At 46.9% G+C, this 57671-nt stretch carries 50 protein-coding genes (1 of these 50 only partly in view); 11 read left to right on the forward strand and 39 right to left on the reverse strand.

Going from position 1 to position 57671, the window contains the following annotated elements; genetic code table 11:
• Positions 1–30: 30 nt before the first annotated feature.
• The 12 genes from IY568_RS08390 to IY568_RS08445 all read right to left on the reverse strand — a co-directional run bounded on the left by IY568_RS08390 (position 31) and on the right by IY568_RS08445 (position 15034).
• Positions 31–528 (reverse strand): hypothetical protein, encoded by a 498-nt coding sequence (locus IY568_RS08390; RefSeq protein ID WP_194867290.1) that lies wholly within the window; start codon positions 526–528, stop codon positions 31–33.
• A 207-nt stretch (positions 529–735) separates the two neighbouring features.
• Positions 736–2187, reverse strand: a complete 1452-nt coding sequence (locus IY568_RS08395; protein WP_194867291.1) for an alkaline phosphatase — start codon at positions 2185–2187, stop codon at positions 736–738.
• A 675-nt stretch (positions 2188–2862) separates the two neighbouring features.
• Complete coding sequence (locus IY568_RS08400; protein ID WP_194867292.1) at positions 2863–3726, reverse strand: hypothetical protein; 864 nt, start codon at positions 3724–3726, stop codon at positions 2863–2865.
• A gap of 438 nt (positions 3727–4164) precedes the next feature.
• Positions 4165–4809 (reverse strand): alkylmercury lyase family protein, encoded by a 645-nt coding sequence (locus tag IY568_RS08405; RefSeq protein ID WP_194867293.1) that lies wholly within the window; start codon positions 4807–4809, stop codon positions 4165–4167.
• A 377-nt stretch (positions 4810–5186) separates the two neighbouring features.
• Complete coding sequence (locus IY568_RS08410) at positions 5187–5354, reverse strand: hypothetical protein (protein ID WP_194867294.1); 168 nt, start codon at positions 5352–5354, stop codon at positions 5187–5189.
• 439 nt (positions 5355–5793) lie between these two features.
• Positions 5794–6468, reverse strand: coding sequence for a substrate-binding periplasmic protein (locus IY568_RS08415; RefSeq protein ID WP_164517508.1), 675 nt, complete (start codon positions 6466–6468; stop codon positions 5794–5796).
• Positions 6469–6718: 250 nt separating this feature from the next.
• Positions 6719–8464, reverse strand: a complete 1746-nt coding sequence (locus IY568_RS25105; RefSeq protein WP_125559462.1) for a PAS domain S-box protein — start codon at positions 8462–8464, stop codon at positions 6719–6721.
• Between the two features lie 161 nt (positions 8465–8625).
• Positions 8626–8949 carry a gamma-glutamylcyclotransferase family protein gene (locus tag IY568_RS08425; protein ID WP_194867295.1) on the reverse strand — a complete coding sequence of 108 codons (324 nt, stop codon included), beginning with the start codon at positions 8947–8949 and terminating at the stop codon, positions 8626–8628.
• Positions 8950–8971: 22 nt separating this feature from the next.
• Positions 8972–9871 carry an AraC family transcriptional regulator gene (locus IY568_RS08430; protein WP_194867296.1) on the reverse strand — a complete coding sequence of 300 codons (900 nt, stop codon included), beginning with the start codon at positions 9869–9871 and terminating at the stop codon, positions 8972–8974.
• 54 nt (positions 9872–9925) lie between these two features.
• A complete protein-coding gene (locus IY568_RS08435) occupies positions 9926–13018 on the reverse strand; it encodes an efflux RND transporter permease subunit (RefSeq protein WP_194867297.1) in 3093 nt (1030 codons plus the stop codon).
• Positions 13015–14157 (reverse strand): efflux RND transporter periplasmic adaptor subunit, encoded by a 1143-nt coding sequence (locus tag IY568_RS08440; protein WP_194867298.1) that lies wholly within the window; start codon positions 14155–14157, stop codon positions 13015–13017. The genes IY568_RS08435 and IY568_RS08440 overlap by 4 nt, the downstream gene beginning before the upstream one ends.
• Positions 14147–15034 (reverse strand): ABC transporter six-transmembrane domain-containing protein, encoded by an 888-nt coding sequence (locus tag IY568_RS08445; protein ID WP_194867299.1) that lies wholly within the window; start codon positions 15032–15034, stop codon positions 14147–14149. Before IY568_RS08445 ends, IY568_RS08440 begins: the two co-directional genes overlap by 11 nt.
• Before the next feature lie 315 nt (positions 15035–15349).
• Between IY568_RS08445 and IY568_RS08450 the strand changes: the two genes are divergently transcribed.
• Positions 15350–16687: a hypothetical protein gene (locus tag IY568_RS08450; RefSeq protein WP_194867300.1), complete on the forward strand. Its 1338-nt coding sequence runs from the start codon at positions 15350–15352 to the stop codon at positions 16685–16687.
• Between the two features lie 8 nt (positions 16688–16695).
• Positions 16696–16965 (forward strand): hypothetical protein, encoded by a 270-nt coding sequence (locus IY568_RS08455; RefSeq protein WP_125559448.1) that lies wholly within the window; start codon positions 16696–16698, stop codon positions 16963–16965.
• A 57-nt stretch (positions 16966–17022) separates the two neighbouring features.
• On the opposite strand, the gene IY568_RS08460 is transcribed toward IY568_RS08455, so the two are convergent.
• Together IY568_RS08460 and IY568_RS08465 are read right to left on the reverse strand one after the other, a co-directional pair.
• Positions 17023–17457 carry a GNAT family N-acetyltransferase gene (locus IY568_RS08460; RefSeq protein ID WP_194867301.1) on the reverse strand — a complete coding sequence of 145 codons (435 nt, stop codon included), beginning with the start codon at positions 17455–17457 and terminating at the stop codon, positions 17023–17025.
• Between the two features lie 114 nt (positions 17458–17571).
• Positions 17572–18594, reverse strand: coding sequence for a M23 family metallopeptidase (locus IY568_RS08465; RefSeq protein ID WP_194867302.1), 1023 nt, complete (start codon positions 18592–18594; stop codon positions 17572–17574).
• A gap of 176 nt (positions 18595–18770) precedes the next feature.
• On the opposite strand from IY568_RS08465, the gene IY568_RS08470 reads away from it, so the two are divergent.
• Positions 18771–19541, forward strand: a complete 771-nt coding sequence (locus IY568_RS08470; protein WP_125559442.1) for a helix-turn-helix domain-containing protein — start codon at positions 18771–18773, stop codon at positions 19539–19541.
• An 11-nt stretch (positions 19542–19552) separates the two neighbouring features.
• On the opposite strand, the gene astB is transcribed toward IY568_RS08470, so the two are convergent.
• Together astB and IY568_RS08480 are read right to left on the reverse strand one after the other, a co-directional pair.
• Positions 19553–20890 carry an N-succinylarginine dihydrolase gene (astB, locus tag IY568_RS08475; RefSeq protein ID WP_194867303.1) on the reverse strand — a complete coding sequence of 446 codons (1338 nt, stop codon included), beginning with the start codon at positions 20888–20890 and terminating at the stop codon, positions 19553–19555.
• A gap of 353 nt (positions 20891–21243) precedes the next feature.
• Positions 21244–22230 carry a zinc-dependent alcohol dehydrogenase family protein gene (locus IY568_RS08480; RefSeq protein WP_125559438.1) on the reverse strand — a complete coding sequence of 329 codons (987 nt, stop codon included), beginning with the start codon at positions 22228–22230 and terminating at the stop codon, positions 21244–21246.
• Between the two features lie 98 nt (positions 22231–22328).
• Here IY568_RS08480 and IY568_RS08485 point away from each other — a divergent pair, with 98 nt between their 5' ends.
• The 3 genes from IY568_RS08485 (at position 22329) to IY568_RS08495 (ending at position 24157) form a co-directional block, all read left to right on the forward strand.
• On the forward strand, positions 22329–23222 hold the full coding sequence (locus IY568_RS08485; RefSeq protein WP_194867304.1) for a LysR family transcriptional regulator: 894 nt from the start codon (positions 22329–22331) through the stop codon (positions 23220–23222).
• Positions 23223–23285: 63 nt separating this feature from the next.
• Positions 23286–23804, forward strand: coding sequence for an RNA polymerase sigma factor (locus IY568_RS08490; protein ID WP_194867305.1), 519 nt, complete (start codon positions 23286–23288; stop codon positions 23802–23804).
• Complete coding sequence (locus IY568_RS08495) at positions 23801–24157, forward strand: DUF6768 family protein (RefSeq protein WP_058795310.1); 357 nt, start codon at positions 23801–23803, stop codon at positions 24155–24157. The genes IY568_RS08490 and IY568_RS08495 overlap by 4 nt, the downstream gene beginning before the upstream one ends.
• 16 nt (positions 24158–24173) lie before the next feature.
• On the opposite strand, the gene IY568_RS08500 is transcribed toward IY568_RS08495, so the two are convergent.
• The 6 genes from IY568_RS08500 to IY568_RS08525 form a co-directional block, all read right to left on the reverse strand.
• Complete coding sequence (locus IY568_RS08500) at positions 24174–24566, reverse strand: hypothetical protein (RefSeq protein WP_194867306.1); 393 nt, start codon at positions 24564–24566, stop codon at positions 24174–24176.
• Positions 24559–25227: a flavin reductase family protein gene (locus IY568_RS08505; RefSeq protein WP_138538284.1), complete on the reverse strand. Its 669-nt coding sequence runs from the start codon at positions 25225–25227 to the stop codon at positions 24559–24561. The genes IY568_RS08500 and IY568_RS08505 overlap by 8 nt, the downstream gene beginning before the upstream one ends.
• A 62-nt stretch (positions 25228–25289) precedes the next feature.
• Positions 25290–26852 carry a cryptochrome/photolyase family protein gene (locus IY568_RS08510; RefSeq protein WP_194867307.1) on the reverse strand — a complete coding sequence of 521 codons (1563 nt, stop codon included), beginning with the start codon at positions 26850–26852 and terminating at the stop codon, positions 25290–25292.
• Positions 26845–26997: a DUF2256 domain-containing protein gene (locus IY568_RS08515; protein ID WP_125559426.1), complete on the reverse strand. Its 153-nt coding sequence runs from the start codon at positions 26995–26997 to the stop codon at positions 26845–26847. The genes IY568_RS08510 and IY568_RS08515 overlap by 8 nt, the downstream gene beginning before the upstream one ends.
• A 3-nt stretch (positions 26998–27000) precedes the next feature.
• The gene (locus IY568_RS08520) at positions 27001–28452 is read right to left on the reverse strand and encodes a cryptochrome/deoxyribodipyrimidine photo-lyase family protein (protein ID WP_194867308.1); all 1452 of its coding nucleotides are present in this window, start codon (positions 28450–28452) and stop codon (positions 27001–27003) included.
• On the reverse strand, positions 28449–29813 hold the full coding sequence (locus tag IY568_RS08525) for a DASH family cryptochrome (RefSeq protein WP_194867309.1): 1365 nt from the start codon (positions 29811–29813) through the stop codon (positions 28449–28451). The genes IY568_RS08520 and IY568_RS08525 overlap by 4 nt, the downstream gene beginning before the upstream one ends.
• A 157-nt stretch (positions 29814–29970) precedes the next feature.
• Between IY568_RS08525 and IY568_RS08530 the strand changes: the two genes are divergently transcribed.
• Positions 29971–30804 (forward strand): alpha/beta fold hydrolase, encoded by an 834-nt coding sequence (locus tag IY568_RS08530; RefSeq protein WP_194867310.1) that lies wholly within the window; start codon positions 29971–29973, stop codon positions 30802–30804.
• Between the two features lie 69 nt (positions 30805–30873).
• On the opposite strand, the gene IY568_RS08535 is transcribed toward IY568_RS08530, so the two are convergent.
• Entirely contained in the window at positions 30874–31314 is a 441-nt protein-coding gene (locus IY568_RS08535; protein WP_125559420.1) for a hypothetical protein, read from the reverse strand.
• 116 nt (positions 31315–31430) lie between these two features.
• On the opposite strand from IY568_RS08535, the gene IY568_RS08540 reads away from it, so the two are divergent.
• Complete coding sequence (locus tag IY568_RS08540) at positions 31431–32642, forward strand: endonuclease/exonuclease/phosphatase family protein (protein ID WP_194867311.1); 1212 nt, start codon at positions 31431–31433, stop codon at positions 32640–32642.
• 269 nt (positions 32643–32911) lie between these two features.
• Here IY568_RS08540 and IY568_RS08545 read toward each other — a convergent pair whose 3' ends face one another.
• The 6 genes from IY568_RS08545 to IY568_RS08570 all read right to left on the reverse strand — a co-directional run bounded on the left by IY568_RS08545 (position 32912) and on the right by IY568_RS08570 (position 38974).
• Positions 32912–33850, reverse strand: coding sequence for a PD40 domain-containing protein (locus IY568_RS08545; RefSeq protein WP_194867312.1), 939 nt, complete (start codon positions 33848–33850; stop codon positions 32912–32914).
• A gap of 244 nt (positions 33851–34094) precedes the next feature.
• Positions 34095–34724, reverse strand: a complete 630-nt coding sequence (locus IY568_RS08550) for a DsbA family protein (RefSeq protein ID WP_194867313.1) — start codon at positions 34722–34724, stop codon at positions 34095–34097.
• Positions 34725–34769: 45 nt separating this feature from the next.
• Positions 34770–35573 carry a DUF2071 domain-containing protein gene (locus tag IY568_RS08555; protein WP_194867314.1) on the reverse strand — a complete coding sequence of 268 codons (804 nt, stop codon included), beginning with the start codon at positions 35571–35573 and terminating at the stop codon, positions 34770–34772.
• A 122-nt stretch (positions 35574–35695) separates the two neighbouring features.
• Positions 35696–36679, reverse strand: a complete 984-nt coding sequence (locus tag IY568_RS08560) for a hypothetical protein (protein WP_194867315.1) — start codon at positions 36677–36679, stop codon at positions 35696–35698.
• Positions 36680–36758: 79 nt separating this feature from the next.
• Positions 36759–37658 carry an NAD-dependent epimerase/dehydratase family protein gene (locus IY568_RS08565; protein WP_194867316.1) on the reverse strand — a complete coding sequence of 300 codons (900 nt, stop codon included), beginning with the start codon at positions 37656–37658 and terminating at the stop codon, positions 36759–36761.
• Positions 37659–37780: 122 nt separating this feature from the next.
• Positions 37781–38974, reverse strand: a complete 1194-nt coding sequence (locus IY568_RS08570) for a serine hydrolase domain-containing protein (RefSeq protein WP_194867317.1) — start codon at positions 38972–38974, stop codon at positions 37781–37783.
• Positions 38975–39333: 359 nt separating this feature from the next.
• On the opposite strand from IY568_RS08570, the gene IY568_RS08575 reads away from it, so the two are divergent.
• Positions 39334–40113, forward strand: a complete 780-nt coding sequence (locus tag IY568_RS08575) for a substrate-binding periplasmic protein (RefSeq protein WP_228553220.1) — start codon at positions 39334–39336, stop codon at positions 40111–40113.
• A gap of 5 nt (positions 40114–40118) precedes the next feature.
• Here the strand turns inward: IY568_RS08575 and IY568_RS08580 are convergent, their stop codons facing one another.
• The gene (locus tag IY568_RS08580; RefSeq protein ID WP_194867319.1) at positions 40119–40997 is read right to left on the reverse strand and encodes a LysR family transcriptional regulator; all 879 of its coding nucleotides are present in this window, start codon (positions 40995–40997) and stop codon (positions 40119–40121) included.
• Between the two features lie 108 nt (positions 40998–41105).
• Here IY568_RS08580 and IY568_RS08585 point away from each other — a divergent pair, with 108 nt between their 5' ends.
• Positions 41106–41480: an isochorismatase gene (locus tag IY568_RS08585; RefSeq protein WP_125559400.1), complete on the forward strand. Its 375-nt coding sequence runs from the start codon at positions 41106–41108 to the stop codon at positions 41478–41480.
• An 18-nt stretch (positions 41481–41498) separates the two neighbouring features.
• On the opposite strand, the gene IY568_RS08590 is transcribed toward IY568_RS08585, so the two are convergent.
• The 6 genes from IY568_RS08590 to IY568_RS08615 all read right to left on the reverse strand — a co-directional run bounded on the left by IY568_RS08590 (position 41499) and on the right by IY568_RS08615 (position 52471).
• Positions 41499–41885, reverse strand: a complete 387-nt coding sequence (locus IY568_RS08590; protein WP_125559397.1) for a DUF805 domain-containing protein — start codon at positions 41883–41885, stop codon at positions 41499–41501.
• A gap of 202 nt (positions 41886–42087) precedes the next feature.
• Positions 42088–44481 carry a glycoside hydrolase family 15 protein gene (locus IY568_RS08595; protein WP_194867320.1) on the reverse strand — a complete coding sequence of 798 codons (2394 nt, stop codon included), beginning with the start codon at positions 44479–44481 and terminating at the stop codon, positions 42088–42090.
• 20 nt (positions 44482–44501) lie between these two features.
• Entirely contained in the window at positions 44502–45992 is a 1491-nt protein-coding gene (locus IY568_RS08600; RefSeq protein WP_125559392.1) for an MFS transporter, read from the reverse strand.
• Position 45993: 1 nt separating this feature from the next.
• The gene (locus tag IY568_RS08605; protein WP_416365163.1) at positions 45994–47856 is read right to left on the reverse strand and encodes an alpha-amylase family glycosyl hydrolase; all 1863 of its coding nucleotides are present in this window, start codon (positions 47854–47856) and stop codon (positions 45994–45996) included.
• Positions 47857–48016: 160 nt separating this feature from the next.
• Complete coding sequence (locus tag IY568_RS08610) at positions 48017–49525, reverse strand: tryptophan halogenase family protein (protein ID WP_194867322.1); 1509 nt, start codon at positions 49523–49525, stop codon at positions 48017–48019.
• Between the two features lie 66 nt (positions 49526–49591).
• Entirely contained in the window at positions 49592–52471 is a 2880-nt protein-coding gene (locus IY568_RS08615) for a TonB-dependent receptor (protein ID WP_194867323.1), read from the reverse strand.
• A 731-nt stretch (positions 52472–53202) separates the two neighbouring features.
• Here IY568_RS08615 and IY568_RS08620 point away from each other — a divergent pair.
• Positions 53203–54825 (forward strand): alpha-glucosidase family protein, encoded by a 1623-nt coding sequence (locus IY568_RS08620; protein ID WP_194867324.1) that lies wholly within the window; start codon positions 53203–53205, stop codon positions 54823–54825.
• 64 nt (positions 54826–54889) lie between these two features.
• Here IY568_RS08620 and IY568_RS08625 read toward each other — a convergent pair whose 3' ends face one another.
• The 3 genes from IY568_RS08625 to pheT all read right to left on the reverse strand — a co-directional run.
• Positions 54890–56452 carry an EAL domain-containing protein gene (locus IY568_RS08625; RefSeq protein ID WP_228553223.1) on the reverse strand — a complete coding sequence of 521 codons (1563 nt, stop codon included), beginning with the start codon at positions 56450–56452 and terminating at the stop codon, positions 54890–54892.
• 189 nt (positions 56453–56641) lie between these two features.
• A complete protein-coding gene (gene ihfA / locus IY568_RS08630) occupies positions 56642–56941 on the reverse strand; it encodes an integration host factor subunit alpha (RefSeq protein ID WP_010384797.1) in 300 nt (99 codons plus the stop codon).
• 2 nt (positions 56942–56943) lie between these two features.
• Positions 56944–57671, reverse strand: partial view of a phenylalanine--tRNA ligase subunit beta gene (pheT, locus tag IY568_RS08635; RefSeq protein ID WP_194867326.1) — the 3' end only. Its footprint extends 1660 nt past the window's final position; only the last 728 of its 2388 coding nucleotides appear in the window; the start codon falls outside the window, past its right edge; it ends in the stop codon at positions 56944–56946.

The raw sequence follows: 57671 nt of genomic DNA on the forward strand, positions 1-57671 counted from the left end.
TACAATGCAAAAACCGGCTTTGCGCATGCGCTATTGCTGGTGTGGAATAACACGAGTGCATGGAACCACGAGCGCTTCATTAGACAGGTCGAAGATTTTGAATTGGTTCTCGTCAATTTTTATGATCTTTCCATAATAAACACTATTTGGGCTGTGGTTTACGAAAGACGCCACTGATTGTAGTGTAAATATGCCCAACTCATCTTTTTCCAGTCTCGACAAGTGCTTTTTGTAGGCAAAACTCTTCACAACATCTCCATTTATCTCAAAGCGGGCTGAAGTTTCGATATAAATAACAGACGCCACATTCGGTTGTGATTTATCATATATTTTATAAGTAACCTTGGACTTGGCAGTTGATTGTTCTACTGAGTAATGATCATTTGTTCGGTACTCCATAATCGAGCCCTCACCGATTTCAGTCTTGGTAACACACTCCCAGTGGCCTTCTAAATAATCCACGACTCCGTCTTTTGAATAAGAAAGTAAAGGCAATAGTAAAAAAGAAGATAAAATTATTCTTGTCATAATGATTGTTGAAATTCATATCTATTAAACAGAAAGGCCAATAACAAGACTTGAATTACTCTATGAGCCTTAATCAAAACAACCGTACGTCATTTTATAATGTGTGTCACTCTTTGATTGATACATTAATAGTGACACCTAATTGAGTCGTTGTTTCAAATAAGAGGCCGACTGGTGTCGGCTTTTTCTTTGAAACTCTAATATAAATTATGGCTTGCGTAGTAGCGCAGCTTCCATCACTTCAAACACAACTGTGTTATCAACGTAGTTACCGTCCCACTTATAGTGCTCACCCCACAGTTCCGCTGCTTTTAAATCTGTGCGAGTAAACTCATTAAAACGCTGACTGCCAGCGCCTATCGCCCATAAAGGTACCAATTCATTGGTGTGATTACGTGAAGCCCACTGATATCCAGGAATATTGCCTTTTCCGCGATTCTGAACAGCGAGAAACGCATTAAACGTATCTTCTTCAGGGTGAAAACGTGCGGTTTCCAGTGATGCTTTACTTCTGTCTTGTGCCACATAGCCACCCGCACTATTTGTCCAGGTCCCTTCTCCCCAGATCCCGCCGCACTCATGATCTGAAGTGATAATCAGCAGTGTTTCATCCCAGCTTGAGTTTGTTTCTACCCAGCTAATAACGGCATCGACCGCCTTATTGAAGTCAATCTGCTCTTCTATAAACCTCGGCATATTGTTGGCGTGGCCCATCCAGTCTACTGCACCGCCTTCAATCATAACGAAGAAGCCATCCGGGTCCTGATCGAGTACATTCAACGCCCCCAAACTCATAGTCGCCAGATCTGGCACATTGGTATTGAATGCCATACCCGAGGGCGTGTCGTCGCCAGGTAACGCTTCTCTTCCAGCCTGCAATGTAGAGCCCGACTGAGCAATACCAATCACGCGTTGAGGGACATTTTTACCCTGAGCAAGCGCTTTAAAATCGGCGAGCGAATCGATATAAGACGTACCCTCGCGACCATTTTGATTAGTAAATGACGTATATGTTTGCTCCCCACCGACATATTTATAATCGTTATCATCTGCAAGTACTTTGATTTCCCCACTCGCACCATACAACGGATGGCCAGCGCCCATAATAACAGACAGATCTGATGCAAGCATTTCATTAAAGATATCTGCGTAGTTATTGCGAGAGCTGTTGTGCGCTATCGCCGCTGCGGGTGTCGCATGAGATATCATTACGGAGGTTACCGTCCCCGCGGACAGGCCCTCTTTCATGGCGAGTTGAGCTATGGTTTCGAATCGCTCGCTGTTGCTCCAGTCCATATTGATGCGGCCAACCGAAGTTTTTCGGCCACTCATCAGGGCTGTACCAGCGGCAGCACTATCAGTATAGGAGGTATAGCTACCGGAAGCGGTATAATCATTGATCATCGCATTTTCAAAACGCGTCCAGCGAGTTGTCGGGTCATACCCCTGCGCAACAGCCCCTGCGGCCTTAGCAACGTCTGTCCCTTTTGGCAGTGGCAATCCCTGCGCATCAATTAGGTTTAGCGCATTGTGAGCAAGCCCGAAGACCAATGGTGCAGTGCCATCCGGGCGCGTCACCTGATAAGTTTGCTTACCAGCCAGACCCTGATAATAGTCAGCGGCCAACCAGCCATTGAATCCGTTACCATCAGATATCATTAAAATGATATTTTTGGGTGTTGCGGTTTTTGTCGTTTTAGGATCAGACTCGGTGTGATTAGCACAAGAAGTCGCAAATATTACAGATGTAACAAGGGTTGTTCTCAAGAGAGTATGCATCATCATCAGGCACTCGTTTTTTAAATCGTTCTCAGCAGTCACATAACTGCCTTACCACTGTCATATAATTATATTTCGAACATCTAACACACAACATGCAATGTTATTATATAACATTGCATGTTTAAATCATTCTATTTTTATCACGGCTTCTACCCTATTGTGTTTAAAGGAAGTTTTCAGAAAACCAACGCAAGAAAAACCAAATGCATAGAAGCGAACCACTATAGAGAAGCACGATTTTTATGCAATCTGGCTAATGTAACTTTCATCGCCATTAGCCGGACGAGCTGGGAAAATTAAACCAAAGCAAAGGTAGAAACGCAGTACATTATCATTTAAAGAAAATGTAATCTGCAGAGCAATACATCCAGCTGATATAAAGTATGTTGAAAGTGGCATGTCAGAACGCGTGTTCGGAGTTGTTATATGGATATAGAGCCCAGATAAAGCTCCGGGCTCTTAAGTAAGCGTATTGTCGAGTGACTTAAACAACCCGATTTCAATCTCCAGAACGTTATCTTTGGCTATTCGAGTCACATTATTCATTTCGCTTTAATATTTTCTAAAGTAAAGTGCCGGATAAATCGGGTTAAGGGTGTTGTCTTCGACGATTTCCCCATCTGATAATTGATTATTTACCGCATCAATTAAAGAATGCTGTTTGCCGTTTATTTCAATCGCAACAGTCACTTCTTTATTTGGTGCACCCACATTAGAGCAAGACTTAGTGCGAGCACCGGCATCTGCATCTCGCCACGCGCATTGCAATAAGGTTTCTTCAAATCCGTCTACCATACGCTTAGCGGGGTAAGCTCTAAAATAAACAGGACCAACGTCACAGGCGTTCTGAGTGGGCTTATCATCGACAACAGCAACTCCACCAGCGAAATAGTTGAGTGTAAAGTCGTTAAAGCCCATTATACACGCTGAAGATCCGGCAGCTTGGTTTTTAGTCGCAATGGGCATAGTTAATGTACGCCCTTCAATGTCATCACACATTAGTTTATGAGCACTATTTCCCGCATTATTCCAACGACAATCCAGGCGCTTTTCCTCCAGCTCATCAACAATACGTGTATCGGGCGCCGGCTCAAAAGACACTGCGTGTCCTCCACAATTGGCCCTATTTCCTTCAACTTTCACTGTGCCTTTAAGCTCAGTCCGATACCCATCTAGCCAATTTATGCTGCAAATGCCGTAGCTAGGAATATTTACTCTGTTAGCGACTAATACATCCGGTAAATTTGCATCTACTGGGTTTGCACATACCTGGTTTTCCCAAGTACCGACCTCGTTTTGTTTATCTACTTGCCAATAGCAAGACATAGGTGTGCTGTCCTGTGCATAGACCGTGGCTGCAGAGCTGCATGCAATAAGTGATGTTAACTTTATTAATTGTTTTAGTTTGTTTTTCATACTGATTTTCCTTTCTAGTATTTAATTGTTGAGTTGCCAACCGAAAGCAAGCGAATATTAGCACTTATAACGAATTAAAAAAGAATAAGTTACAGTTACTTACAATCAATTACCCGACACCACAAATACATGGTTCTCACTACAAAATTGGTGTACTTCCCCGACATTTATTCATGCCTAGTACATGTTCATTAATGCTGTTACCAGATTAAAGCTAAGCAGATCGACAGAGTTATTGTATTTTTTCTGAAAGCCTTATCGAACTTTGGCCAGAGAGACCTTCGAATATTAGAGTTAATGCGCCATCATCAATGAAGAGGAACTAAACATTTACTCTGTACACTTCTAATATTCAAAACTGTTGTCACGTTTACATGTCTAGTTTCTCATAGATTTGTAAACCCTGTGAGTGCATCCCCCGCCACAACCCTGCGCTCCTCAGAACCGGCTATTGCTTGAAGGCATATCCCAAACCGGATTAACCAGGTTGAACCGCGCAAAGATCTCTTTTGCCTCATCGACAGACCACTTTACCCAGTTGGGACTTAAATGGTTTCCATACCAAACTTTCGAAAATTCCCACACCTTATTGATAGGTTGCACATCACCCTTTCCCATGCTGTGACGTGCGCACCAGCTCTCAATGTCGGACTCAGACTCAAACATAAGCATGGTACTGCATGTATAAATAACATTGTCCCAGGCATTAACCATAGGAATAGGAAAATGAATGAATAAATTCTCATTAATCACCTTACCTGCCCTGATTTCAATCGTGACCTGCCTGGATTCTGCACCTAAATTAGTTGTGATCGTCAAATCCCGCTCAAGTAAAGCGGCAGCACCTAATGCACACCAGGCACAATTTCCCCACCAGCAGCCACTATCAGACTCAATCCAGAAGTTTGTTGGTGCGCAAGAGAACGGATGCATTACCCATACTTCTGAAGATATGGGATGTAACACAACCCCATGATAATCCTGAAGTGCTTTTAGCGCAGTGATCATCTCATCTGAAGCAACATTAGGCGCGTTTCCCTTGTCTATTATGTAATGGTGAAGGCTGGCATTATTTATTCTCATTTAAACCTCTTCAATTTATGTTATGACAAGCGACGGGTTCTCAACGCAGCTTAAAGGGATCCATTTACAATTAACAATGAGACGCGTTCTGCAGAAAAGCAAACTCGCCCCAAAATGATATGCGTAGAAATAAGGCGGTTCAGAAACCATGACGTAGTACAAAAGCAATGTTCATTTCGTCGATGACACGCACCTCATTGTCAACTTTAAGATAGTGAGGTAATCATCTAAAACACAATTGGCAGAGGTAATGGAATGTATAACACTTGACTGGTTATTATTGATGCGATTTTAGTTAACTGACCCACAGAAAGCGGAAGAGTGATCAGTAAAGGGCCAGATCATAACGCAGACCTAACCCTTAGTATTACCCTTGCCTAGCAAGAATAGCCATTAATAGAAACCGGGCAAGAGTAGTTTGGGTCTGAGATAGGACCACATCCTGTTGCAGACATACCGCCGCCAACCTGACGAGTTTTGCCATTTGCCAGAACCGCCTGCTCAGACAGGTTTTTTATCTTCTTCTTGTTGAGTACCAATGTCATTGTTATTTTCCTTTACATGATTGCACCAATATTGGTAACAACCAGTGTGTTGCCATTTTGCTCAAAAAGCAATCACAAAAATCAAATCTAAAAATATTTAATAGAAGCGTCATATTTAAGACCTGAATTCATTGATATCAATACGTCATGTTTACTCGTTACAGTGTACCATTGCTGCAACCTGGCCCTTAACTTATAACCTGACTGAGTGAACTGTTACGCACCTGTGATTGTCTGCAAGAGGTTGTCTCAAAGAAAGCGGCAGATTGATCACCCAATTTGTTCAGAGCTCGCTATACCGCAGGCCCTTTTCTGAAAAACACATCAACCATAATCTGTCCAAATGCTGTGTATGAATAGCGGGCAAATCAAATACCGTGTATTCACATGTCGAGGAGAAGCGTAAAGTAATTTTTATTTGTCGTGCTGACCCAATTGCTCACTCTAATTCTGCGAGCTTTTGCTTTAACAAGAGAATAGTATCTGGGGGAGTTAACTTATTAGCAGCAAGATAAAAGTCATTACTAAGTTCATCGAGTTCGAACAAAAAATTAAAATCATCTCGTTTACATCCAATTTGCTCACACATGTAGTCAAGGTGTATCGGTGACGCCGCAATTATGTCGGCCCTGCCCCGCAGCAACATTTTCACGGTCACAAAGGTCTCGGGCAACACAACGATAGTGTCTAACATATTCTTACCAGACAGAAACTGATAAACAACATCGTCACGCTTTACGCCTACTTTGTAGTCAAGCAGATCTGACAACGTCTCAACTTGAATATCAGTTCGCTCTCGTAATGAAATAAGATAAGTTTTAGTGCTCATCAGCACACCCAGCCAGTGAAAGAGATGCTCTCTGGCTGGCGTACGTACGATCGAGAAAATGAGCGTGCCAGGCTCATTGAGCGCAGTTTTATAAGCCCTGGCCCAGGGCATTACTTCAATGTTCGATGTGATCTCTAAGGCAGCCAATACTCTATTTACTTTTTCAGCTGCAACTCCCTCAATTTGACCATTTTTACCGGACATCTGGTAGGGCGGCAGATCTTCAGTCACGACCCTGAGATTTCCCAATTGAAAAGATGATGCCCCCTGACTCGCTATCTTCATAGGGAACAACAAGAATAAAACCAAAGTAAAGGAGTAAAGAGCCTGCATGTTTATCCAACTCTGTAAAAAGTGACCCGGCTGTATAAGCATTTATACGACAAATAAAATCTTTAGGATGAATCTCCCAGTAAAGAAAGTTCTCGACGCATCGAGAAAGCGATGCGTACATCGATGCAGGTATGCTACTTACCTCTGACTAAAAATACCTTTTCAGCCCGTTATTGGCTCACAATAACCTAAATCACCTGGCTCACTTGGCCTGGATATAACTACTCAGTTGATCAACATGCTGACGTGTTTCGTCAATCAGGCCACCAATCTCTCCCGCTGACTCTGTGGTTCGCATGGCAAGACTTCTTACTTCATCAGCAACCACGGCAAAGCCTCTGCCTGCATCACCGGCCCGGGCTGATTCAATCGCTGCATTCAGTGCCAGTAAGTTAGTCTGATCTGAGATGCTGTTGATGGTATTAATGATGGTACTGATCTTAGACAACACCTGTGCCATCGCATGGTGGGTTTCTGTCAGGACCGCGTTGCGCTCTGAAACATCGGTACCATAGAGCAGAATTTTATTAAGCTTGCCATCTTCATCTAACACCGGGGAAATAGCAGCGTCTATTTGTACTTCGCTCAGGCCGGTAGGCAAAGCAAGTTGTGTTTTCACAAACTGGCCTGTGCGTATCGACTGCCATTGTTCATCACTGAGGTAGCTTGACAGCGTTTTAAGCAGTTGTTGTACTGCTCGCTGATCCGTGGCACCCAATGCGCTGAGTCCCATAGGATTAATCAACGTCAGCTCTCCCTGTGGATCAAATTCCAGCACAATATTTGCCTCACCAATTGCTTTCAGGCGCACATCATTTTCTAATGCGACGCGTTTAGTGCTGTCAACATTCGCCTGAATTGAGACAAAGCGTATCAAACTGCCCTGTTCATCAAAGACCGGGTTAATGGCCAGGCTGATCCAATAAGGTTCACCCTCTTTGGTGTAATTCAGGATTTCTTCATAAAACGGGGTGCGTTGTTCCAGGTTCTTTTTGATGCGCTTCTTGGTATCGGGTGAGGTATGTTTGCCTTGTAAAACATGGCCAGGTTTTTTACCCAGAACTTCGTGTTGGTCGTAACCAGACAGCTTAGTAAAGCCGGGGTTCACATATTCAATCAACCCGTTTGAATCGGTAATGATCACAGAGTTATCGGTTTCATTAGCAACCAAAGAAAGTAATGCTATCTGATCACGCTGCGCTTTTTCTTCGGTGATGTCTTTAACAAAAGCAGTGTAGGCAATTTTGCCGGCCACGTTGACTTTGGACAACGATAAATTAGCCCAAAGCACCTGACCATCGCTACGCTCAATCTCAACATCTCTGGAAGTGCCGACGATTTTGTCTTCACCGGTGCGGCGATTGCGATTAACCATTTCGTCGTGGTTTCCCTGTATCGCTCTGGGCACCAACATTTTCACATTGTGGCCGATGACTTCGTCACGCTGATAACCCCACAAGCGCTCCGCTGCCGGGTTAAAAAAAGTCACTATATTGTTGTGGTCAATCGACACAACGGCATCAATACACTGCTCCAGCGTCTGATCAATGCGCTCCTGAGCCTCTTTTTGCACCGTAATGTCTTTAATAAAGGCAGTGTAATGAATACCGTCAGACTGACGTACTTTAGATAAAGACAGGCTACACCACTTCTTGTCACCACTGCGAGTTTCTATTTGAATGTCACGAGCCGTGCCAACAATTTTGTCCGGGCCGCCATTGCGATTGGCATTGACGTACTGATCGTGATTGGTCGAAAATTCGCGCGGGACAAGCATTTTCACGTTTTTCCCAATCACCTCCGTTTTACTATAGCCAAACAGCTTTTCTGCGGCTTCGTTCATGTACGTAACATTATTTTTGGTGTTGATACTGATCACGGCGTCAATAGCCTGATCTAGGATAGCCTGAGTGTTATCCGACTTATTAGAGAAGAGTGACTGGATCATCAATTAACCTCTGAGCAAAGGTGAAAGCACGCGCTCGCAAGCATAATGTTCTGTGTCTCAATCACACAGGCATTAAACTGCGGTTAATTAAACGTAGACTGAATTTTCGAAAAGTGTCAATTATTGACACGTTTGTCTGATCAGATTTAGCTACCTGCTCATTAAGCTAAGGTATAAACATAAGCGGGTATTGTTTCACCATCGTCTAGCCGCACTTGCGCTATTACGCGTTTATAGTGCTCGCCTTCAAACTCATCGAGCCTCTGCCAGTGACTATCAAGCTCAGGTGAGCTAAACACCAAACCTGATACTTCTTCAGCGCTCGTGTCTAAAGTCAGGCCCGGATAACCTAACTCAGCTCCCCAGCCCTGATTTTGCAAATGGCCGTTGACAAAGCCAGGTTGCCACTGGCCGTTAAGCTCAGCGAGAATGTGTTCGTTTGGACGGCCGGGTGCTAACGTTCCATAGACAAATAAACGCGCCATTTTCTGCTCCTGCACTATCTGACTAAGTGATAACGGGGATCTGAAACTGCATCGTGATCCCACCATATTGCTCCAGATCCACCCCCTCGATCCACTCGACAAAATGCCCCTCGGGATCAATCTTATATCCTGCCTGCTCTGCTTTTTCAAACAAAGTATGAAGTACCTGACTATAGGCTACATCCGACAAGAGATAAGCCCGGCAACAAAAATAGTGGCCGCTTTTAATCGACGCACCATGGGGTTCATTTGGACCGACTGATTTTGCAATCTGAGTCTCTATGGCCGACCAGCTTTTCTCCAGCTCGGTCGTCTTTGTAATACCCAGCAAGCCGACTGACTGCTCCCCATAATGATCCAGGATCTGATCCCAGTCGGAGGTATCACTGGGAACAGCTTTGACGTAACGCGTTTCAAAGTACTCGAGCGTACATGGCAGCGCTTCTGCCAACTGCTTTTCCAGCGACTCTGAATCTCCCGGATGTGCCAGTTTATCCATCAAAACCTTAGTTTGTTGGGGCGTTGCCTGCTGTGCCATCAGGCGGATTGCTTTTGCTGTAGTCCCCAGCTCGCGCTTAAGCGCTTTAGCCAATGCCTGCGACGAAGCAAACCCACACAGCTGCGCAATGTCAGTAATAGACAGCGTTTCGTGATAGAGCAAATAGTAAACCGCATATTGCAGCCGGATCCGACTCAGGTATCGGCCAGGTGTTTCGTTGAATAGTTTGCTAAACTGGCGATGAAAATGAAAAGATGAAATGGCACTCTTTTGGGCTATTTTCTGCCAGCTCAAGCCCTCTTCTAACTTCTCATGCATCAACAATAATGCCTGCTCAAATCGTTTTCGCATATGCTCAGGTAGCGGCGCCAGCAAAGCAATTTCTGGCACCAGATTAAACGCGGGATCTTTGTCTGCTGACATACAGGCTCACAGGTTTTTCCGGGGCGATCACTATCGCCCAGGCCGTGCCCCAAGTCAACTTAGCGTGTGCGCCTCCTGTGCAGATTGCACTGCAGGCGAAAGCTTGCGATGAAACATGCCTAACAACACAGGGATTAAAAATAAGGTGATCAAAGTGGCAAATAGTTCTCCGAACACCAAAGATACCGCAGCAGGTTTTAAGTACTGTACCTGCTCAGACGTGCCAAATAACAAAGGTAACAAGCCACACACGGTAGTTATCGTGGTCAGAAAAATCGCCCGAAAACGACCGGTGCCAGCGTTGAGCAATGCCTGGGTTGGCGCAATACCTTGACGGTATTCAGTGTTAAAACGCGTTATCAGTACCAAAGCATCATTCACCACAATACCTGTCATAGCCATCATACCAAACATAGACAGTAAGCTGACCGGCAGTTCCATGATAGCGTGGCCAAAAATAGCACCGGCAAACCCGAACGGAATCACAGCCATAATAATTAAGGGTTGCCAATAGGACTTCAGCGGGATCGCCAGCAACACGTAAATGAGTAGTAAAGTCAGTATAAGGGCAGCCTTAAACCCTTTATTGACCTCTTCTATTTCTTCATATTCGCCCGCTGGCTTAATGGTCACTTGTGGAAACTGGCTGGCAAGTTTATCAATGTCACTTTGCAACAGATCCAGCGTTTGCTCCGGCGATCCCACACCTCGATCCTGAGACCAGTATAGATTGATCACCCGCTCACGATCACGACGCTGCAACATCTGAGGCTCATGCTGATAATTCAGTTCAGCAACATCTCCTAGTGCAACACTCTGACCATCATCAAGCATTACGTGCATATCCAGTAGCTCATGTTCAGTTCGCACTGCATGCTGTGGGAAACGCAGTACAACTTTTAACTCCTGTGACTGATAAAGTAACCGATGTACTTCGCGCTCTCCCAAGGCATTAGCTACCAGTTCAGCTATCTGTGCTTGCGTCAATCCCAGCTGACGACCAAACGCATTCAGCCTGACCCGAATTTGCCGTTGTGCAGCCTGATAATCATCCCGGGTGTCTTTTACGCCAGGCAATGTGGTTAAGGTCTCCTGGAGTTGATCACTGATCTGCTTAGCTAAACGTCCATCAGGCGATGAAATAGCCAAAAAAGTCCCGCCCGCTGGTGGCTCAGCAGCACTGAAATGCTGCGCATAACTGCCCTCTATTATGCCGGCTTGCTTGCGCCAGGTACTACTTAATGTGTTTGCTGGTAGCGCATTTAACGCTTCCGATGACAGCTCAGCAGTGACCTCAAGGTCACCATAACCGTTGGACCAGGCTAGGATATTCTTCATCGGGCTAGTGCTCATGCCATACTCGGCTTGTAGTGCCTGACTTGCTGCCTGTGCGCTCAGTTCAAGCTGACTTAGCGCCCGGACCTGTAAACCCAGAGGCGCCCCCTCTTCCAGTGTTACTTTGGCGGTCACATAACGACCCGGAATTTCCGGAAATAATGTACTGCGTATTGCACCACCAAGCCATAAACCATAAGCCAATATAAAAGCGGACAGAAAAACCACCAGGGTTGACCTTTTGTGTTTCAGGCTGAGGCGCAATGCGGGTTTATAGATATAATGTATGAAGTGACTCAGTGCCGCGCGCGCCTTGTTTTGAAAGCTTGCTATGAGTCCACTGCGGGTTCCCTGACGAGACATTGCGGCCAGGTGAGATGGCAGAATAAATTTACTTTCAACCAATGAAAAACACAGTGCCAGAATCACAACCGCTGAAAAGCCGGCAAACAGCTTTGCCAGATCATTGTTGATCCAAAGCATAGGTGAAAATGCCGCAATACTTGTAAGCACACCAAATACGGTTGCCACTGTGACAGATTCAACACCTGTGTATGCCGCTTGCTTGTAATTCGAATTGCGATTTTGGTGTTCATCAATCGCTTCACCTACAACAACTGCATCGTCTACCAAAATACCCAATACGAGAATGAATCCAAACAAAGTAATATCATTCAGGCTGTAGTCAAGCAGCTGCATGCCATATAAGGTGCCACAAATAGCGACCGGTATACCGGCCGCGACCCAGAAAGCCAGCCTCAGATTTAAAAATATGCCCAGCAACAGGATGACGATTAACAGTCCCTGCCAGGCACTGTTGCCAAGGCGTTGTAACTGCTCTTCTATGTAGGGTGCCATATCAGCCATGGTCGTGATGATGATGTCTTCTGCAAGCAGAGGTTTAATTTCAACAAGGATGTCACTTATGGCCTCGCTCACATCCAGTAAGTTGTCGCTCTGACTGGTGCTGACCATCAACGCGATACCTGGCATACCATTGTTACGCACGATAGCATCGCTTTGCTCATAGCCACGGCGCACAGTGGCAATTTCACCCAGGGTAACCTCACCAGAAGGGCCGTAGATCACTGGCAACTTTCTCAATTCGCTCAGCGCACTGATATAGCCATCACCACGCAGGGTAATACGGTTTCCTTCATGCTTAAGTTGTCCACTACGTGTTTCAAGTGACGTCTGTGTTATCGTACTGGCAAGCTGTTCTATCGTCATGCCATACCGTAACAGGGTATCAGGTTCAGGCTCGATAAATAATCTGGGCTCACGAGCGCCCCAATTGCTGACGCTGGAAATATCCGGATGCTTTTTTAGTGCCAGCTCTACTTGCCTTGCTACCAGCTGCAATGCATCGTCACTACGTGGGGCAGAGACAATGAAAAACGCAGCAAGATTGGTAAATTCATCGCGTGTTACTATGGGTTTTTCTGCCTGAACAGGAAAATGGCTAATGGTATTCACCTGATTACGTATGTCTTCCAGCAACTTGTCATAATCTGCATCAGGCTTCTTACGTATCGTCACAGTTGATAACCCTGCCTGTGACTGACTGGTAATTTGTTTGATGCCTGCAATAGCACTGACTGACTCTTCAACACGCTGTGTAATACTCTCATCAATTTGCCTGGCAGTACCACCCGGATAAACGACCTGAATACTAATACTGGACGGCGCAATCTGTGGAAATGACTCCACCCTGAGCTGACCAAATGCCAGCAGGCCGCCCGCGATCACCATTGCCATTAGCAAATTGGCCGCCACCGGGTTATTAATAAACCACTTACTTAGCCAGCTCATAGCGCCTCCAGTTTGTCAGCTATCCGAACCGTCTCGCTATATGGCTCAACACGTTTACCTGCCACCATGGAGGGCAATGTATAGCGAACCAACTGAAAGGCATCTGGCAGCTCTTCGTTAAGCGATACAATCATAGTGTCTGCTCTGACTTCCAAAGTTGTCACCGTTACTCGTCGTAACGTTTGCTGCTCTGTCACAACCCAAATTGCGCCATCGGGATCGACTGCACTCAGTGGCAATTCATATAAACCGTCTTGAGCTTTTAGCTCAAAACGCACGGTCACCTGTTGATTAGGCCTTAGCTGAATCATTTGTAGGTAAGGATTCGATATAGACAGCACCAGTGTGCGCTGACGCGTTGTTTCATTGATAAGCGGAGACAGATAACGAACAGATGCCGGCCACGTATCCCCGGTATAGCCACGCACGGTTATACGACCATCTTCGAGGTTGTCCATGACCCTGATCCAGTCTCGCTGCGACAAAGGCACGTGAACATCCAGGCTATCACTGGCCACCAGTTCAAACAAACCCTGTCCTGCTTCGACCCACTCTCCCGGACTAACCAGGCGCTGCGTAATCAACCCATCATACGGCGCCACAATAACAGCATCGTCGAGCAGTCGCTGCGCGCTGTGCACGCTGTGTTGCGCTCGTTTTAGCTCAGCTCTGGCTGCGGCAATGTGGGGTTCCATTGTGGCAAATGCGCTGCTGCTTGCAGCAGTTCGCATCGTCTTAGCAACCGACTGTTCATGTAAGTGTCGCTGTAAATTAAGCTCTGCCTGTTTCAGTGTGCTCTGCGCATCATATAATTGCGACTCAAGTAAATGGGTGTCCAGCCGTGCCAGTACCTCGCCCTTTTGCACTAGCTGACCGGGTTCGATTTCAAGATACAGATAATCCACACGAGCACGGCTCGTTGCTCTTAGTTGCAGTGGCCAGCGCGCCTGAGAACTTGCCTGCACTGTTAAACTGGGAGTTTCTGCAGAGCGCTCTATTTCAAGTACAGATACGGCGGGCAAGTGTACTTTCTGGTTGTGTGAATTGGGTTCTTCTGATGTCATGAATACAACGGCTAGCAAGGTCAGCGTTAGTGTACTCGCAGCCGCAATTGCCGGGAAACGCTCTTTAAGCGTCATGGGTCACCTCCGTATGGGTTATTGAGCCAACTGGCTGATTAAGGCGTTGGCTGATCTCGCTCAGCCTTGATAGGGTTTGCAGTGTGACAGGCAGCATGATTGCTGTATCTACGAATTCAAGAGAATAAGTCACAATAGAAAATACCTGGCCAACACTGATATCGGGGAGCAGTTGCACCATCCATAAATTACTCAGTACAGCCGCAAACAACACTAAAAAAATCAAGCCATAAACCCAGGCTTCAGTGTCTGACAGACGGATTTCACATCGTTTAAGTCGCTCAAAATGCGCACTGATCGCACCAAGCGGTCGGTGACTCAATACCCAGACTTGCTGTTCAAGCTGATCGTTGAGCTTGCTATTCAAAACGCTAAAGCGATCATGAAACATAGCGTAGATGAGACACATTAACCCTGCGGCAAGTATCACGCTGTACGCTAAATAAAGATGAAAAGAAACCAGAATAACCACAGTGGCGATAAGCTGTATCACCGCCGTGAAAACACCTGGTAAATCGTTTTCCAGAAAATCAACTAATTCACGTGACATGGTTAACCTGGCGTCTTTGACCGATACCGGCGCAGCACGAAATTTAAACGCCAACATTTCGGCCAGTTTGACCCGAATATCGCCAAATACACGGGTATCATAGAAGCGGCGGATCACGCTAATTACTACCAATGCCACCAGCACTAAAGCAAACCAGAACAATGGAGCCAGTGACTGGTCAAGCACTCCATCGATGGCATAGCCAATAAACAAAGGAAGTAAGATCAAAAGAATGTTTTCTAAGATCACTATAGTCCAGGTAACAAGGATCTTAACTGGGTTGGTGCGAATAATCGCAGCAAAAGAAATTTTATTCAGGAGTTTCACAAAGGGCTCCGCAAGTACTACAAAACTGACAGTCAGTGTGACAAATCAGGGCGGAAAAAAAGTGTCCCAGATTGCGCTTTTCTCCATGCGGGCCAAACATACCAAGTCACTACTTAAGTAAATTGCGAACAAAATGAACATATATTCCTACGCAGATTGACGATTCAACCGCAACGGACAGGATAAGACAAAAACAACACAGCAACTTTAAATTGACATAAAATACACATATGGGTACAGTTTTCAATGAGAATTCGCTTTGAGTAAGCTGTTCAGTCGTTCAATTCTGATATTGTTAGTTAGCAAGGAATACATATGAAAAAAATGAAGCTATTAGTTATGGCGATCACTAGCGCTATATATACTGCTGGTGCGTCTGAAACACCTGAATTTGAAGTTACACATAGATTTGAGGCTAACACGCCTGCGCTCGCATCAGAAGTTAACGAGAACTTCGAAGAAATAGCAAACCAACTAAATATCAATATGGGTAATGTGAACGAGCTATCAGCTACGCAATTAACAACCCACAACAAATTAATTGCTGTAGAGAGCGAAACGGTAGAAGTGAAAGCGCGCATTGACTCCACTGCCGGTAGTGTAAATGAATTGGCCAATACTCAGTCCTCGTTCAGTGAGCAACTTGAAGCATTGAAAGCTGTCGTAGCCAATGGACCGGGTAATGAAGACTTCGCCGACTTAACGCAGAGACTGTCTACTTTAGAAAGCGCGAGCACGCCACTCATTGTCACCTCAGATAACCATGCAATGTATCAAAGCCAGTCAATAGATGAACGCTTTGCAATCATTGAAGGTAATCTAACCATTGAAGCGACTTACGATAAAACGCTCAAAGTTGATAACGGCATATTTTTGGGGGGCAGCTTTACGGGAAGTCCGGTGAGTGAAACTGAATCTCAGTTACCGACGTTGGAAATAGGCACTGACAGCGTCATTATTGGTGCGTCTTTTTCTAATCTCAAGCTGGAGGGCTCAAATATAACCTGTATAAGATGTACCTTCCGTGGTGATATTACATTCTCCAGTGGCATTAAGTTAGATCATTCGTTATTAGAGGACGTAGCCCAAAACACAGTGACATCAATTGAGCACATCACTAACTCCGATATAAGAAACTCACAGTTAACACGCGTAGAGAACATCGAGTCAAGTGACATCAAAGACTCGGTTATCGGCTCAACAGAACATTTAATTCAAGCTGTATTGTCAAGCAGAATCGACGACTCTGATATATACCTAAGTGGTAGACTACTCAACAATGTCCTCGACGATTCCTGGATTGAGGTTGGCAATCGACGAAATATCATTGCTAATAACATTTTCGATGATATGCAAAATGGGAAAAACGAGTACATTCATTTTAATCTCGATATAAGCGGTTATCGTTACAACCTGCTATCTGGTAATGTCTTTGATGCCAGTTCATCTTCGCCCAGACATATTTTTATCAGTGGTGAGAACAGCTCACCACACAACATTATTGTTATTAAAGACAACCAGTTTATTAAAGCAAATACGGTATTAGAGGTAGACACCTCACAAGCAGCTAATATTGTTGTCAAAGACAATGAGCTTTATCAGACGTCGCTTAACTATGCAGGTTCAAATGTTACCGGAAACATAACGCTATAAGGAATGATATGAACTACAACCTATTATTCATCGTGGTCGTTGTAAGTTTGGTTGCGTCATGTGGGGGCTCTGGCTCTGATGAAAGTCAACAAGTTACACAAAAGCCTCCTAGCTCAGATAACACCACGACCAAACCTGATGAAACACCTCAGGGTGATGATAACAATGATGCTGATGAAACTGTGGAAGATGGGGATGACCCGGACGAGGGCAAAGCAACCATAACAATCGGTGCAAATTGGGATAAAACTAACTGGGATAAGTCAAACTGGAAGTAGTGTTCACCTACTGAATACAGGGCAGCTCAAGTATACTAACAGAGCTGCCCGCTGCTCTTACCTTTGACAAACCTGGTAAATATCAGGGCGACAGATCTGCATCAAAATACTGGGGTCGTCCGGCGTTTTGAACCCAAATTGCGCATACAAACCATGCGCATCCTTAGTCGCCAGCATGATTCTGCGTAAGCCCTGAAGGTCCGGGTGTTGCATAATGGTATCGACGAGCTGCTTGCTTAGCCCTTTGCCTCGATGTGACTCCACAATAAATACATCCGCCAAATAGGCAAACGTTGCCTTATCCGTGATCATTCGGGCAAACCCTACCTGCTCAGCCGTATCGGTGTAGACGCCAAAACACAAGGAATGCTCAATGGCCTTTTTCATGACCTCACGAGGGATTTCCTTTGCCCAGTAGGAATCTGAAATAAAATCGTGAATGAGATCAAAGTTGAGTCGTTTAGGATCGCAACTAATTGTATAGGCCGGCATTTTATACTCCCTAAAAATGGTGACAGGATTGGTTTTTGTTATTGCCCCATTAAACCTTCGACCCCAACACTAAAGCAAGCACTTAGTTAAAAAGTGTACTGGTGTGCTGGCCAGTTACTTCCTCTGGATCACCTGCATACCACGGCTAATATGCACAGGGTCAGAATGCACGCCTTCACCCTCAACCCCTGTGAACTTAACAGGTAACCCCATTGCACAATAAATATCAGGATGATCCTGGAGGTGAAAGTGTAAATGGGGCTCACTGGTAAAGCCGTTAAACCCGCATACCCCCAGCAGCTCCCCTTGACCAACGCGATCACCGGGTTTGACCGAAATTGACCCTTTTTTTAAATGAGCATAAAAACCATATTCACCGGGTGCATGCTTGATCACAACATGGTTGCCAGCAAAGTGACAACAAAGAAAGTCTATTAACCCAAACCCTGGCAATGGCGCCTGAGCGACTCTATCGAACACCGAAATCACTTCCCCCTCTGCCGCCGCTACAATTGGCTGGTTAAAGCAATAATAATCCTGCACAGCAAGGCCGTTATTTTTATGGCGTGAATAAGTGTGATCGACCATCACAAAGTCCAATGCATATCTTTGCGAGAGCACATCCCAGGAGTGAGAGGTTGAAGGTGAGTTGCCGCCGTTGTATACCAGCCAGCGACCTTCAAACGGCAAACGATAACATACCTTATTTTTATATCCGGCAATGTCTGTTGCCCGTGTCGATACTCTTTTTCCAACCGAAAGCTGACATGCAAGTAGTTTAATCTGTTGAAATAGCAGTATGGGATTCAAAAGCGTTAGCGCCATGGAGGGAAGCGCCGTCAACACCATACCGTAACGGCCAAGATAACGGTGAATGCCTGGACGAGGCCAGTTTAATCCGGGGTGTTGCTCACCGCCTTCGCCAAACTGATTAACGATATATCTTTTTAATAGCCAGGCACTGAAAAAGTGTACAGAAAAGTACAAGCCCAACTTAGCTGGAACCGACAAACGGAACTGCCAGGCCCATTGACAGAGCAGCTGCACACCTATAGTTATGCATACTGCCATCACCATGGGGATCAGCCAGGTAAATGCAAACGCCTTATGCCGGCTTGATACTAACTCTTTCGCCATACTCTTTATTCCTTTACCTGATATTCAATAAACTGCTTACTGCCTGGCTGACACTCTAGCCATCCACGTAAGTCGGCACAATAGTTCAACAATAACAAGATATAAAGAACCATATTTTGATACTTAAACTTACACATTGTGATACCTTGATTGCTTATTATCCCGGAGTAATAAGAATGACCAAGGAGCTGAACAAGCACGTCGTCAGGCGCTGTCTTGATAAAATTAAATCACAATTAAAGGCCAGGGAGTTAACCTACCAGGACGTTGCCGGGTTGTTTGATGTGTCAGAAAATACCGTGAAGAGAATGCTGAACCAGGATGATATCAGCCTGAACAGGCTGTTAACACTGGCAGAACTGTGCGGCCTGGACGCCGCTGAACTACTGGGTAAGAGTGTAAAGGATACACCTGCACACACCTACTTTACGGCGCGCCAGGATCAGGCCTTTGCAAAAAATCCACATTTGTTAAGCTACTTTTCCCGGCTGTTTTATCATCAGCAGACAGTAGAACACATTGCCACTGAGTTTAATTTGAGCGCGCTTTCCAGTTATCGATATTTACGGGCGCTTGAGGATATTGAGCTTTTAGCATTACACCCCAATAACCAATTCAAATTTTTAGTACATCCACCATTGGGGTTTGCACCAGATAGCCTGGTAATAAAGCAGTCAGTATGTAAACACATGTCGCAAACACTGGACGCTGTGATGGCCCCGGCGAGAACGCCAGAGCATCATGTCTTAATTAAGCCGATGAAGATACCGCCCATACTACGGGATAAAATGTGGCAGGAATTACAAGATAGCGTCAGCAAATACGCCCACATAGCAGAGCAGGCCTTTGCGCAACACAGTGAGCAACCTGATTTTCAGGTCACTCTGGTTATGCACCCGCTCAATACCGACGTATTTAATGAAGCCCCCATCATTGCGTTGGACTAGCGCCCTGGGGCTTATCCTTGTTGAAATGGGTAAATGGCGCCCAGGTTCAGCAGCTGCGTTAGTTCATCCAGTGCCTGCTGACTCTCAGTTAACAAACTTGGATCAGCCAGGTCAGCCTCACTCAGCCTGTCACGGTAATGCCTGTTTATCCAGTCTCTCAAGCGCTGATAGGTGTGTTCATCCAGCAAGCATGCCGGATTCACCGCATTGAGCTCTTGCTCCGATAACGTCACTCTTAGTCGCAAACAAGCCGGTCCACCACCATTTTGCATACTTTGCTTGAGATCCATATATATTACTTCGCTGATCGGGTTACTGGCCTGACACAGCGCCGACAGATATTGCTCAACTTTCCCCACGGTCTGGCATTCCCCCGGCGCGATGATGGCCATACCGCCTGAAGGTAAACTGACCAGCTGGCTGTTGAAGATGTAGCTTTTTACCGCTTCTTCAACACTGATATCGGCATTCTTTACCTCAATTAGGTGAAGTGGCCTGTCACCCCGATATGCGGAGTTTATCTGTTCAATCACCTTTTGCTGTTGATAAAAAGCTTGCTCATGAAACAGAAAAACATTCTCATTGCCTATGGCTATGACATCGTTATGAAACACACCCTGATCGATCACTTCAGGGTTCTGTTGAATAAATAAGATGCTCTGTGGGTCAAGCTGGTGACTTCGCGCTACCGCCTCAGACGCCTGGCGAGTTTGTCGCGCGGGGAACAGCTGTGGCTTAACCTGAGTCAGAGCATCTTCACCATAGACAAATAACGCCAGCCCCTGATGTCCGTAGCTGTCAGCCAGTCGTGTATAGTTAGCAGCCCCTTCATCTCCAAACATCGGATGCTGAGGCAATGCGTCATGATGGCTGAAATAGTCTTTGTTGTTAAAAATACTTTTTAAAATCTGGCTGGTCTGAGGCGCTTCGATAGCCCGGTGCAATTTATTGTTTAAGTTTGCAGACGTAAGGTGCACTTTGCCATCTGCACTATCGCAACTGGGTGATACCGTCGCCGCATTCGCAGTCCACATCGAAGACGCTGAGTAACAGGCTTTGAGCAACTGAGGCTGCGATTTTGCAGCCTGGCTGATCACCTCTGCGTCTGTGCCACTAAACCCACATACTCTGAGGGTACGCAGGTCAGGACGAGCATTAGGCGCTATGACGCCCTGGTGTAAACCAAGTTGAACCAGGTGCCACATTTTTTCGAGCCCCTGTAATGCCGCCTGTTTTGGGTTGGATACTTTGTTGGCATTAGATTTGGATGCCACATTGCCATAAGACAATCCCGCATAATTGTGTGTTGGGCCGACCAGGCCATCAAAATTTACTTCGTAATAGTTCATGTTGCCCCCTTTTGGTGCAGAGCGCCTTTGTTTTGCTGAGCATTGCACCAGATTGGTTATTCTTGTTCTGTTTTCAACTTAGAGAATGAAATAAAAAATCAATACTATTCATAAGGTTACTATTATGCCTATGCACGTTAGCTCAAAGGTAAGTTCAAAACCTGTGCCAGCAGACAAAGCTTCTATAAGTTAGTCGTAATTCAATCAATATGACAAAAATTTGAGCGTGAAATGACAAAAAGAAAACAGTCGTGTGAGGGGCAATTAAATTAGCTGTTTTAAGTACAGGCTGAGTGCGATACACCACACTCAACCCGGGGATCTTTAAAAATTAAGCGCTAAGCGCGTATTCGTTAAACGTCAATTACCACTTTGCCCATCGCCTGACCACTTTGCAGTCGCGCATGCGCAAGACCAGCTTGCGACAACTCAAAATCTTGCTCATCCAACACGGGTACAAGCGCTCCGGCTTCAACTATGGTTGTCAGGGCATTCAGGATCTGGTGATGATCTTCACGTTTATGGTTATGCAGCATAGGGATCAGCATAAAGACCACGTGCAAAGACAGTCCTTTAAAGTGGGCAACTGACAAGTCAAGATCCACCATAGCCACAGTCGAAGCGACATGGCCGTTCAATGCGGCGGCTTCGAACGAGTTGGCCATATTGGCGCCGCCCACTGAGTCAAAGACCACATCGAATCCTCTGCCGTCGGTATGTGTGGCCACATAATCTGCAACTTGTTCAGTTTTATAGTTAATCGGTACCGCGCCCAGGCGACTGATCAGCTCAAGTTGAGCATCGCCGCCACCGGTCGAGTATACTCGTGCACCAAAGTGTTTAGCTAATTGCACGGCAACGTGTCCAACACCGCCAGAGCCGCCATGTACCAGCACTTGCTGGCCTGCCCCTATCCCGGCCCGCTGCAGCCCTTCATAAGCCGTGATCCCTACTAAAGGCAAAGCAGCCGCTTCTCGCATGCTCAGATTACCGGGTTTACGCGCAATGAGTCGGGCATCGGCCAACATAAATTCCGCCAGTGCGCCTTGTAAGTCAGCCAGACCACCGGCACACCCGTAGACTTCGTCTCCTACGGCAAAATCCGTTACACCCTCTCCAACTTCAACCACGGTACCCGCAAAGTCCATCCCGAGTACGGCTGGTAAGGCCGGTGACAAAGGCAAGGCTTCACCCATGGTACGTATCATCGTATCAACCGTGTTGACGCTGCTTGCCGCTACTTGCACCAGAACATGACCTGCCACTACTTGAGGTTTAGCCACGTCGGTTAAGGAAAATGCTGCCTCTTCACCATATTGATTTAACACCATTGCTTTCATAATTATGCTCTCCTGTATTGATGACTAAAACTATACTTGCCTTTTTATTTATTGATAATAGACTGAATTTAATAATCACTTTATACATTTTGTTAATAATGAACATTGAGCATCTCAAGTTGTTTGTGCGCATCGCTTCCACCTGTAACATTAGCCAGGCAGGCCAGGATCTGGGGTTGTCAGCCGCTGTCGCAAGCAGCCATATTAGTAAGCTCGAAACCGACCTCGGGGTCAGACTGCTACATCGCACAACACGCAAAGTATCTTTAACCGAAGAAGGGCTGGCGTTTTTGCCCCATGCCGAAGATGTGCTTAATGGGGTCGAGGCCGCGCGAGCCGCCATTGGCGCCGGCAGTACAAAGCCCAGTGGAACGCTGAGGTTAACCATGCCAGCATCCTTTGGCAGAATGCACATTTTGCCTGCTCTGCCCGGCTTTTTTGCCCGGTATCCGGAAATTAAACTCGACCTGAAGCTATCTGACACCATTTCCGATTTAGTCGAGGGCGGCTTTGATCTCGCGATACGTAACAGCGCACTCAAAGACTCTACACTGGTTGCCAAAAAGCTATCCACCGACACCCGATTACTCTGCGCCTCACCGGATTATCTGGCCAAAAATGGGCATCCGGAACACCCAAGAGACCTGCTGGAACATGCCTGTATTACCCTAGCCGGGTTAGAACATTGGTCCTTTCAGACGCCTCAAGGCCATCAAACCATTAAAGTGCAAGGCCAGCTACGTGCTGATAACGGAGACGCCATCAGAGAGGCCTGTCAACTGGGGCTCGGGATCACCATTAATTCCCGCTGGAGTGCCTATAAAGCATTGCGTTCGGGTCAACTTGTTGAGGTACTACCTGACTATCCGCTCGAATCTAATACCGCTATCTGGCTGGTGTATCCCAGCTCCCGATTATTAGCGCCCAAAGTGCGCGTTTTTATCGATTACCTGGTGAGCTACTTTGGTGAAATCCCCTATTGGGAAAAATAATTTGCTGCGCGTGAACCTTTTTACATGCTGCGCCGTCTTGTAAGAAAAGCCCAAAGGAATAGCATGGAACCATCAAAGGCCGCATTACTGGTATTGTCTGCCCAACAGGGTAACCGGCGTGCGTTCGAAACCTTATGCGAAGCGTTTTATCAGCCAAGCTGGCGGTTTGCGATGAAGCTCAGTGGCCAAAGTGCCAGTGCCGATGATATCTGCCAGGATGTCTGGACTAACATCGCCAAAAAGCTCAATCAGCTCAAAGAGCCCAGTGCATTTCGTGCCTGGGTGTTCCGCGCAATTTACCGTCGCTTTGTCGATCTTAAACTGGCAGAACATCGTTTCGAAGAGACCCAGCCGACGCAGGCATTCGAGACACCGGATCTGGATACCTCGCTGAGTATCCTGACGCTGATAAACCGGCTGGCCGATGAAGAGCGCCACTGTGTGTACTTATTTTACTTAGAGCAAATGTCACTCAGAGACATTGTCAATATATTGGATGTCCCTCAGGGCACCGTTAAATCAAGATTAAACCGCGCACGGGCACAATTGCGTGCCATGGTTAACGAGGAGCAAACAGCATGAATTTAGACAAAGAAATAAGTAAAGCATTACAGCAAGAACAAAATCAGATAGATCCCATTCTTGCTCAGGAAAAAGGCCTGTTCACTATGCTGGGTAACGTGTATCAGGGCAATACCCGTTTCTGGGTGATCCTGGCTTCAATCAGCGCCCTGCTGATCACCATCGGCTTTGTGTACAGCGGCTATCGGTTTTATATCGCCACCGCAGTCATGGATCAGGTATTCTGGGCTGTATGGTTTATCACCGGATTGCTTGTACAGATCGCCACCAAACTTTGGATTTTCATGGAAATGAATCGTCAGAGTGTCCTCAGAGAAATAGCGCACCTGGCAGTAAGACTTCAAGCCAAATAATTATCGGGCCCTGCCTTTAGCGCGAAACTGTAGACGGGGCCTTATCACATACTACTTTGCCAAATACGCTGGCATCAACTTCAAGACAGTGCAATCCATCAGATCTCGATATCACTGCATCACTGCATCGCTTTTCATGCACCACAGGCTGACCGTTGGGTTCAACCCGGTAACGTCCGCCTTTACACAGGGCGAGTGCTTTATTATGCCAGCGCGCCAACAACGAAGTGGTGTCGTCTTCAGAGCCGGACACTGACACAATATAAACACCAGCCTCTTGGGTATCGGTTACCGCTATTTTTGGCCCGGCCAGTGCCACACATTTGAATGACACTACCAGAGCAACGGCCATCCCATGTGCCATCTTTTCTAATGTCAGTGCCTCTTTGATCTTAAAATCCTTATTCACGCTCAGTGATTTGCTCCCCATTCAGGTTGAGTTGTCTGGGTGGGTGCTCAGGCTTGGCGTAGCTCAGTCGGCCAAGCCTTCGTGTTTCATGATAACTATCCAGTCCGGAAATGGCCACGGTATTCAAAGACTCAATGTCGATGTAGCCATCCGCTTTAATGCTATCTTGCGGCAGTTGAATATCAATGATCTCTCCGATCACTAAGATAGTGCCATTGATCTCCAGTTTCTGTACTTCTCGTAATGCCAGAGCAAATTTCAACTGACTTTGTGCCACATAAGGCGCTGTGATGCCATCAACCTGCTGCATGTCCAGTCCGACCTCTGAAAACTCAGACACGCCCGGGGCGTACCGCGCCGAGGTTTGGTGGGCTTGCTGCCAAATAGTCGAATTAACATGGTTTAGCGTGTAATGACCAGTGGCCCGGAGATTGCTCAGTGTATCTCTGGGCACTGTATCTGGGCGGATGATCATGCCTATCAGCGGCGGATTTGCACCGATATGAAAGACCGAGCTGACGATTGCCAGATTAGGGTTACCTTGTGTATCCTGGGTACCGACCAGATTGGCACTTTTAAATCCAGACAAGCTGTTTATCAGTCGTGCCCTTACCCGCTCTTGCATATTGGCTATGTCTTCCCGGCTGAGCTGTTTGATCATCTTTATAAATTCCTCATTTTTCGCTGTTTCTGTGTGCTGTTACGTTTGTTTTGACGTCAGCATTAAAGCTGTTCGATATGGTCGAGCAAGTATTGAGCGCGTGTGAGCACGGCCTGCTTATCTTCATCAGACTTTTTCAGCCAATTGCTGTACACCATTTTTGTACGCGGGTTACTGGCGAATTGAGTATGGTGCTGCTGCATAAAATGCCAATACAGGGCGTTAAGCGGACAAGCAGACTCAGAGACCGTTTCAGTCACTTTGTAAGCACAGTCGCCGCAGTAGTCACTCATTTTTTTAATGTAGTTTCCGCTGGCTGCGTAAGCCTTGGAGCCAACAATGCCCCCATCGGCAAACTGGCTCATACCCCGGGTGTTTGGCATTTCCACCCACTCTATGGCGTCGATGTAAATCCCCAGGTACCAGGCGTCCACCTGATCTGGGTCTATGCCAGCCACCAGACAGAAGTTGCCGGTGACCATCAAGCGTTGAATATGATGGGCATAAGCAAAGGTCAGAGATTGTGTGATAGCGTGACTGAGACAGCGCATTTTGGTCTCGCCCGTCCAAAACCAGGCAGGCAAGCTGCGTGTGGCCTGCAAATGATTGAGCTCAGCATACTTTGGCATATTGGCCCAATAAATGCCCCTGACAAACTCGCGCCAGCCAATGATCTGGCGCACAAATCCCTCTATCTGTGCCAGGCTGATGGCCCCCTGAGACTGCTCAAATGCCGCAATCGCTGCATCTACCACCACTTTAGGGCTGAGAATTTTGGCGTTAATGGCAAATGATAAGCGAGAATGATACAAACTCCAGCCCCGATCCTCACCCAGCTCGATCAGTTTGCCTGTCATGGCATCCTGAAAGCGCCCGAATGACGGTAAACAATGCTGGCAGAAAAACGTCAGTAACGACTTCGCCTGCACACGGTTAACGGGCCACAGCAGATGCTCATCTGCCTGCCCCATGGTTTTAACCTGATGCCGCTTGAGCCGCGCCAAAATATCACCAACATCGTTAGCAAACACCAGCGGCTCAGGTATCTCAGCAAGATCGGCCGCTTTTAGCTTGTTGCGGTTGTCACTGTCGAAATTCCATTGTCCGCCAAGCGGTTCTCCATCAACCATAAGCACATTAAACTCACCGCGCATCTTGCGGTAAAAATGCTCCAGCCGATGCCGTTTATCGGGCTTAAAGTAACTGCTAAGCTGCTCATTAGCCAGATAGAAATGTTCAGTATCATAGACACTCGAAGTAACTGACAGTGTGTCACTAAACTGTGCCAACTGAGTGCGCAACCGATATTCATCCGGCAACTGATAGGCAAAGTGACCGATATTGTGCTCCCTAATCAGGTGGGTCAGTAGCTCAGGTAGCGATGCAAAGTCCCGCGTATCATCCAGTGTCAGATGTAATACATGGTGCCCAGCCGACTCAAGTGTCTGTGCGAATGCTTTCATTGCAGCAAAAAACGCGCATATTTTCTGGATATGGTGCCGAGTGTAATTGGTCTCCTGATGCAGTTCGGCAATAACATAAAGTACCTCATCGGACTTTTCTGTATACCAGCTATGACCTGCATTAAGCTGATCGCCCAGGATCAATCTAAGTTGTTTACTCATGTGTTTCTCTGTTTTTTTGCCTGTTGCCCGCACACCGTTTGGAGCAATATTTCACATTGGGCCAGTCTCGTTGCCATTTTTTGCGCCAGGAAAAAGGACGCAGGCAAACCGGGCAGGTTTTTTCTGGTAACTGGGATTTCTTCATACCTTAGCTCGGACGTACGTGTCGTTTCAGGATCCGCTGGGCTTCTTTTTTCACTTGAGGCCTTTTGCGCCATTGCCACAGTAACTCCTGCGCAGCTTTATAGCTTAGCTTTAAGTCGACAATGGGCTCAGGATAATCCTCACCAAGCACCACGCCATACATTAGCTGCTCCATCGGCGACAGCTCCCAGGGTTTATGAACCAAAGGAGCTGGCACATCTTTGAGTGCCGGTAACCAGGTTTTGACGAACTCTCCTTGCGGGTCTTTTTCTTCGCCCTGCTTAACCGGACTATAAATGCGAATGGTGTTAATGCCTGTCACACCTGCCTGCATCTGAAACTGGCTGTAGTGAATACCCGGTTCGAAATCTAAAAAGACCCGGGCAAGATGCGCAACACCCAAACGCCAGTCAAGTTCTAGGTGATGGCATAAGAAGCTCACCAGCATAGCGCGCATACGGAAGTTGATGTAACCCGTGGCGATCAGGCACCGTATACAGGCGTCCACCATAGGAATACCAGTATTACCCGTTTCCCAGGCAACTAGCCTTTGTTGCGCTTCCTCTCCGGTACAGCGAGGCAAGTGATCATAACCCCGATTAATGTGCCGAAACTCCATGTCACATTCGCTTTCGAACTTCTGAATGAAATGACAATGCCAATGCAGCCTGGAAGAAAAGGCCACCAGAGTGCGACGCCAGCCCACCATTTGCCAGTGATCTAGCACACTCTGGTACACCTGACGCAAACTGATATTACCCCAGGCCAGATAAGCAGACATACGTGAACACGCCTGCTGGCTGAGTAACGGGCTGGATAAACTATAGGCATACCCTTTACCTCGTCCCTGGTAGAACTCGGCTAAAATACGGTGTGCCTGAGTTTCACCACCTGGCTGAAAAGTTCCCGGCGGTGCATTAAAGCGTTGTTGAATATCGCTCAGTTGAGCACAAGTCGTGTCTGTTGAAAACCAATTTACTTGTGACAAATCAGGATCAGCACAGCGTTCACGCATAGTTTTTTGCCATCGCTTATCCCAATTTTGCCGCTGTCTAAGCCCTCTTAATACTGCGCCACAACGAGACTCAACCCAGTTAATCTCCATCGCCGCGCACCAGGTTGCGACTGCCTTGTCCCGTTCAAACGTGTTCGCCAGACCGATTTCCTGATGAGAGTACAGTCCGGCGATTTGGTAGGTCTCGTGGACCTGCTGTAAAGCGTCTAATGCTGGTTTGTCCGATACCCATAAAGACCCGTGCGGAACCCGCCCATTGATGTCCTGTAAAGACTGCAAAACAAACTGCCAATGGCGAGCTGAATAATGTGGGTCGTCCAGTAACATGGGTTCAAAGCAATATAAGAGTAGTACGGGATGACCGCTTTGAATGGCCTGACACAAAGGCGCGTGATCGGATAACCTTAAATCACGCTTGAGCCAGACGACCGCCACACTCATACGTCTTCCTCAGCAAACGTGGGCCAGTCTGCTGCATCCACACTATCCACAGATGAAACGCTCTGCTCACCGCGCCACTTTTGCACGAACAGACCCTGCTCGTCATACAATTGAACCTGTTTTTCAATATTAAAATGGCGCCCACCACGCGGGTCGACACCCACCCCAGCTATATACTGCCAATTGCCCCAGTTTGAAGCGACATCATGATCGAGCAACTGCTGCTGGAAGTAGGCAGCACCATAACGCCAGTCCAGCCCCAGTTCATTCACAAAGTAACTCGCAGCAATTTGCCTGCCCCGGTTTGACATGTATCCCGTTTCATTAAGCTGATTCATCAGTGCATTCACCAAAGGCGCAGGCGTATTGCCCTGACACCAGCGCGTATAACGTTCAGGCATAAAAGTGGTTAAGGGTTTAGATTTGGCCAGCCCCTGAAATCGAAAAAGTTGCGGCCCAAGCTTTAGGCAAAGCCACTGGAAATATTCACGCCACAGCAGTTCAAACTTGACCCAATAGGTCGACTCGTTCGCCACAACCTGTTTTTCAAATGCTTCTGTCGCCCACCAAACCTGGCGCGGCGACAGATTACCTAACGCCAGATAGGGACTCATTTTGGTTGAGTTGAGCCAGCCATCCAGCGCGTTGCGGGTTTCTTTGTATCTGCGGGCCACACCACTGTCGAAGTAATCCCTAAGATGAGCTTGCGCGGCTTCCTCCCCGGCGGGAAAGTCCAGTGGCACTCTGGTTTCAGTCAACCGATCCTGGCGCTGTGCGTGCCACTGATGCAATATGCCCTGCTCGTTGGCACTGCTTGCTGTGATAAGGGGGGCAGGTAATCGCGATGGGTCGAAGCGACACGATGTTACTACCGACAGAGGCGCTTTTTCTACGCGTTTTCTGAACTGAGTAAAGTTACCTAAATCGCGACTTACAGTTTGTATCTGGGTGTGTTCAAACAAAGTATGCTGCCAGAAGCTGTGCAACGGGACAGACCCCAACTCGCTGCGCATTTTTTGCACGGACTTGCGTTCATAAAGCCCTACCTGTTCGGCGCAAATCACCTGATCTATCTCGTGTTTTGCTACCAGGTGTGGCAAAACCTGATGTGGTTCACCTTCAACAACCAACAAACTATGACCGCAGCTTTGTAGTTGGCTGCTGAGTGTTAACAGTGAATCAGCAATGAATGTTGCCTGCCTGTCACCGAGCAACTTGCAATGATAGTTAGTCTGTATGCGATACCTTGGGTTTATCACATACACAAACAGAATGTGATCACTGTTTTGAGTGGCAAAATCGAGTGCCAGATTATCATCCAGCCTGAGGTCTTGAGTAAACCAGTAAAGCGTTCTTTTCACGCGCAGCCCTGTTGGATTATTAGCATGCCTTGTTTTACGGAATGCGCAGAGAAAAAGTTCAATAGCGAACTTTCATTATTTATTGAAAGTTCAATAAATTCTGCGTTATGCTATTTACTAGTGGACTAAATAATAATCAACAACAGGAACTTGCACTATGAACAAACTCGCCGTCGCCGTGCTTGTAGGCGCAACATTTTCGGGCCATGCCGCCCAGCACCAACACGAATACCACTATACAGAAATTGCCGGGAAGAAAATCGCCTATGCGTGCCAGGGCGAAGGCAAAGTCACCGCCCTGCTGGTATCCGGTATGGGCCTGGATGCACACACAACTTATAAAAATACCTACCACAACGCCAACCCCAGAGGCTACCGGCTGTGTTTTTACGACCGTGCAGGCTATGGCGAAAGCCAATATGACAACCCCAAAGTCAGGACTATGGCCGAACTGCGTGATGAACTGGCCGGACTTATCGAACACCTGAAGGTCGACTCGCTAGTACTGGTGCCTCATTCTTTCGGCGGATTTGTCGCGCGTGCCTATGCAAGCAAATATCCGGATAAAGTGCACGGCATGGTTCTGATAGACACAGCCCATGAATCCTGGTACGACGCGATGAAAGCACAGATGTCAAAACCTGGCTGGGACACAATGAAGATGATTATTAACTGGGAGCGCGAACATAATTCATTCGAAGATTTTGAAGAAGCCTCCAGCCACTCTGCGCTCTATAAAATAAAAGCAGACTTGCCTGTTACCGTGCTTTCTCGTGGTATCCCGCACGTCACAATCAGGCAAACCAAAATGAGCTACCCGGATATAGACGTTTACACGCAAACCTGGAATGACGCACAAAAGAAACTGGCTACGCTGAATCAACACACCAAAGCGGTAACAATGAAATACGCCTCACACCTGTTTGATGAGTCAGACCCCTGGATTGCGATAAAACACATAGAAGCCATGGTAGCGAAAGCCAAACTCTGAGTATTCATTACCTCATACAGGGCACTATTCAGTGCCCTGACCTATGTGCCAGCCCGGAGTAAACAACAGCTAGTCTGCGCGGTGTTTTTTCACCGCCCGATAGCCCAGCAAGTAACACAATCCGACAAGCAACCAGGCAACACCAACCCACAATACTGTATTGCTGATTTTTTCAGGATGACGAACAAACAACTGAATTGGCAATAAACCACGAATAATGCATACCAGCGCAATGCTATATATCCCGACATTAAGCAAGGGTAATCGCCGCATGAGTCCGGTTGCAGAAAAAGCATAGCAGCCCAGCACAATAAAAATTGCAGACGCCGCGATGGTGGCTAAAGGCGCCAGCATAGTGCCTGCCTGCGCCGACTCTACAACAAAAGGCGGTGCCATTTGCGCGGAATAGCACTGTGGACCGAAATAAATACAGGATAAATGCGCACCAGCAACCAGCCAGGCGCTCAGCGCAGCAAACAACAATAAAGCGATACCATATCGACGACCCATGCAGGCAAGCTCCTTATATAACCTAGACTTAGAATCAAACATCCAACGAAATATTAACACATCTTGTTGTCGAAAAACGCTATAGTTAAGCCAGTTTCAATTTGATCAGGCAAACAATGAAAGCAAATTTTTTACCTGTCGTGCTAGCAACGGCTATTTTGAGCACAGGCTGTCAAAGCACCTCAACCAATACGGCCTCTGAAAAAATGTCGGAAGATAATCAAACGCTACGAGTAGCGACCTTTAACGTCAGTATGGAAGCAACCAATTACGATATGACAAACCACACAACGCCATCGGATAATGCATTAACCGTGGCGTTAAAAAGTGGGGACTTTAGTCAAATCAACAATATCGCTGAGATCATCCAACGTACCCGACCTGATATTATTCTGCTAAACGAGTTCGACTACATTGCAGATCCTCAGCAAGGCATTCACCTGTTCCAGCGTGATTATCTTGAAGTATCTCAGAACGGTTTTGATCCAATTAAATATCCCTACGTGTATCTGGCACCGGTTAACACTGGCGTAGAGACGCCGTTTGCTGGCGACAAAAATGCCCGCCTGACACATTATGGCTTTGGCAAATATCCTGGCCAATATGCCATGGTGTTATTATCCAGGTATCCCATTCAGCAGGATCAGATCAGAACTTTTCAACACTTTCTGTGGAAAGATATGCCAAACAATCTGATGCCAACGCAGGCGGATGGAAGCAGCTGGTACTCAAAAGAAGAGGTCTCGGCCATGCGCTTGTCATCCAAGTCGCATTGGGATATTCCGGTACAAGTTTGCAATCAGCAGATCAACGTATTAGCCAGTCACCCAACGCCCCCCGTTTTTGACGGACCCGAGGACAGAAACGGTAAGCGTAATCACGATGAGCTCAGGCTGTGGAAGGATTACATTAGCTCAACCGGTAACGCCTACATATACGACGATATGGGTCAACGCGGTGGATTTGCCGCTCAGTCATTTGTCATTTTAGGTGATTTAAATGCCAGCTCTGTCGATGGCGACGCATACCCTGGTGCGATTGATCAGTTACTGAAACATCCGCGTGTGAATCATTACCCGGCTCCTACCTCTGAAGGTGGACGACTCAATAAACCGGATAACAAACATGCTGCATCACATACCGCACACTGGGGCATGCGCGCAGACTATGTGTTACCGTCTGCCAACCTGACCGTCAGTGACAGTGGTGTATTTTGGCCTGCAAAGAACCAGGCTGGCGCAGAGCTTGTAGCCGACAGAGCATCCTCTTCTGACCACCGTCTGGTATGGGTCGATATCACGCTGCCGGACACACATTGTGACAACTAGCAAGACAGGCTAACGGGTTTGGCTGTTTTTGGCTAAGGCACAATGAATATCAGTGCCTTACCAACCCTCACACAATGTACAAGAAAGCCATTAGCAGCTTTAACTGATTTGGCTTTCTCTAAAACGACCTTCTGACACCATCGAATTCACAAGGCGCTTTTTGAACATATAATCCAATAATTCAAACGATCATAATTGCAGGTTAGGTCGATCCACCTGATCCGGCAAAGCACTCTAGGCGAAGTTAAAATCAACGCCCTGTGCTATGATCACAACCGTTCAGAATGTCGCCCTTCGAAATAGGCCGTTTTTAGTTTATCTATCACACTCGTGCTGACCCAATAAATGTTTGAAATACCGCCAGGCTCATTATATCGACCAAAAAAGAGGTATTTGCCATCTGGTGTGACACGCGGTACGGTTTCGGAATGGGGTGTATTAATAAGGGTGCCCAAATTTACGGGTTCAGACCACCCGCCGTTTTCCTTTCTGAAATACACAAATAGATCGCTGTCTTTTCTGCTGGCATCCTTTCTGTGTCTTGCATTTACCAGCAAGTAATCATTATCTGGTGACATAAAGCCATGGATCCCAAACGCGATATCCATTGGCCTGGGTGGCGAGATATGTCCGGCATTATTTTCGGCAATATACATCTTTCGTTGTTTCATGTTGGTAAAGATCAAATCGCCATTTCTCGCCTGGTTAAAGTCAGACAGGCGGCCAGTATTCAGTGACAACTCCCACCTTTTAGCGTCTTGGCTGCTTTTATTTCGAGATACGTACCAGATGCCAGAGTCTTTTGCATTGGCTTCACGCGCGGTAAAGTACACTCTGTCTTCATTCAAACTCACATAGGGGACCAACTCATAAGCCATTTTGCCCTGGGTGAAATTCGCTTTTTCAGGTTTTGTCCAGCGTCCTCCTGCCAGCTTTGTATGGTAAATCTGTGGGTAGGTATCTGCTCCCTCAACCACATCTAAAGCGGTAAAGTACATTTCTCGCAGATCCGGAGAAAACGACACCCCAAACTCATATCGACCTTCAAGAGATACCAGATCAGGGGCAAACTGCTTTGGCTGAGTGCCTGGCGGTTTTTGACCCAACCATAATGTATCACTGATTTGGATTGGCTCTGCGGCACTAACATCAGCGACCATCGCACTTACAACAAATAAAGATTGTAAAATAGTTTGGCTTATTTTCATGGTTTTGCCCTTAAGCTCTTTAATACCTAAGGACAATGTATCAGGTTTAGTACAATACTCCGTGTAAACTAATGTAAAACCTGTACCCACAAATTTTTATCTGAACATGTGAAAAATGCTCGTAACTCCATAGCATAGATCTTCTTTGGCAATACCATGGATAGCGTGCTTTACTTGCAAAAACTACAGCAAGCACTCGCCTGAAAAGCAGCCAGCCTTCGATAAACCAGCTTGTATTTGAACTTTATGACTTGGTGTAGGTCTTCAATCGCTGCTCCAACTCTTCAGCGAAGCAAAACCCCAGAGTTAACGGATAAGCGTACCCATTTTCATTAATGTAAAACAGTGCCGGAAAGCCTGTTACCTGAAGCTGTCGTGCTAAATCTAAATGCTGCTGAAATTGTGCTTCAGTTTCAGCAGCGTGCAATACCGATTCAAACTGCACGCCGTCCAGACCAATGGCCGTTGCACACCCAACCAGAGTGGCATCTAACGAAGGGTTTTTAGCTTGCTGATAATAGGCTGCCTGAATGGCCTTGGCCATGTCCATTGCGCCATGCTCTTGTAAACCTTGCTCTCTCAGGCTTTGTGCAGCAATGACCGCTCGACAAGCCTGATAGGTTGCACGCACAGGGGTGTTAAGATGCCAAAAGTCATGATTAAAAGTAACCGATGTTCTGCGCTCTATTTCAACCCAATATGAAGCAATCGTATCTTTTAAGCTCTGCGCCATGGGCTGCGTCGTATCTGGTGCCAGTCCCCCCATTACCCAGCTCACCTGTGCATCGGGATAAGGAGTTAAAAACCGCTCTAATTCAGGTTGAAATCCGTAGCACCAGCCACACATAGGGTCCATTACATAGATAAATTGCATTGTTTTCTCACTTTGGTGTATTACCCGACGCAACCCTGTTGCAGATCAAGCGTGCTCCGGGCTGGCTTTCAGTACTTTTGGAGGCAGGTAAATCGTAAACTCGTTGACTGGTTCCACTAATACACTGTGTGGCTTTTGCTGCTCCGCGTCAGAGACCAGGCCCAGACGAGAGAGTAAACCAAAGTTCGCGGATTTCAAAATCGCAGAACAAACCTTGAGTTCTTTGTGCCATACGCTGTAGGTGCCCAGACGACCATCACGCCGGTAGTAAAAACCAGTTAAAGGGTGGGTCAGGTAAACAAGCCCTGTTTCTGTGTCAGGAAAGCCAGGTAACTCAATAGGCACATCTTTTTGCTGCATCAACTCAACGCTGGCCGGTGCCCAGTGTGCCGTGGTATGCATCTTATAACGACGGTATACCCCCTGTGATTGGTCATAATCACAATCAAAAACCACTTTGCCACTATACCAGGGAAGCTTCCAGAGCATACTAGGCACAATGCGCGTCCACGAATCAAGTGTGGTACCAAGAAACCAAACACACCGCTCTCCAGATTCCTTGTCTATGATATAGATACGATAGTTGGTTTGCCCCATTGTGTACTTAGGGAAAGGATAAACAGCCGAAGTAAAGTCAACATCGATAAAAGGCACGACAGACACTAACCCCTTTTCCGCGCCATCTATCATCACGGTATCAAGCTTGAAGCGCGCCGGAAATAGACCAGCAAACTTGCTAGCATCAACAGCATACGTAATGATCGCAAAATGCTGAAGCTTACACAGCACATCTATGCCCGTAGGTGCAGGCCTCGGTTTTAAAAAATCTTTGAATGATAAAGAGTCCATAGGTCGCTCCTTCAGTGCACAACAAACGGCCTTGCCATTTCCCCTACAAGGCCGTTCCTTTATCCTACACGCGCCACCAGAATTAGTGAACTTATTGATCGTGCTGGTATAAAACTCGACTCCTACACCACATAATCAACCTGCTGAACCAGGCCAGGTTTACCATTTTCATCGAGATAAAAACCGGACTTACGGATCGCGCCTTGTAACGCCCCATCCGTTCTGATATTCAGAGGCGTATCAGCATTGTGTAGTGCAATTGCACCTATATTGGCGTCCTGGAGTGACATTAACTCGTCCTGCTCTTTGTTTTTGACCCAGACTTTAAGGCTATCAAAAATATCGTCATTTTCATCAATGAAGCCATTACCATCATCGTCATACTGAGTCAGATCGGCAAATCCATTACCACTGAGCGCGCCAAACAGCTCTTTACCATCATCTATCTGATTGTTCTGGTTGAGATCCAATGCCAGATAGCCGTATCCCTTCTTCAGCTGAGCAAAATTGTCTTTATTGCCATCTGCATCAATATCAAAGTCCATACGTTCAGTATCCAGTTCAACAGCGCGATTGGTAAAGCTGATGATCAACGGGTCCTTCATATCAACATTCTCGATGGTTCGCTCATAGCTGGTATGGGATTGGGCAAATACGGATTTAAAGGCAAAACTAATTGTCTGGCCATTTTCCAGCTGAATTTGTCCATCTGCCTTAAAGGCGTTGGCCTGACTCTCGTGCGATAACCGCTCTACGATTACTTCTGTGGCGGGTGCTTGCTCTGACGAAGACATAATCTGTGACATCTCGGCATGCGAGATGTCTTTTCCGACCACAGCGTCATACCACTGTACGTCACTTCCCGCGAGTTTTTCTACCAGTAACTTTAAGATGTACATTCTGGCACTGGTTTGCATATCCAGATCAGTGGCTGTATTGTCTACATCAGCCACCTCGCCCGCCATCCCTTGCTCACCATTACCCAGCTGTGCCGAATTGACGTTCTCAGGCCTGGGCAACTCAGTGATCTCTGTACGCTTTTCATAAACATGACTCTGACCCTCATGCTTGTTACTGATATTGACTTGTGCATTTTCAATTTTCATAGCTCCTCCGCTCCCATCCATGTAGTTTGATATCGGCAAGGAAGAACAAATATTGAGCAACAATTGACAGCAAATGTGTTTATTGGGCCCGAGTATCTCTGTATTGATTTATAGCAGGCAATACCTCGGCAAATTCTGCATCTAACATCTGCAGAACCTGCTCAAACCCATGCTCTGATCGCCAGCCAAGATGCTGCGCCGCCGCGGATGAGTCATATACTCTGTCCAATGAATCGGGTAAAGCCCAGTCGCGTTGTTCAAATGCCGAAAGCAGTCCAGGGCATCTTTCAGAAATCATCTCAGCCGCATTCAGGTATAAGCGTTTGCAGTCAGCGGGGCTAAAAGGCGTTTCGCCAGACACAATAAAGCGCTGAAAGCCTGACAAGCGTTTTTCTACAGCACAAAGGTGCGCACTGGCCACATCCCGGGCATCAATTCCGCGTGTCAACCTGTAAACGGCCATCAAATCTGCAGGCTCGGGGAAACACCGGGACATTTGAAGCACAGTAACAGGTAAATCAAAGCGCTTAGCTATCTCAGCTAATTTTTGCTCTGCCAGTATTTTACTGTGGTGATAAATCGATTTAGGTTGCGGCTGAGTGTTCTCTGTAACCCAACCCGCCACTCCCTCAGGAGTCGATGCATAGCCATACAGTGCGGTAGTGCTGGTAAACACAAAGTGTTTTACACCTGCATCTATACCGGCTAATGCCAACTGCTCTGTCGCATCTACATTGATGCTATGAAACGCACAGTCATCAACACGCCCTACATGTGGTGCGTGTAAAGCCGCAGTATGTATGATGACTTCTACGCCATGCAGCGCCTGATTAAGCAACTGGCTGTCTCTTATATCCCCGACAAAATCGGCTGTTGAACAAGGTGTTTTATCAAACCCAACTACCTGATGGTGCGCCATCAGTTTGATGTAGATGGCGCGTCCAACTCTGCCTGCTGAGCCCGTTACCAGCACTTTCATTATTTCAACCTTATGTGACTATTGAACAAAGAGCAGTTGCGGACTTTACAGCGGTTATTGAGCCACTTCAACAGACAACGCCGCGTCGGTGGACATTGTCTGCACTGTTAGTTGCTAAGTGGCTAGATAAAGGCCGGGATTACTCGCTCGGCCATTAACTGCAGTGTGCTGTTTTCTCTGCGACTGGCAGTCACGACCACAACAAGGTCAAGCTCTTCAATTAAAATGATATACTGGCCCCCGCCCCCCTGAGCCGATGCACTGTAAAACTGTCTGTCACCATTTTTCAACTCAGCGTTCCACCAGTAGTAGCCATAACCTTGTTTTGACACATCTTTGCCACCACCAAACATGTCATCATCGCCCGTATAGAGCTGCGGGCTGACGGCCCTCGCAATGTATTCCCTAGGAATGAGCTGCTCACCCTGCCACACGCCTTTGTTTTGTGCCAAAGTCCCCCATTTAACCATATCCCGTGACGTCATATTGACCCGCCAGCCAGCTTCAGGCAGACCGTTATCGGCGGTTTGCCAGTGATACGCATTGATATCAAGTTTATCAAGTAGTTCTTTTTTAATAAAAGCTTCAGCAGAGCCCGGTACCACAGCATCGATCACATGCATCACCAGCATAGGGTCATCCTGATATTTGAATGTCAGTGAGTCAGCACCAATTGGCGCACTGCGTTCTAACAATGCCTGTGCATGCTGCTGCCCTTTAAGCTGTTTGGAGATTTTTTCTAACGCCTCTTTTTGACTGTCATTAAGTCGGATCCCGGAACGCATGGTGAGTGCCATATTAAGTGTAATTTTATCGCTCCCCTTGGTAAGTTTGCTACGATCCAGCTCCTTTAAAAAACTCACCAAAGGCTTGTCTAAATCGGCCATGCTCAGATAACCCAGCTGGATCGCCCGACCAAGCGCCAGGCCAGTGTATACCTTAGTCGCAGATGCCTGATAATGTGGCAAGTTGATACGGCCACGAGAAAAATAAGACTCGAAAACCAACTGCCCCTTATGTGCAATCAGTAAGCTGTCGAAATGCCCATGAGTGTTATTTTCTATCTCTTTGGCAAGCTTCACCAGCATGTCTTTGCGAATTTTGGTATTTAAGGTACCAACATTAACTCCATCGTCCCTGCGTTCAGGTGATATATCAATAAAAGCCTGACTGAGTTCAGAAACATCCCGATAGCCGCCTTGCAGCTCTGCTGCGGTCGCTTCTGCTGGTTTGGTACAGTTTGCCGCAGCAATGCAGCTCACGCTGCCTAATATGGCGGCAGCAATAAAGTGTGTAGCGAATGTATATTTGGTCATGTTAACCCTCCTGTTATCTACAGGTGGTTAAGCTAGTTAATTTCTTATCATAACACCTGATTTACCCATGACTTCTCAATGACTTTATCTTCATACCGAGATATAAACAGTAAAATCATATAGTTGTAGAAATCAATTCAAAATAAGCCCATCACCCTTCCAACCTTCTTATGCTCATGACAACACCTGTTAAAGTAAAAAACCCTACTTAGCCTTTCCATAGAGCACGCAAAGCTCCCCCAATAAGTGGGTACTGAGATTTCAACTGAAAGCTCAGATAAACCACGCCATGATTCATGACATTGCCGGACTGCTGTTTATTGACTAGACTCCCAATATCGCCACCAATTTACCCCGATATGCTACGCATTATACTTTTTTGCTTATCTGTGTTCTCGATTGATGTATTTTCAAGTAACGACAAGCTAGTGCTGATCGCAGGAGACAACTGGTGCCCGGTCAATTGTCGCGACTCAGACAAAAATAAGGGATTCATGATAGATGTGGCCACAGAGGCGCTCGCCATTTCGGGGTATGAAGTTCGTTATATTGAAATGCCCTGGCTCAGGGCCATTCATCAGGCCAGAGAAGGAAAAATACATGCCATTGTGGGTGCGTTCAAAGACGATGCACCAGATTTTCTCTTTCCAAAAGTGCCCATACTGAGACTCAGCCCAAACACTTTATTTACCCTGGCCGACAGTACATGGATATACAAAAACCAACACTCGTTGAATAAAATTCGCCTCGGCGCTGTGCAGGGATACGACTATGGCCATTTGCTGAATGCATACATCAAATCACATCGTAGTTCTCCCAACAAATATATTACGCTGATAACAGGTGATGATGTCGTGGCACGCAGCCTCAGATTATTAACCAGTAAACGAATAGACGCTTATGTTGATGCGGGCCCTGTTGTCTGGTATCAGGCCAAACAGCTCGGGATCAGTGACAAAATCAAATCTGTTGGTTCAGTCAGCCCAATGGAGCCAGCTTATATCGCCTTTTCTCCGCGCCTGGAAAATAGCGAACAATTAACTTTAGCACTCGACCTCGGTGTCCTCAGACTACAACTGGACGGCCGCCTGGCAAGTATTGCTGAAAAGTATGGGCTCAGAGATGAAAACTACCGATAATCAATTCACCCGCGGTGTATTAATAACTGCTCCTGAATATGCACACTTAGTGCATCTACACACACTTTTACAGCCATGGGAACATGTTTAGAAAAGGGGGTAAGTAAATACACCGGGTTTTCAGGCAAACTTTCATCTGGCAACAATGCGGTTACGTCGGGCAGTTCATTGTGTAAATAGAAACTCGGGATCAGACCTATTCCCGCCCCGCTACGGATCAAAGAGACAGTGCTATGAAATGCGTTCGTGATACAACTCACTTTAGGCCTAAACATCTTAGACTCTCCATTACCTGAGACAAACTGATGGGTGATCGATTCTCCTTCCCAGGCGTTTGCTACATAGGGTGTTTGTTCCAGTGATACCGTTTTAAAACGCGGATGTCCGCACAATACGTCACGAAATACCCCCAAACGTTTTTGTCTGAACGTACTATCTTTTGAAGCACCAATACGTATAGCGATATCAATATTGTGTGCCATTAAATCCAGATGCTGGTCTTCGCAAGTTAACTTAACAATGACGCCAGGATATTGCCGTATCAACTTGGATATAACAGGTGCGAGCAATGTTTCTACTAGCGCATTAGGTGCAGTGATATGAACCTGCCCCTCCGGCTCACTTTGTTGAGCCTGAACATTGTCCCAGGCATCTGCTGCAATCTGATTGAGTGCCTTGCAGGACTCATAAAAACGTTTGCCAGGCTCTGTTAGAAACTGCCGGCGGGTTGTCCGCTTGATAAGCACGACCCCGAGGTCTTGCTCAAGCGTTTTTAAATGCTGGCTGACCACAGATTTTGATAAACCGAGTTTATCTGCCGCACCGGATACCGAACCGGCGTCTACGACATGAGCAAACAACGACATCTTTCCAAGTTGGCGCATTTTGATTGTGTGATTTAACTAAACAGTGTTTTTTATTATCACTGTTTTTCATACCAATTAAAACCTCTACACTGACCTTACTGAAAACAAAATATGCGGAATTACCTAATGACACCACAACAAGAGCTTGACCTTTGCAAAGCAGGTATCGCTGCATGGCAAAATGCATTTAATAGTGGAGATGCGCGTGGTTGTGCTGAGCAATACTCGACAACCTGCACTATGCTGGCGCGGCCAATTGGCGAGTTTAACTCTCGAGAGGACATAGAAACTTTCTGGCACGGTATCATCGAGCAGGGTTTCTGCGATGTCATCTATACCGATGTAGTTTGGGAAAAGCACCCGGAAACAGGTTACTTACTGAGTGCCAACTGGACGATGAACAAAGCCTTTGGCAAAATTCATGCTGAACATTGGGTCGTTGAACAAGACGGTAAAGCCCGCCTGCACAGTGATGAATTTGAGATCCTGGGTGAACGTTAGTTCACCCAGATTACTGCACTACGCAACCGTATGATGCAATTGCTCTTTCGGGTTAGGACCATACTCGTTCTCGCCCGGTTTACTGTCCATGACATAAAACACGATCAACACAATGGGTCCGATAAGCGGGATTAATGAAAGCAGTACCCACCACCCACTGCGCCCGGTATCGTGGAGCCGACGAACGCTCAAGGCAATACTGGGGATGATGATGGCCAATGCGTAAAGACCGCTCAAGAGCCCGAGACCAGCTTCTTCCGAATACAGCCCCAGCGTAACGTCAACCAGACCAAGTACCACAGAGACTAAGATAGAGCACAATATAAACACCCAGTACTCTTTGCGTCTTGCCCGCCCCTTGAATTCAAAATAATTTTTAAAAACAGATAAGTAAATTTCTAACATGATCCCTTCTCCTTATAAATGTTCCTTATTTCACGCACTAAAACAACTGGCGCGTTACCGACGTTTTTTTGCTCTATCAGGTTAGACAATATTTTTGACAAAACCAAGTCAACCGTCCCATCCGCTACTAAAAATACACAAGCGCAATAAAAAACGCGGCGTCCTTTATGGAACGCCGCGCTTTATCAGTATTGCAGCACGATTACTTAAGCGCCTGCTCTACGATCGGATAATGATCCCAGACTTGCTTGTCTGCCAAAGAGCGAACTAACTTCACATATTCTGCATGTGTCCATGCCAGCGGTGTCGCAGAGTTAGTCCCTTCGCCCAACGTGTAGCCAAACGGGTTTACACCAACCCCATCCCAAACCTGCTCGGGGAGCATCAGGCCTTCGTTGGCAAAATGTTCCATGCCTTTGATGTAAGTGTACTTGATACGTTGTACCGCTGTGTCATTCAATGCATTAGCCTGGCTGGCTGCCGCAATCTCGTAGTGGCCTCGTTCACCGGTAAAGAAAGGCCATACCCGACCACGCTGACCGGCCGTGTTCTGACCCTGCTCAGCATAGTTCGTGCCGCGTATTTCGTCTTCACCGTAACCATCGTTACCATAACGGCGGTAGCCCGGATAACTATTCGGGTCGCCGGCAAAGTTAAAGCTATATTTTACGCGCAGATTCTCAGGCAGATTTTCATCTTCATACTCTGGCAAGGTATTGGTAATGCTGCTGGCATCTGCAGCTCTTACGCCATAGCGCACAAGCTCCAGGAACCCGCCATCAATGATCTGCTTTTTATCCATACCCGCACGGCCATTGTTGTCGCTCAGCTTAGTATCCGTATTCGGGTTGGCGTCTTTGCCAATGCGGAAGAAATATTTCCCATCGCTTTGCTTCGAAGGCAGGTTACCCTCAGTGGTGAACATAGTCGATTCCACTTCGCTGTCGTAACGCTTGGCTGTTGCCATATAACGCACACTACCGGCTTTATCTCCGGCCAGTTTCGCAATGTCACTGGCAGCGACCAGGCCCGCGATAATAGCAGCGGTTGTCGACGGTGAGTAACCGTCCTGCTCTTCCCAACGCTCCTGTTGTGTTGCCGGAGGTGTGATCTGAGTGTCGTTCCAGAGGATTTTTGCCAATCCGCCATCGACTAAGAACTCAGCTGCGGGTTGCAACATACGCTTGTACCAGTAAGCAAGCTTCTCATCACTCAGTACGCCAGCCTGCCAGAGTTTCCATGCCAGCATAATCGGCATAGCAGTTTGGTCCAACTGCACGCCTACCCACTCCAGCTCACCGTCAACATGGGTTTTCTGTAAGAACCAGCCCGTGTCACCCTGATTGCCAGGCGTCTTATCAGTAACTTGCACTTTTTCCAGATACTCAAACGCGATCAATGCCGTTTGTGGATCACCCATAGCTAAAAATGCCATCGCCACCTGATAGAAATCGCGCACCCATACCGCTTTATATCCGGTATGACCTTGCTCAGCAGCCACTGTATCACCCCAGGGATTAGATAAAGAGGCGATCAAGGCGCCTGCGTGAGTTTTATCTTCCTGCGCCTTTAACACCAAAGCACTGGTGTAAAGTAGTTTGCCCTGATCGGCCGTATAACCGCTGAGCTTCTGCATAGGCTCAAGGCTACTCAGGTAATCGCGCCAGCCAATCGCATCGCCTTCACCGTTGTAGTGGGCCAGTATTTGCTGATAACCACGCTCCAATGACTGAGCGCCTTCCTCGAAACTCGCGTTTTGCGATTTGCCAAAACTCAGTGCCAGGTCGAATGTCGCCTGCTGATCCACATCACCCAACTCAGCCAGCCAATTTACATTACCGCTTTGCGCACCTGTACTGGTGTAGCGCTGTGCCATTGACTGGCTTGCTTTAAGCTCGGAAAGACCATCGCTTTGACCAGTAAAGCCCACGCTCGCTTGTTTAAAGCCCGTTTTGCTTTGCAGTGTCAGGTAATTATCTCCTTCCCAGGCAACCAGGCCCTGCTCAGTGACTTTCGCAAAATCGTTCAGGCCGTTGTTATTCACATACGGGTTTACGTTAACGAACAACTTCACACCATCCAGCTCAGTTTCCACTTTCGCGCGAACGAACAAGGTTTGCCCGTCAGGGTCGGTGAATATGTGTTTTTCAAGCGTAAAACGGCCTTGCTTGTCTTTGCTGATCACTTTGTATGCTAAAGACAGCGGACGGCCTTGTGCGTCTTTGTCCAGGTAATCAATACTGACATCCAGTGCGTCTTGCTCCGTTACCGTAAAATCCGGGCCGGTGACAATAAACTGCATGTCTTTGATCTGAGCCTGGTGGATCAGGCCAAACATGGTTTCTGTGATCATGCCTTTGGCAATAGAAAACCACACTTTTGAAACGGTTTTTGTACTTGCCTCTTCAGAATACTGCCCTTGCTTGTAGGCCTCATAAGAGGTACCAATCCCGGTTTTGCCTGAATAGGCCCAGTATGGCTTATCACCCGGTGCGCCCGGCGCGGCTTGCTGTGACTCAACCGCGTTATTCGCGCTACCGCAACCAACAAGCCCGGCGGCAACCAATGCCAGAGTTAAACTAGAAAGTTTTTTCATAAAGTCTCCTTGCGGTGGTGTTATTGTTGTTCGATTTTCACCCGCATTACAGCAACTGCTGCAAGCAAGAACGACACACCACCAACCACTAATGCAAAAATCGGTTGATTATCAAATAGGTTTCTCAGGATCAGGCCAAGTACACTGGCCGCCATCAACTGCGGGATCACGATGAAGAAATTAAATATCCCCATAAATACGCCCATTTTATGCGCTGGCAATGAGTTACTCAGCATGGCGTAAGGCAACGACAAAATAGACGCCCACGCAAAGCCAATCCCAATCATGGGCAGCCAAAGCAGGCTAGGATCGGCTATCATTTTAAAGCTTAATAGCGCACCTGCCCCCAACAGCAGGTTGATACAGTGTGCGCCACGCATGCCCAAGCGATTCACCATTACAGGGATACACACAGCAGCCAGTGCGGCAAAACCGTTATAGGCGGCAAACAGTACACCCACCCAGTCGGCCCCATCGTTATAGGCTTTGCTGGTTACCTCGGTTGTACCGTAGTGAAAACTGGTGACTGCCGAGGTGGTATAGATCCACATAGCAAACAAGGCAAACCAGCTAAAGAATTGCACGACTGCCAACTGGCGCATGGTGCCCGGCATAGTAAAGACATCGTAGATAACGTTATAAAAGCCACCTGAGGTGCTACCACGCTGCTGAAGGTAACCCGCAATTAGCAGGACCAACGTAAAGGATAAAAACAGTCCGCTCAGTAAATACAGCTCTTTTTCCAGCTGCAGCCCAATCACAGCTGCCAGGATCCCCCCACCAATCACGCCGGAAATAAGTGCTGCGCGTGCATAGTTGATCGCCTGATAGCTTTGCTTAGCTTGCGTTTCAACCGCTTCACCGGCAAACTCCGCCAACTGCTGTGGCGTGTACTCCTTTGTTTTAAGGATAGTCCAGCCTACCGCCAGAAATAACACCACACCACCGAAATAGAAAGCATACTTCACAGATTCTGGGATCTGACCCGGCTCTGCGGTATTGCTGATCCCAAACCAGTTGGTCATCATCCAGGGCAAAGCCGATGCCACAACAGCACCAATACCAATAAAGAAACTCTGCATGGCGTAGCCATTGGCACGTTGTTTTTCATTGAGGTTGTCGCCTACCAGCGCCCTGAATGGCTCCATGGTGACGTTGATAGACGCATCCATGATCCACAGCATGCCTGCTGCTATCCAGAGCGTGGGGGAATTGGGCATAAAGAATAGCGACAAAGTCGTCAAAATGGCGCCGTACAGGAAGAAGGGTCTTCTGCGGCCCAGCTTGCCCCAGGTGCGGTCACTCCAGTAACCAATGATTGGCTGAACAATCAAGCCCGTGAGTGGTGCTGCAACCCAGAGAATGGGAATATCATCGACTTTAGCGCCCAGCGTTTGGAAGATACGGCTGACATTACCGTTTTGCAGTGCAAAGCCAAACTGGATCCCCAGAAAGCCAAAGCACATGTTCCAGATCTGCCAGAAACTGAGTTGTGGTTTTTGTTTTTGCATATTAGTTCTCTAGTTCAAAGACCGCACTGGCCAGCGGGGCCAGGGTAATTGTCAGCTGATTATTGTTAAGCGACACCTGTCCATGTTGCTCAAGTCTGTCCACCGCTTTACCTTGCCAGCCCTCAGGTAAAGTTACGGAGACACTTTGGGGGGCGTCTGCATCGAAGTTACTGACCACAACCAGACGCTGAGATTCGCTTTGACGCGCAAACCCCATAACTTTGGTCACCGGTTGTCCGTTTGCTTTTGTCACCGTCGTAGACACTAAATCTCCGTGTGCAATCGCACTGAATGAGGCCATGTTCATCAATTTCTGATAATAGGCACGCAGCGCCTTTTGCTCTTCGCTCAGTAAAGCACCATCAAACTTGCCATGATTCATCCAGGCCTGATGAGCAGGAACGCCAATGTAGTCAAAGATACTGGTGCGACTGGGTTTGCCAAATCCAGCCATCTCGGAGCCGTCTTCACCTACACTCTGGCCAAAGTACAGCAGTGTTGGCGCTTTGCTGATCAAATGGCTGATCACCATAGCCGGCTTACCTTTATTGGCATCGCCTGCAAACTCCGGGCTGGCAATACGTTGCTCATCATGGTTTTCCAAAAAGTGCAACATGTGCGGTGCGATATCTTCTACGCTAGCATGGACATCCAGTACTGCCTGGGCAGTACCTTTGCCTTGCATCAGGGCTTTCAGTGAATCATAAAAGCCCACTTTGTCGTACAGATAATCCATTTTGCCCTGCGCGATATAAGCGCGATAAAGCGTTGGGTTGTATACTTCAGCAAGCAAGAAGGCTTCGGGGTTTTTCATCTTGATTGAAGCATTGAGGAAACTCCAGAACTCAACGGGCACCATTTCGGCCATATCATAACGGAAGCCATCTACGCCCTTATCAAGCCAGTAATAGGTGATGTCGCGGAACTTATACCAGCTGTCTGGGAGTTTTTTATCCTGCCAGAATGCATAGTGGGCACGGTAATCAAGCGTGGCATAGTGTGCCGGCAAGGTTGCAAAATCATAGCTGCCATCGGGTTTTACACCGTAATTAACCTTAACGGTTTCATACCAGTCATGAATATGAGGCTGCGCTTTGCGTGCTCCATTGCCGGTCCATTTGGCCGGGCTTTCAACGAACTGACCATCGGCAAGTGGGTGTCGCTCGCCCCCGAGCACCTGATAATCATCTGAGCTCGGGACACGAAAATCCTGACCAGTTACGTAGTAAAAGTTGTTATCACGGGCATAGGTCTTTGACGTGTCATCGTTCGCACCGAAGTCGCTTACGCCTTGTGGCGCGCTGAGCGATTGATAATTACGAGCGACATGATTAGGGACTATGTCAATCACCACTTTCATACCCGCTTCGTGGGTGCGGTCAATCAGGGCTTCGAATTCTGCCAGTCTGTTGGCAGGGTCAACGGCCAGATCCGGATTAACGTTGTAATAGTCTTTAACGGCATAAGGAGATCCTGCGCGACCTTTGACTACATCCGGGTCGTCCACTGATATCCCATATTTGGTATAGTCACCGACTAAAGCATGATGCAATACGCCAGTATACCAGACGTGGCTTACGCCCATGGCTTTGATTTCAGCCAGCGCTTTAGGCGTAAAATCGGCAAATTTTCCAACCCCATTTTGCGCCTTCGTACCCCAGGGAACATTGTTGTTATTGGTGTTACCGAACAGGCGGGTAAATACCTGATACACGACGGGCTTTGCCTCTGTCTGTTGTGTCGCTGCTGCGGCGTTGCTAACTGTCTCTAATGAAGTCTTGCTGTCATTGATACTGTTACAAGCGCTCAGTACCACAGAGCCGGTGATCACCCCAAGCGCGACCACCAACGGTTTTATTGTCATCATAATGTTGTCATTTTTAGTATTTTCAATGAGTCTACTGACTTGGTAATCAAGGGTGAACCGCTTGCATACGTATTCAGAGTGGGTATTCATCCGCGCGTCATGTTCAACGATCTAAGTGTTCGAATGTAAACTCTGCTCAAGGGCAAAGACCGTCGATTTATCGCATCTGTGCCATTCGCTCAAGTTGCGCACGGTGATCATCAAAATTTAATCCACAGCGAGCAATGTAATCCTGGATCTGTGATAAGTCGTACTTGTTTGCCGCCTCATTGCCAGCGATCAATTGAGACTGCTCAGGATAGATGCCGTAACCTGCGAGTAAACAGTGCCAACTGACGGAGGGGTAATATTTATCGATGTCCTGACGATGTAATTCATCCGATAAGTTTTTGCCCGACACCCAGGTTTGTAATACGTCATACAAAGAACGCGAGAGCTGATTGTTGTTCGCATTGTCGCGCCAGTATTGTGTATCGGTTCTACTATTTACACGATAATGTGCCACAATGTAATCTCTGATCGCCTGATATCGTGCATCGAGTGACTGGTTGTGTCTGGTTTTGAATTTATCGGTGAATTCACCGTCCTGATAGCATTCAATAAAGCTTTGTACGGTTTCCTGAACAATATGAAGTGCAGTCGCTTCCAGTGGTTCAATAAACCCTTGCGACAGTCCGATGGCAAGGCAGTTTTTGTGCCAGTGCTCTTTGACCTGCCCCACTTTCATGGTCAAGTGACGGGCTTCAACATCACTGTCCAGCAAACCCAGTGCGGTACGTAATTCGGTCTCAGCTTTATCTGAATCGCAATAGCGTCGGCTGTAAACATAGCCGTTACCAACGCGATTGGTCAGCGGGATATGCCAGCTCCAGCCAAATTTTCTGGCAATGGACTGAGTTTCAGAAGAAATCACATCACCCTGTTCTGTTGGCAAAACCACAGCGGCGTCATTAAACAAGTTGTTGGCAAAAGATTCAAAGCCCACTTCCAGATGTTGCTGCATTAACAAACTGCGAAAACCCGAGCAGTCGATAAATACATCGCCTGTAATTTCCGCTCCCTGCTCACACACCAACGCTGCAATGTCACCATTTGTATGTTTACGCACATCGCTGACATTGGCCTGAATGTGCTCAACGCCCAAATCGCGGGCTGTTTGAGCCAGAAAGAGCCCAAGTTTACCGGCATCAAAATGATAGCCATAGTTAATTTCAAACGGAAAATGATGCGCAGCGATTGGCGCTTTAGCCTGCTCGGCCAGATAGGTAGTAAGGAAAAATGGGTCTGGGTGGCCTGCTACATCAATCGCTTTTCTTCGAACAAAGCTGTTGTGAAAAAAAGCTGGCGCTGAATAATCGTCGGGCTGTGAAGGAAAAGGATGAAAGTAACTGCTAAAGCCGGGCCGGGTTGACCAGTCAATAAAACGAATGCCATTTTTATAAGTCGCGTTACACGCTGGCATCCACTGCGCTTCACTGATCCCCATAAAGTCCATAAACCCCTTGAACTGGGGAGTAGAGCCTTCGCCCACGCCAATTATGCCAATATCTGGTGACTCGATCAGGGCAATCTCAATCGGCTGACCCTGCCAGCTTTTGGCCATAAGGTTAGCTGCCATCCAGCCTGCAGTACCACCGCCTAAAATCACGATTCTCTTTTTATTCATCATTTTCACCTCATAAAACAAAGCCACCAGAAGTATGGTGGCTTTATATCAGATCACGCTCGGTGCTCAGAAGCTATAGTTAAACCCTAAGAAGTACTGGCGACCGAACTCTTTGTACTCGCCCGTACTCAGTGCCGTACCATAGTTGGTGGTGTTTGGCTCATCGGTCAGGTTATTGATTTGAAGCACAGCCTGAAGACCGTTTTCGAAATCATACGTACCCTGCCAATCAACTACAGTGTACTCATCCGCCATTGCGAATGCCGAACCACCAGGTGTTGCCCCCTCATACACATACTCATCACGATAACGTACGTTCAGGTGCGTGGTAAAGGCATCGATATTCCAGAAAATCGTCGCGCTCCAGACATTTTTTGACAAGCCAGGCAGTCCTAGCTTAGCGTCACTGAAACTTGTTCCGCCATCAACTCCGATTTCACTGTCACTGTATGAGTAGTTCGCATTGAAGCCCAGTCCAGAGAAAACACCAGGCAGATTGTCAAACATCGTGGTGTATGCCAATTCAATACCTTTGATGTAACCACCTTCGATGTTGTGAGATGTCTGATATTGACCTTCAACAAACCCCTCTGGCGCTTCAAGACCAATTGAGGACCAGTCTACCTCACCTTCGAGGTAAGTTGTGCTAGTGATTAGCGACTCGATGTCTTTCCAGAAGATTGCCGCAACAAATGCACCACCATCTTCAAAGTAACGCTCATATGACAAATCGAACTGATTTGCACGGAACGGATCCAGATTCGGGTTACCTTTGGACCAAACGTTGTATCGTTGGCTTGTTCCGTCATTAGCGGTATCAGCCCATGAACCAGCACCACCACGTAGCTGATACACTGGCGGACGTCCCATCACTTTTGCCGCAGCAAAGCGGATTTGATCGGTATCGCTGATGCGGAAGTTCAGGTTCAGTGATGGTAAAGTATCGGTATATTCAGGGCCATATTCCACATGACGGTAATCAGTGCGCTCTACACCGTTATCGTCAACAATCTTGTCGCCAACTTCTCCACCCTGGATTTGTTGAATACCAACAGACTTTGTATCTGTCTTAACAACGCGCACACCAAAATTACCTGTGACCGGAATATCGCCAATTTCAGTGTCAATATTCGCCATGACATAACCGGCAAGCACTTCTTCTTTTACCGAGCCACTCTCGATTAGCGTCCAGTTGTGCTCCCAAGTTTGCTGTGCACTATAATTGCCTGGGCCAAATACGGCATCTGCGATACCTATTAGATCCAATTCCAGGTAGTCGAAACCGCGTGTGTGTTCAACGGTTACAAAGCCATCCAATTTATGCGGCATACAGGCATGATTCTGGTGATTGAATTCACACCCTTTATTAGTCACAATCGTGCCATCAGCCATCTGATAGCCATTCTGACCTTCACGTGCGCCCCAACGGAACGTTGAACGTTTATCGGTAAATTCACGATCTGACCAACGTGCACCAACTTCAACAGATGAAATGAATCCAGCTTCTACATGGTATTTAAAATCAACCTTAAAACTGTCCAGCTCGTCTGTATACTCATGCGGGAACTGTTCCCAATCACCAAGGCGCATATGAGACAGGTCAGTGTAATCAGTTCCAAGTGTCAAAATAGGAGAATTCTTGGCCCGTTGCTCAAAAGAAAAAGTCTGATTTCTCAGCTCCTGCCAGGCCTGTGCCGAGCTGCCATCTTCCAGTGTGATTGTCGAATATTCATATGCATGCATAGACGCAATCATGTCACGACGAGTCTTCTCGCCTTCACTGTGTGCAAAATCCAGTTTAAGTTCCCACTTGTCAGTGACATACTCAAGACCTAAACCAAAGCTATCCGTTGTAGATTCTGTTGACTGGTCTTCGCTACGCATTTCAAGCCAGGGGCCCGTTGTATCAGTCACAACCACGTCACCAGCAGTTAGAAAGTCATCATTCACTGACACATTACTGATGGTATATAGATTATTAACGTCTCTGGAGATACCCTCAATATTCAGACCACTTTTCTTGTCTTCAGACTCGAACTCTGAACGAAAGTAATCAAACTGTACTTTTAAAGCATCGTTTGGTTGATATACCAGAGTGCTCATTACACCAAGACGTTCGTCATTGCCTTTCGCTGAGCGAAATTGAAAACCATCCAATGAGTTTTCAGTCTTTCCATCACCATTGAAATCTTGCCAGTTATCATTTTCAGGGGTTTTCGCTCGAGTCGGCTTATGCGCGCTAATATCAATGGCATTATTTGGCTGGTTTAAGAACGCCGCGCCAATACCAAAACCCAAAGTTTCGTCCAGGAATTTGCCCTGATAAGAGAAACTGATGCGTTCACCACTTGAATCGGCACCAACATCAGATGCCGCATCATTGTATGAATAACGCACTGATGAATTGAAATTGTGCAGCTCTTTAGCCTCAAGCGGGTTTGCTGTTTTCAGTTCAACCGTTGCTGCAACGCCACCTTCAACTAAAGAAGCTTTTGGCGACTTGTATACCGCGGCCTGATTGATAAGCTCCGACGGGTACTGGTCAAACGATATCCAGCGGCTACCCGCAGTATAACCACTGGTGCTTGCCTGTTCACGGCCGTTAAGTGTTGTCTGAATAAAGTCACCGTTCATACCACGAATATTCAGCTGAGATGACTGACCACTTGCGCGTACCGCTGTCACACCTGGCAAACGGCTCAGAGAGTCTGCAATGGAAACATCGGGCAAAGATGCCAGATCACCGGCATCAACGACTTCTGCTACTGTGTCGCTGTAACGCTTTTTATCGATTGACGCGATGATACTGCGAGAGATACCACGTACCTCGATAACTTCAACATCCTCTTTCTTTGCTGCTTTCTCTTCTTCTGCAACGACCGAAAAGTGGCTAACGCCAGCGGCCATAAGCGCAACTGTTAGCATGCTTGGTTTGAACATAGACATAGTGTTTTATCCCAATTAACCATTTTTATGACGCCTAGTTGTTTATTTATTCGTCACACGGTGAACCGTGCAGCGCTACAACGATTTATAAAGGCGGTAATTTTGTTGTCAGCGGCAATAGTAGCGCTGTGCTCAACGTCCAAACAACTTTATGCATACGTATTCAATGCAACCCCCATTTCATTTTGTTCACAGAACATTCACCCCGAATGCCCCTAACCCCCTGTTACCTTTATAAATGTTATCGCAACAATCTGACAGCGAATAACCCGTTTTGCGCCTTATCTGAATTTACTAAGTTTTAACGAAAATCAAATATCTGCAAAGGATAGCGCCATTAAATTTGCCGTAATTTTCTACCACACACCCAAGCTGATAATTGGTATTACCAATTAATCCAACTGTAACATAGATGATAGAAGGTAATGTCAGGTAGAAACACATATTGGTAAAGAGCCCCAACAAGTTTGAAATCCTGCTTTTATATTAATTCAATGACAACTAATTATGCTGCATACGTATGCAGGCTTTTTACTCATATCAACGCATGTCGTATGCTCTTCGCCATTGTTAATATTTAGTGTTGTCGTACCCTGCTTACATCATAATCTGACCTCACCTCGTCTGATTTGACTACAGTTATTAAGCCCCTCAATACACAGAGTTGCGAGATGACCCAAAAGGCAGAAAATAGATACGGCAACCTGGCTGCACGGCGCAGGAGAAAGTGCATGGCTCATAATGAATGGTGGAAAGGCGCGGTTATTTATCAGGTATACCCGCGCAGCTTTTGTGATACCAATAATGATGGAATTGGCGATCTTCAGGGGATCATTAGCAAGCTCGATTACATTAAGTCACTCGGCGTAGATGCCATCTGGATCTCGCCATTTTTCAAGTCTCCTATGAAAGACTTTGGCTATGATATCAGCGACTACCGAGATATTGACCCAATGTTTGGCACCCTAAATGACTTTGATGAACTAATTGACAAAGCGCATCAACGTAATATTAAGATCATTATCGATCAGGTACTTAGCCACACTTCAGATGAGCACGCTTGGTTTAGTGAAAGCCGTGCCAGCCAAACAAACGCTAAAGCTGACTGGTATGTTTGGGCAGATGCGAAGCCTGATGGCAGCCCACCAAACAATTGGCTATCTATCTTTGGTGGTGTTGCGTGGCAGTGGGATTCTCGCCGTTGTCAGTACTATCTCCATAACTTTCTGACTGAGCAACCAGATTTGAACTTCCATAACCCAGAAGTACGACAGGCGGTTTTGGATAATGTCGAATTTTGGCTGAAAAAAGGTGTTGACGGTTTCCGCCTGGATGCCATTAACTTTTGCTTCCATGATCAACAGTTGCGTGATAACCCTGCAAAGCCAAAGGAATTACGTCAGGGTCGTGGCTTTAGCGAAGACAACCCTTATGCATTTCAGTACCACTATTACAACAATACCCAGCCGGAAAACCTCGCGTTTATGGCTGAGATCCGCGCCCTGCTCGACCGCTACCCAGGTACGGTAAGCCTGGGTGAGATTTCATCCGAGGACTCTCTTCAAACCATGGCTGAATATACCTCCGGCGGTGATAAATTGCACATGGGTTACAGCTTTGAGTTACTGACCAAAGACTATAGTGCAAGCTATATTCGTGAAACCGTATCTCGTCTTGAAGCAGTCATGACGGAAGGCTGGCCATGCTGGGCATTCAGTAACCACGACGTAGAACGCGTTGCTAGCCGCTGGTCTAAAGACGGTAAAACGGTTGATGCACGCCAGGCTAGCATGCTCACTGCGCTGTTGGGGTCATTACGTGGCAGTGTGTGTATGTACCAGGGCGAAGAACTGGGCCTGGGTGAAGCCGATGTTGCATTTGAAGATTTGCAGGATCCTTACGGCATTACTTTCTGGCCGAACTTTAAAGGTCGTGATGGCTGTCGTACGCCAATGCCATGGCATACCGAGCAACAGCATGCAGGCTTCAGCGAAGGAAAACCCTGGTTGCCAGTATCACCGGCCCACCAGTCACAAGCGGTTTCTCAGCAAACTGACACTGACGATTCTATTTTGGCTCGCTACCAGGCATTTATGGCATGGCGTAGCACCATGCCTGAGTTACAGGTTGGTGATATCGAGTTTATAGACAGTCCAGAGCCAATATTAGCGTTTTATCGACATTACCAGGGGAAAACGATGCTCTGCGCGTTCAACCTCAGTGAGCAACCAGCGCAGCTTGCACTGGAAATCTCTCACCATACGGAGCACCTGGAGTTGGTTCACCATACCGGTCACTATGAACAAGATCAGCTATCCCTGCCCGGATTTGGCTGCTTCTTTGCTTCACTTTAACCCCTTGACCTAAAAGCCCCGGAACCGGGGCTTTCTCTATTTACAGGCTGTTATAAAGCGCGACTTAACAAACCTCTTTAAGCTTCTGAATAGGCATCGCTTTATAATAGTACCAGCCCTGATGCACACACACGCCCTGACGGGATAAATACTCTGCCTGATGCGCCGTTTCTACGCCTTCTGCAATCAACTTTTTATTAAGCTTAGCTGCCATCTCTATCATCGCATTTAGTACGGGGGATTGCAGATTATCCATCCCAATAGACGCAACAAAGGTTTGATCAATCTTCAGCAGATCAATGGGAAAACTCTGCAGGTAATGCAAACCACTGTAACCCGTACCGAAGTCATCTATCGCGATCTCGACCCCTGAGTTTACCAATGACTGAAGCACAGAGTGTATTTGTGCCTGGGATAAAACATCCCGCTCAGTCAGCTCTATGGTGAGCTTAGGAATAACCAGGTTCGCTTTGTGTAAAACTTCAAGATAGTCTGCGCAGGTCAACAGATATCCATTTACGTTAAACGACACTTTAAAGTTCGGTTTACTTTTTAAAATCGCACGCAATTCAGTCAGTGCTCTTTCTATCTGATAAATAGACAGATCAAGAATACTGCCATCCCGCTCTGCTTCAGGAATAAAATAAGCTGGACTAAGCTCGCCCTCAACTGGATGTTGCCAGCGGATCAACACTTCAACCCCAACAACTTCTCGGGTCGTTGTATCTACCAGAGGCTGATAGACATTAAAAAGCTCTTGTTTACTGATAGCCCCAAGCAATAGTGCCCGGCTACTCAATACACGACTATCATAGTGGTTGAGCAACATGGTGAGTCCCACCAAAGAGCCACAATATAAAAGTAACAGGGCTAGCAACCACACAGGTTGAATGGCAGAGAGTCGCTTTGCATCGCTGGCCACCATGATGGTCAGTTGCGGCAAAGCAGCAAGCGGGCGTGCAAAAATATATTTTTGAGTGCCATCATCAAAGTGTCCTTCAAACTCCAGCACATCGGTCATGGGAAATATCGTCTCACCCAAAGGTAAAGTGTATTTGCCACGTAAAAAGATAGGCACGCCGGACTTCCCATCAAGCAACGCAATGAAAGCCAGGTTTTTATGCCGGGTAATATCTAACGTGTCACTCAGCCAGCTGGTTGGTAGTAAGGCATTGACCTCAAAACCATCATTGCGTGTGCGCGCCAGAACAAACGCAGGAACTTGCAAAAAGTCAGTAATGATTGGGCCATGATACCTCAAGCCAGGTTGTTTTATCGGCTCTGTGGTTTGTACCGGGGGCGTCAGACGACCAAACGAGTTACACAGTAAACGACCATACTCATCAACGATGCCAATCTCACTCAATGCCGGATTAACAAACACCTGCTCTCGCATTAAAGAGATAGTATGAGCATCGCAGGTTTCATCGAGGCGCTCTGCATGTTTTAAAAAGACATCAATATTATGAAGCTGCGAATCAAGTTCCTGTCGGATCAATTCGGAGGCGGCCTGAACAGATTGCTTTGCGGCTTCTTTCTGTTGCACGTAGACAAAAATCGCCAGCGAGCCAAATAGCAAAGAGCTTATCAACCACGCAACACTGATATTTTTTATACGATTAGTCAAGGAGTGATTACCCTGGATCAACTTCGCACTCCAAACAAATACAAAGGCCAGATGGTAAAACAGGTAAATTAAATTTTTATGACAAGAAACCCCGGTTGATGCCGGGGTTTCTTAATTATCATACAGATATCTAGCTGAAGGTAACGCAGCAGAAGATGCCTGCGAACTAACCCAAAGACGTCTGCGTGATCACAGGTTTTTGCTGGTTCCCACTTCAACACGTGTTTTTAACTTCTGACCAGGTCTAAAAGTTACAACACGGCGTGCCGAGATGGGAATGTCTTCACCAGTTTTAGGGTTACGACCAGGACGCTCTTTTTTATCACGCAGGTCGAAATTACCAAAACCGGACAGCTTTACCTGCTCTCCACTTTCCAGCGCTGAGCGGATTTCTTCAAAAAACGCTTCAACTAAGTCTTTGGCATCCTTTTTATTTATCCCCAATTTCTCAAATAGGTGTTCAGCTATGTCGGCTTTAGTAAGCGCCATATCTAGTCCCTCAACGATGCATTAAATTGTTTGGCCAATTCGGCCACCACGATTTCTACAGTGTCGTTGATGTCTTTCTCTTCGAGCGTTCTATCAACGGCTTGCAGTGTTAGAGCAATGGCTAAACTCTTATAACCAGGCTCAATACCTTTGCCCTTATACACATCGAATAAGTTTAGGTCAACTAATTGATTTCCGCCAACTTTCTCAATGCTTTCTAAAATATCGCCTATTTTTACATCATCTGCAACTAAAATAGCAATATCACGGCGATTTGACGGGAATTTCGAGATACTAACGGCTTCTGGAAGCTTACGCTCAGCGATCGCTGCTGTTTCAACTTCAAAAACATACGCAGTTTCATTAAGATCCAGTGATTTTTGCAGCTGCGGATGAACCGCACCGATATAACCTACTTTCTCACCATTGGCATAAATGGCAGCAGATTGACCCGGGTGCAAGCCATCACTTGGTTGTGCTTTGAAGCTAAAACGCGCTTTATCATTGCACAGAGCCAGCAACGCCTCTACATCACCTTTCACGTCAAAGAAATCGGTCTTACGGCTTTCAATGCCCCAATGTTCATTGTGCGTGTTACCATATACCACACCACCAATCACCGGTGTTTGACGAACGCCGTTCTCCGCGGTTTCGTCTTTAACAAACTTCAGGCCGTGTTCAAACAAACGGATGCGAGCCTGCTGGCGGTTTTGGTTGTAGGCTACGGCAT

This window comes from Pseudoalteromonas sp. PPB1 (genome assembly GCF_015356275.1).
Lineage (GTDB): Bacteria > Pseudomonadota > Gammaproteobacteria > Enterobacterales > Alteromonadaceae > Pseudoalteromonas > Pseudoalteromonas rubra_D.

Coding starts and splice junctions, on each gene's coding strand:
- IY568_RS08390 (WP_194867290.1), bottom strand. CDS start 528: ATGACAAGAATAATTTTATCTTCTTTTTTACTATTGCCTTTACTTTCT.
- IY568_RS08395 (WP_194867291.1), bottom strand. CDS start 2,187: ATGATATCTGATGGTAACGGATTCAATGGCTGGTTGGCCGCTGACTAT.
- IY568_RS08400 (WP_194867292.1), bottom strand. CDS start 3,726: ATGAAAAACAAACTAAAACAATTAATAAAGTTAACATCACTTATTGCA.
- IY568_RS08405 (WP_194867293.1), bottom strand. CDS start 4,809: ATGAGAATAAATAATGCCAGCCTTCACCATTACATAATAGACAAGGGA.
- IY568_RS08410 (WP_194867294.1), bottom strand. CDS start 5,354: ATGACATTGGTACTCAACAAGAAGAAGATAAAAAACCTGTCTGAGCAG.
- IY568_RS08415 (WP_164517508.1), bottom strand. CDS start 6,468: ATGAAGATAGCGAGTCAGGGGGCATCATCTTTTCAATTGGGAAATCTC.
- IY568_RS25105 (WP_125559462.1), bottom strand. CDS start 8,464: ATGATCCAGTCACTCTTCTCTAATAAGTCGGATAACACTCAGGCTATC.
- IY568_RS08425 (WP_194867295.1), bottom strand. CDS start 8,949: ATGGCGCGTTTATTTGTCTATGGAACGTTAGCACCCGGCCGTCCAAAC.
- IY568_RS08430 (WP_194867296.1), bottom strand. CDS start 9,871: ATGTCAGCAGACAAAGATCCCGCGTTTAATCTGGTGCCAGAAATTGCT.
- IY568_RS08435 (WP_194867297.1), bottom strand. CDS start 13,018: ATGAGCTGGCTAAGTAAGTGGTTTATTAATAACCCGGTGGCGGCCAAT.
- IY568_RS08440 (WP_194867298.1), bottom strand. CDS start 14,157: ATGACGCTTAAAGAGCGTTTCCCGGCAATTGCGGCTGCGAGTACACTA.
- IY568_RS08450 (WP_194867300.1), top strand. CDS start 15,350: ATGAAAAAAATGAAGCTATTAGTTATGGCGATCACTAGCGCTATATAT.
- IY568_RS08455 (WP_125559448.1), top strand. CDS start 16,696: ATGAACTACAACCTATTATTCATCGTGGTCGTTGTAAGTTTGGTTGCG.
- IY568_RS08460 (WP_194867301.1), bottom strand. CDS start 17,457: ATGCCGGCCTATACAATTAGTTGCGATCCTAAACGACTCAACTTTGAT.
- IY568_RS08465 (WP_194867302.1), bottom strand. CDS start 18,594: ATGGCGAAAGAGTTAGTATCAAGCCGGCATAAGGCGTTTGCATTTACC.
- IY568_RS08470 (WP_125559442.1), top strand. CDS start 18,771: ATGACCAAGGAGCTGAACAAGCACGTCGTCAGGCGCTGTCTTGATAAA.
- astB (WP_194867303.1), bottom strand. CDS start 20,890: ATGAACTATTACGAAGTAAATTTTGATGGCCTGGTCGGCCCAACACAC.
- IY568_RS08480 (WP_125559438.1), bottom strand. CDS start 22,230: ATGAAAGCAATGGTGTTAAATCAATATGGTGAAGAGGCAGCATTTTCC.
- IY568_RS08485 (WP_194867304.1), top strand. CDS start 22,329: ATGAACATTGAGCATCTCAAGTTGTTTGTGCGCATCGCTTCCACCTGT.
- IY568_RS08490 (WP_194867305.1), top strand. CDS start 23,286: ATGGAACCATCAAAGGCCGCATTACTGGTATTGTCTGCCCAACAGGGT.
- IY568_RS08495 (WP_058795310.1), top strand. CDS start 23,801: ATGAATTTAGACAAAGAAATAAGTAAAGCATTACAGCAAGAACAAAAT.
- IY568_RS08505 (WP_138538284.1), bottom strand. CDS start 25,227: ATGATCAAACAGCTCAGCCGGGAAGACATAGCCAATATGCAAGAGCGG.
- IY568_RS08510 (WP_194867307.1), bottom strand. CDS start 26,852: ATGAGTAAACAACTTAGATTGATCCTGGGCGATCAGCTTAATGCAGGT.
- IY568_RS08515 (WP_125559426.1), bottom strand. CDS start 26,997: ATGAAGAAATCCCAGTTACCAGAAAAAACCTGCCCGGTTTGCCTGCGT.
- IY568_RS08520 (WP_194867308.1), bottom strand. CDS start 28,452: ATGAGTGTGGCGGTCGTCTGGCTCAAGCGTGATTTAAGGTTATCCGAT.
- IY568_RS08530 (WP_194867310.1), top strand. CDS start 29,971: ATGAACAAACTCGCCGTCGCCGTGCTTGTAGGCGCAACATTTTCGGGC.
- IY568_RS08535 (WP_125559420.1), bottom strand. CDS start 31,314: ATGGGTCGTCGATATGGTATCGCTTTATTGTTGTTTGCTGCGCTGAGC.
- IY568_RS08540 (WP_194867311.1), top strand. CDS start 31,431: ATGAAAGCAAATTTTTTACCTGTCGTGCTAGCAACGGCTATTTTGAGC.
- IY568_RS08545 (WP_194867312.1), bottom strand. CDS start 33,850: ATGAAAATAAGCCAAACTATTTTACAATCTTTATTTGTTGTAAGTGCG.
- IY568_RS08550 (WP_194867313.1), bottom strand. CDS start 34,724: ATGCAATTTATCTATGTAATGGACCCTATGTGTGGCTGGTGCTACGGA.
- IY568_RS08555 (WP_194867314.1), bottom strand. CDS start 35,573: ATGGACTCTTTATCATTCAAAGATTTTTTAAAACCGAGGCCTGCACCT.
- IY568_RS08560 (WP_194867315.1), bottom strand. CDS start 36,679: ATGAAAATTGAAAATGCACAAGTCAATATCAGTAACAAGCATGAGGGT.
- IY568_RS08565 (WP_194867316.1), bottom strand. CDS start 37,658: ATGAAAGTGCTGGTAACGGGCTCAGCAGGCAGAGTTGGACGCGCCATC.
- IY568_RS08570 (WP_194867317.1), bottom strand. CDS start 38,974: ATGACCAAATATACATTCGCTACACACTTTATTGCTGCCGCCATATTA.
- IY568_RS08575 (WP_228553220.1), top strand. CDS start 39,334: ATGCTACGCATTATACTTTTTTGCTTATCTGTGTTCTCGATTGATGTA.
- IY568_RS08580 (WP_194867319.1), bottom strand. CDS start 40,997: ATGCGCCAACTTGGAAAGATGTCGTTGTTTGCTCATGTCGTAGACGCC.
- IY568_RS08585 (WP_125559400.1), top strand. CDS start 41,106: ATGACACCACAACAAGAGCTTGACCTTTGCAAAGCAGGTATCGCTGCA.
- IY568_RS08590 (WP_125559397.1), bottom strand. CDS start 41,885: ATGTTAGAAATTTACTTATCTGTTTTTAAAAATTATTTTGAATTCAAG.
- IY568_RS08595 (WP_194867320.1), bottom strand. CDS start 44,481: ATGAAAAAACTTTCTAGTTTAACTCTGGCATTGGTTGCCGCCGGGCTT.
- IY568_RS08600 (WP_125559392.1), bottom strand. CDS start 45,992: ATGCAAAAACAAAAACCACAACTCAGTTTCTGGCAGATCTGGAACATG.
- IY568_RS08605 (WP_416365163.1), bottom strand. CDS start 47,856: ATGACAATAAAACCGTTGGTGGTCGCGCTTGGGGTGATCACCGGCTCT.
- IY568_RS08610 (WP_194867322.1), bottom strand. CDS start 49,525: ATGAATAAAAAGAGAATCGTGATTTTAGGCGGTGGTACTGCAGGCTGG.
- IY568_RS08615 (WP_194867323.1), bottom strand. CDS start 52,471: ATGTCTATGTTCAAACCAAGCATGCTAACAGTTGCGCTTATGGCCGCT.
- IY568_RS08620 (WP_194867324.1), top strand. CDS start 53,203: ATGGCTCATAATGAATGGTGGAAAGGCGCGGTTATTTATCAGGTATAC.
- ihfA (WP_010384797.1), bottom strand. CDS start 56,941: ATGGCGCTTACTAAAGCCGACATAGCTGAACACCTATTTGAGAAATTG.